The sequence below is a fragment of the Lysinibacillus sp. NPDC097287 genome (assembly GCF_044761695.1).
Lineage (GTDB): Bacteria > Bacillota > Bacilli > Bacillales_A > Planococcaceae > Lysinibacillus.
In genome coordinates, this window is the sequence record NZ_JBIWCX010000019.1 from 1 (window position 1) to 57,671 (window position 57,671).

General features: G+C 37.4%; 49 protein-coding genes, 1 pseudogene and 3 riboswitches (1 of these 53 running past the window's edge). Of the genes and pseudogenes, 10 read left to right on the forward strand and 40 right to left on the reverse strand.

The annotated features are described in order from the left end of the window. Positions 1-429: 429 nt before the first annotated feature. The 11 genes from ACIQ2D_RS19480 to ACIQ2D_RS19530 all read right to left on the reverse strand — a co-directional run bounded on the left by ACIQ2D_RS19480 (position 430) and on the right by ACIQ2D_RS19530 (position 14,786). Positions 430-1,734, reverse strand: a complete 1,305-nt coding sequence (locus ACIQ2D_RS19480) for an NCS2 family permease (RefSeq protein ID WP_402866974.1) — start codon at positions 1,732-1,734, stop codon at positions 430-432. 122 nt (positions 1,735-1,856) lie between these two features. Next, positions 1,857-1,958, reverse strand: a riboswitch (purine riboswitch). A 449-nt stretch (positions 1,959-2,407) separates the two neighbouring features. Next, positions 2,408-3,667 (reverse strand): MFS transporter, encoded by a 1,260-nt coding sequence (locus ACIQ2D_RS19485; protein WP_402866975.1) that lies wholly within the window; start codon positions 3,665-3,667, stop codon positions 2,408-2,410. 95 nt (positions 3,668-3,762) lie between these two features. Next, on the reverse strand, positions 3,763-4,401 hold the full coding sequence (locus tag ACIQ2D_RS19490; RefSeq protein ID WP_402866976.1) for a TetR/AcrR family transcriptional regulator: 639 nt from the start codon (positions 4,399-4,401) through the stop codon (positions 3,763-3,765). A gap of 635 nt (positions 4,402-5,036) precedes the next feature. Beyond that, positions 5,037-5,186 (reverse strand): hypothetical protein, encoded by a 150-nt coding sequence (locus tag ACIQ2D_RS19495; RefSeq protein ID WP_053594876.1) that lies wholly within the window; start codon positions 5,184-5,186, stop codon positions 5,037-5,039. Between the two features lie 366 nt (positions 5,187-5,552). Next, a complete protein-coding gene (guaA, locus tag ACIQ2D_RS19500) occupies positions 5,553-7,106 on the reverse strand; it encodes a glutamine-hydrolyzing GMP synthase (protein ID WP_402866977.1) in 1,554 nt (517 codons plus the stop codon). 155 nt (positions 7,107-7,261) lie between these two features. Continuing rightward, positions 7,262-7,363, reverse strand: a riboswitch (purine riboswitch). A 35-nt stretch (positions 7,364-7,398) separates the two neighbouring features. After that, positions 7,399-9,582 carry a DUF4129 domain-containing transglutaminase family protein gene (locus ACIQ2D_RS19505; RefSeq protein WP_402866978.1) on the reverse strand — a complete coding sequence of 728 codons (2,184 nt, stop codon included), beginning with the start codon at positions 9,580-9,582 and terminating at the stop codon, positions 7,399-7,401. Further along, complete coding sequence (locus ACIQ2D_RS19510) at positions 9,579-10,760, reverse strand: DUF58 domain-containing protein (RefSeq protein ID WP_402866979.1); 1,182 nt, start codon at positions 10,758-10,760, stop codon at positions 9,579-9,581. The genes ACIQ2D_RS19505 and ACIQ2D_RS19510 overlap by 4 nt, the downstream gene beginning before the upstream one ends. Further along, the gene (locus ACIQ2D_RS19515) at positions 10,757-11,701 is read right to left on the reverse strand and encodes an AAA family ATPase (protein ID WP_402866980.1); all 945 of its coding nucleotides are present in this window, start codon (positions 11,699-11,701) and stop codon (positions 10,757-10,759) included. Before ACIQ2D_RS19515 ends, ACIQ2D_RS19510 begins: the two co-directional genes overlap by 4 nt. 279 nt (positions 11,702-11,980) lie before the next feature. Then, positions 11,981-12,301 carry an NAD synthetase gene (locus tag ACIQ2D_RS19520; protein ID WP_402866981.1) on the reverse strand — a complete coding sequence of 107 codons (321 nt, stop codon included), beginning with the start codon at positions 12,299-12,301 and terminating at the stop codon, positions 11,981-11,983. A gap of 172 nt (positions 12,302-12,473) precedes the next feature. Then, the gene (gene nadE / locus ACIQ2D_RS19525) at positions 12,474-13,301 is read right to left on the reverse strand and encodes an ammonia-dependent NAD(+) synthetase (protein ID WP_402866982.1); all 828 of its coding nucleotides are present in this window, start codon (positions 13,299-13,301) and stop codon (positions 12,474-12,476) included. Between the two features lie 15 nt (positions 13,302-13,316). Then, positions 13,317-14,786 (reverse strand): nicotinate phosphoribosyltransferase, encoded by a 1,470-nt coding sequence (locus ACIQ2D_RS19530; RefSeq protein WP_402866983.1) that lies wholly within the window; start codon positions 14,784-14,786, stop codon positions 13,317-13,319. A gap of 313 nt (positions 14,787-15,099) precedes the next feature. Here ACIQ2D_RS19530 and ACIQ2D_RS19535 point away from each other — a divergent pair, with 313 nt between their 5' ends. Both ACIQ2D_RS19535 and ACIQ2D_RS19540 read left to right on the forward strand, forming a co-directional pair. Continuing rightward, the gene (locus ACIQ2D_RS19535) at positions 15,100-15,441 is read left to right on the forward strand and encodes a P-II family nitrogen regulator (RefSeq protein WP_402866984.1); all 342 of its coding nucleotides are present in this window, start codon (positions 15,100-15,102) and stop codon (positions 15,439-15,441) included. Between the two features lie 14 nt (positions 15,442-15,455). Beyond that, complete coding sequence (locus ACIQ2D_RS19540) at positions 15,456-16,751, forward strand: ammonium transporter (RefSeq protein WP_402866985.1); 1,296 nt, start codon at positions 15,456-15,458, stop codon at positions 16,749-16,751. 48 nt (positions 16,752-16,799) lie between these two features. On the opposite strand, the gene ACIQ2D_RS19545 is transcribed toward ACIQ2D_RS19540, so the two are convergent. Then, positions 16,800-17,300 (reverse strand): methylated-DNA--[protein]-cysteine S-methyltransferase, encoded by a 501-nt coding sequence (locus tag ACIQ2D_RS19545; RefSeq protein WP_402866986.1) that lies wholly within the window; start codon positions 17,298-17,300, stop codon positions 16,800-16,802. A gap of 378 nt (positions 17,301-17,678) precedes the next feature. Between ACIQ2D_RS19545 and ACIQ2D_RS19550 the strand changes: the two genes are divergently transcribed. The 3 genes from ACIQ2D_RS19550 to ACIQ2D_RS19560 all read left to right on the forward strand — a co-directional run bounded on the left by ACIQ2D_RS19550 (position 17,679) and on the right by ACIQ2D_RS19560 (position 20,282). Further along, complete coding sequence (locus tag ACIQ2D_RS19550; RefSeq protein WP_402866987.1) at positions 17,679-18,410, forward strand: ABC transporter ATP-binding protein; 732 nt, start codon at positions 17,679-17,681, stop codon at positions 18,408-18,410. Further along, the gene (locus ACIQ2D_RS19555) at positions 18,407-19,162 is read left to right on the forward strand and encodes an ABC transporter permease (protein ID WP_402866988.1); all 756 of its coding nucleotides are present in this window, start codon (positions 18,407-18,409) and stop codon (positions 19,160-19,162) included. The genes ACIQ2D_RS19550 and ACIQ2D_RS19555 overlap by 4 nt, the downstream gene beginning before the upstream one ends. Before the next feature lie 145 nt (positions 19,163-19,307). Further along, on the forward strand, positions 19,308-20,282 hold the full coding sequence (locus ACIQ2D_RS19560) for a proline dehydrogenase family protein (protein WP_402866989.1): 975 nt from the start codon (positions 19,308-19,310) through the stop codon (positions 20,280-20,282). A 175-nt stretch (positions 20,283-20,457) separates the two neighbouring features. Here ACIQ2D_RS19560 and ACIQ2D_RS19565 read toward each other — a convergent pair whose 3' ends face one another. The 12 genes and pseudogenes from ACIQ2D_RS19565 to ACIQ2D_RS19620 form a co-directional block, all read right to left on the reverse strand. Next, on the reverse strand, positions 20,458-21,174 hold the full coding sequence (locus ACIQ2D_RS19565; protein WP_402866990.1) for a 3-ketoacyl-ACP reductase: 717 nt from the start codon (positions 21,172-21,174) through the stop codon (positions 20,458-20,460). 90 nt (positions 21,175-21,264) lie between these two features. Then, entirely contained in the window at positions 21,265-21,870 is a 606-nt protein-coding gene (locus tag ACIQ2D_RS19570) for a response regulator transcription factor (RefSeq protein ID WP_053584759.1), read from the reverse strand. A gap of 34 nt (positions 21,871-21,904) precedes the next feature. Further along, complete coding sequence (locus tag ACIQ2D_RS19575; protein ID WP_483869754.1) at positions 21,905-23,059, reverse strand: sensor histidine kinase; 1,155 nt, start codon at positions 23,057-23,059, stop codon at positions 21,905-21,907. Between the two features lie 142 nt (positions 23,060-23,201). Next, positions 23,202-24,227: a Delta(5) desaturase DesA gene (gene desA / locus ACIQ2D_RS19580; RefSeq protein ID WP_402866991.1), complete on the reverse strand. Its 1,026-nt coding sequence runs from the start codon at positions 24,225-24,227 to the stop codon at positions 23,202-23,204. Positions 24,228-24,338: 111 nt separating this feature from the next. Further along, positions 24,339-24,842, reverse strand: a complete 504-nt coding sequence (locus ACIQ2D_RS19585) for a GNAT family N-acetyltransferase (RefSeq protein WP_402866992.1) — start codon at positions 24,840-24,842, stop codon at positions 24,339-24,341. Positions 24,843-25,139: 297 nt separating this feature from the next. Then, a complete protein-coding gene (metH, locus tag ACIQ2D_RS19590; RefSeq protein WP_402866993.1) occupies positions 25,140-28,571 on the reverse strand; it encodes a methionine synthase in 3,432 nt (1,143 codons plus the stop codon). Continuing rightward, positions 28,564-30,411, reverse strand: coding sequence for a bifunctional homocysteine S-methyltransferase/methylenetetrahydrofolate reductase (locus tag ACIQ2D_RS19595; protein ID WP_402866994.1), 1,848 nt, complete (start codon positions 30,409-30,411; stop codon positions 28,564-28,566). Before ACIQ2D_RS19595 ends, metH begins: the two co-directional genes overlap by 8 nt. Before the next feature lie 209 nt (positions 30,412-30,620). Further along, positions 30,621-30,721: riboswitch (SAM riboswitch) on the reverse strand. A gap of 137 nt (positions 30,722-30,858) precedes the next feature. Next, positions 30,859-32,247, reverse strand: a complete 1,389-nt coding sequence (locus ACIQ2D_RS19600) for a protoporphyrinogen oxidase (RefSeq protein WP_402866995.1) — start codon at positions 32,245-32,247, stop codon at positions 30,859-30,861. Positions 32,248-32,426: 179 nt separating this feature from the next. Next, the gene (locus tag ACIQ2D_RS19605; RefSeq protein WP_402867032.1) at positions 32,427-33,044 is read right to left on the reverse strand and encodes a methyl-accepting chemotaxis protein; all 618 of its coding nucleotides are present in this window, start codon (positions 33,042-33,044) and stop codon (positions 32,427-32,429) included. A 153-nt stretch (positions 33,045-33,197) separates the two neighbouring features. Continuing rightward, positions 33,198-33,659, reverse strand: a pseudogene (locus ACIQ2D_RS19610) (protoglobin domain-containing protein); the annotation flags it as partial. A gap of 436 nt (positions 33,660-34,095) precedes the next feature. Next, positions 34,096-34,593, reverse strand: coding sequence for a chemotaxis protein (locus ACIQ2D_RS19615; protein WP_402866996.1), 498 nt, complete (start codon positions 34,591-34,593; stop codon positions 34,096-34,098). 190 nt (positions 34,594-34,783) lie between these two features. Beyond that, positions 34,784-36,070 (reverse strand): SEL1-like repeat protein, encoded by a 1,287-nt coding sequence (locus ACIQ2D_RS19620; RefSeq protein WP_402866997.1) that lies wholly within the window; start codon positions 36,068-36,070, stop codon positions 34,784-34,786. 509 nt (positions 36,071-36,579) lie between these two features. On the opposite strand from ACIQ2D_RS19620, the gene ACIQ2D_RS19625 reads away from it, so the two are divergent. Both ACIQ2D_RS19625 and ACIQ2D_RS19630 read left to right on the forward strand, forming a co-directional pair. Beyond that, complete coding sequence (locus ACIQ2D_RS19625) at positions 36,580-37,047, forward strand: hypothetical protein (protein WP_402866998.1); 468 nt, start codon at positions 36,580-36,582, stop codon at positions 37,045-37,047. Further along, the gene (locus ACIQ2D_RS19630; RefSeq protein ID WP_402866999.1) at positions 37,035-37,322 is read left to right on the forward strand and encodes a DUF2653 family protein; all 288 of its coding nucleotides are present in this window, start codon (positions 37,035-37,037) and stop codon (positions 37,320-37,322) included. The genes ACIQ2D_RS19625 and ACIQ2D_RS19630 overlap by 13 nt, the downstream gene beginning before the upstream one ends. A 114-nt stretch (positions 37,323-37,436) precedes the next feature. Here the strand turns inward: ACIQ2D_RS19630 and ACIQ2D_RS19635 are convergent, their stop codons facing one another. The 3 genes from ACIQ2D_RS19635 to ACIQ2D_RS19645 all read right to left on the reverse strand — a co-directional run bounded on the left by ACIQ2D_RS19635 (position 37,437) and on the right by ACIQ2D_RS19645 (position 40,637). Next, positions 37,437-39,062, reverse strand: coding sequence for an S-layer homology domain-containing protein (locus ACIQ2D_RS19635; RefSeq protein ID WP_402867000.1), 1,626 nt, complete (start codon positions 39,060-39,062; stop codon positions 37,437-37,439). A gap of 156 nt (positions 39,063-39,218) precedes the next feature. Beyond that, positions 39,219-40,388 (reverse strand): endonuclease Q family protein, encoded by a 1,170-nt coding sequence (locus tag ACIQ2D_RS19640; RefSeq protein ID WP_402867001.1) that lies wholly within the window; start codon positions 40,386-40,388, stop codon positions 39,219-39,221. A gap of 96 nt (positions 40,389-40,484) precedes the next feature. Next, entirely contained in the window at positions 40,485-40,637 is a 153-nt protein-coding gene (locus ACIQ2D_RS19645; RefSeq protein ID WP_402867002.1) for a hypothetical protein, read from the reverse strand. A 254-nt stretch (positions 40,638-40,891) separates the two neighbouring features. On the opposite strand from ACIQ2D_RS19645, the gene ACIQ2D_RS19650 reads away from it, so the two are divergent. From ACIQ2D_RS19650 to ACIQ2D_RS19660, 3 genes are all read left to right on the forward strand, one after another. Further along, the gene (locus ACIQ2D_RS19650) at positions 40,892-41,488 is read left to right on the forward strand and encodes a biotin transporter BioY (RefSeq protein WP_402867003.1); all 597 of its coding nucleotides are present in this window, start codon (positions 40,892-40,894) and stop codon (positions 41,486-41,488) included. A gap of 134 nt (positions 41,489-41,622) precedes the next feature. Continuing rightward, on the forward strand, positions 41,623-42,198 hold the full coding sequence (locus ACIQ2D_RS19655; RefSeq protein WP_402867004.1) for a YdhK family protein: 576 nt from the start codon (positions 41,623-41,625) through the stop codon (positions 42,196-42,198). Between the two features lie 169 nt (positions 42,199-42,367). Then, positions 42,368-42,916, forward strand: coding sequence for a GNAT family N-acetyltransferase (locus ACIQ2D_RS19660; protein WP_402867005.1), 549 nt, complete (start codon positions 42,368-42,370; stop codon positions 42,914-42,916). Between the two features lie 257 nt (positions 42,917-43,173). Here ACIQ2D_RS19660 and ACIQ2D_RS19665 read toward each other — a convergent pair whose 3' ends face one another. The 13 genes from ACIQ2D_RS19665 to ACIQ2D_RS19725 all read right to left on the reverse strand — a co-directional run. Then, entirely contained in the window at positions 43,174-43,863 is a 690-nt protein-coding gene (locus ACIQ2D_RS19665; protein ID WP_402867033.1) for a response regulator transcription factor, read from the reverse strand. Next, a complete protein-coding gene (locus tag ACIQ2D_RS19670; RefSeq protein ID WP_402867006.1) occupies positions 43,838-45,235 on the reverse strand; it encodes a HAMP domain-containing sensor histidine kinase in 1,398 nt (465 codons plus the stop codon). Before ACIQ2D_RS19670 ends, ACIQ2D_RS19665 begins: the two co-directional genes overlap by 26 nt. A 141-nt stretch (positions 45,236-45,376) precedes the next feature. Continuing rightward, entirely contained in the window at positions 45,377-45,919 is a 543-nt protein-coding gene (locus ACIQ2D_RS19675; RefSeq protein ID WP_402867007.1) for an NADPH-dependent FMN reductase, read from the reverse strand. 57 nt (positions 45,920-45,976) lie between these two features. Further along, the gene (locus ACIQ2D_RS19680) at positions 45,977-46,594 is read right to left on the reverse strand and encodes a nitroreductase family protein (RefSeq protein ID WP_402867008.1); all 618 of its coding nucleotides are present in this window, start codon (positions 46,592-46,594) and stop codon (positions 45,977-45,979) included. A 27-nt stretch (positions 46,595-46,621) separates the two neighbouring features. Further along, positions 46,622-47,605, reverse strand: a complete 984-nt coding sequence (locus tag ACIQ2D_RS19685) for a ring-cleaving dioxygenase (RefSeq protein WP_402867009.1) — start codon at positions 47,603-47,605, stop codon at positions 46,622-46,624. Positions 47,606-47,656: 51 nt separating this feature from the next. Beyond that, positions 47,657-48,091 (reverse strand): MarR family winged helix-turn-helix transcriptional regulator, encoded by a 435-nt coding sequence (locus ACIQ2D_RS19690; protein WP_402867010.1) that lies wholly within the window; start codon positions 48,089-48,091, stop codon positions 47,657-47,659. Between the two features lie 254 nt (positions 48,092-48,345). Continuing rightward, positions 48,346-48,813: a YusW family protein gene (locus ACIQ2D_RS19695; protein ID WP_402867011.1), complete on the reverse strand. Its 468-nt coding sequence runs from the start codon at positions 48,811-48,813 to the stop codon at positions 48,346-48,348. A gap of 80 nt (positions 48,814-48,893) precedes the next feature. Further along, positions 48,894-49,634, reverse strand: a complete 741-nt coding sequence (locus ACIQ2D_RS19700) for a hypothetical protein (protein ID WP_402867012.1) — start codon at positions 49,632-49,634, stop codon at positions 48,894-48,896. Further along, complete coding sequence (locus tag ACIQ2D_RS19705) at positions 49,627-50,964, reverse strand: AAA family ATPase (protein WP_402867013.1); 1,338 nt, start codon at positions 50,962-50,964, stop codon at positions 49,627-49,629. Before ACIQ2D_RS19705 ends, ACIQ2D_RS19700 begins: the two co-directional genes overlap by 8 nt. 213 nt (positions 50,965-51,177) lie before the next feature. After that, on the reverse strand, positions 51,178-53,400 hold the full coding sequence (locus ACIQ2D_RS19710; RefSeq protein ID WP_402867014.1) for a PepSY1/2 domain-containing protein: 2,223 nt from the start codon (positions 53,398-53,400) through the stop codon (positions 51,178-51,180). Between the two features lie 180 nt (positions 53,401-53,580). Further along, on the reverse strand, positions 53,581-55,803 hold the full coding sequence (locus ACIQ2D_RS19715) for a YcdB/YcdC domain-containing protein (protein ID WP_402867015.1): 2,223 nt from the start codon (positions 55,801-55,803) through the stop codon (positions 53,581-53,583). A gap of 161 nt (positions 55,804-55,964) precedes the next feature. Further along, positions 55,965-57,203, reverse strand: a complete 1,239-nt coding sequence (locus ACIQ2D_RS19720; protein ID WP_483869755.1) for a glycosyl hydrolase family 18 protein — start codon at positions 57,201-57,203, stop codon at positions 55,965-55,967. A gap of 373 nt (positions 57,204-57,576) precedes the next feature. After that, positions 57,577-57,671: the final stretch of a hypothetical protein gene (locus tag ACIQ2D_RS19725; RefSeq protein WP_402867016.1), read on the reverse strand. Its footprint extends 460 nt past the window's final position; the window shows 95 of its 555 coding nt (coding positions 461-555); its start codon lies off the right edge, out of view — the gene reads right to left on this strand; the stop codon is at positions 57,577-57,579.

The window sequence follows — 57,671 nt, forward strand, 5'->3', positions numbered from 1 at the left end:
GTCCTGAGCCAGGATCAAACTCTCCATAAAAGTAGTTTGAAAGCTCATTAGCTTTGCTAGCGTATCAACTAAAAGTTGATATCTATTTATTACTTGTGTTTCGTTCGCTAACATAGTTGTTAACTACTAAAAACGTTATTGATTACGTTTTGCTTGTTCAGTTTTCAAGGTTCATGTTCGTTACTTGTTTAAGTAACTTTTTATACTTTAACATGTCGTTAACTTGTTGTCAACTCTTTGTTTTATTTCGTTTTGTTGTTCGCTTGTTATCGTAACAACGTGATTAAATATATCATCTGCATTATCTCTTTGCAATAGTTTTATTGAAGTAAAATTATTCAGTAAATAACAAAAAGAGTTCCTTCTATATAATAGCAAAAAGAAAAATCCCTACACGATTTGAAATCGAGTAGAGATTTAAGTTTCAAACTATCGAACCCAAATAAAGTATGCTAGGAATACGAAGAATAAACCGTACATCATTGGGTGAATTTCTTTTTTACGTCCCGCTAATAACATTGTTATTGGGTAGAATACAAAACCAATTGCGATACCAGTTGCGATTGAATAGCCAAGAGGCATCATCAAAACTGTAAAGAAAGCTGGTACTGCGATCTCAAATTTATCCCATTCGATTAAACGAAGTGATGAAACCATTAGAACACCTACAATAACAAGTGCCGGAGCTGTTACCGCAGGAGTAACTACCGCAAGTAACGGCGAGAAGAATAAAGCTATTAGGAATAATATTGCCGTTACAACTGCTGAGAAACCAGAACGCGCACCTGCTGCTACACCCGAAGTTGATTCTACATATGCTGTAGTAGTTGACGTCCCGAATAAAGAACCGATTGTTGTTGCTAATGCATCAGCCATAAGTGCACGGCTAGCACGTGGTAATTTGTCATCCTTTACTAAACCAGCTTGTGTTGCAACAGCCATTAATGTACCCGCTGTATCAAAGAAATCTACGAATAAGAAAGTTAAAACAACTACTAGGAATTTAACATTAATTAATGAACTGAAATCATTCCTAATTGGCTCAAGCGCAACACCAAACGTACTTTCTACACTTGGAATTGCTGAGACAATTGCTGTTGGTGGTGCAATAACACCGAAAATCATACCAACAATTGCTGTAATAACCATACCTACGAAAATACCAATACTACGGAATTTTAGTAATAAGATAACAGTTATGAAAATACCAAATACAGCCAATAACGTTCCACCAGTAAAACTACCTAGTGCTACAAGCGTTGCATCGTCATTAACGACAATTCCCGCATTTTGCAAACCAACAAAAGTAATGAATAAACCGATACCAGCTGATACTGCATATTTAAGTTGCGCTGGAATAGCATTAATAACTGTTTCACGAATCCCTGTCAACGAAAGGACGATAAAAATAAGCCCTGAAAATAATACACCAGTTAAAGCTGTTTCCCAAGGGATACCATACGCACCTACTACCGTAAAGGCGAAGAAGGCATTCAGACCCATACCCGGTGCCAATGCAATCGGGAATTTAGCGAAAATACCCATAATTAGCGAACCCACCGCTGCAGCTAACGCTGTTGCTACGAAAACAGCTCCTTTATCCATCCCGGCAGCTTCAAGAATTCCCGGGTTAACTGCTAATATATAAGCCATTGCTAAGAACGTTGTAATACCACCGATTATTTCGCGACGATAATTCGTACCAAGCTCCTCGAACATGAAATACTTTTTCATTTATAAATCCTCCGTGTTGTCGTCCGCAACATCGAATACAAAAAAAGACACGCTGACTACTAGTCGCATGTCTACGATATACTTCAACACTTCCAGAGTGTGAAGTATTTTAGTATAAATACATTTGTATAATACTAAATCGTAGTCAAGTTATTTACGGTAACTTGGTAGAAACTTACGGGCCTTATCCCCGACATTATACGACGACTTATTTAATTTACAAGAGTAATATAACATTTCAGTTTTTAGATTTCAACCCTATTTCCGAACATTAAAGAAAATAATAACACGAAGGTTCGTTTAAATTCCGAATAGATTGTTCACTTTTTTTACAAATTCAACTAAATATACTCTGTTATTAAGGTTTAGATACTTAGCGTAACACTATACTTTTTTTATTCTCAACGGTAGGACACCCTATTCTTAACCAAATCAAATAGTTCGTGATTTGCCCCACATCTCTTACTGTCATTTCGTCATTTTTTACGGAAGTAACTAAACTATAAATGTTATAATTATCGATTCCCTTACTCAATTGTTACAGGTGATATAAAAAGCACAACCCCTTAATTTACAAGAGTTTGTACTTTACATATTTCATTCTATTCCCACTCATATATTAGGAGATGGCTTTGGAGTAATATCAAACCAAGTGCACTACTTTGCTATTTTATTATTCATTCACTACACGTAACTGCTTCGTCTTCAGTTTAGAAAGGTACTGTTTTGTAAGAAGACCTAAAAATAATTCCACAATAATTGCAAATAAGACAATGATATAAATCTGATTTGAAAAACGATCAAACAGAATACCATACACAGACTGCCCAATTGGATAAGAACACATCACAATTGTCCCTATAATAGCACTTATTTTTCCAAGCATTTCATTTGGTGTTTCACTTTGAATAAATGTTTGCGCAAAAATCGAAAAAATCCCCACAGAAGCTAAGCATAAAAAAGCACTCATACAAATCACAACGTAAGCAAACATTGGATGTACGTTTAGACCTGATACAATAGCTATTGGTAATAGAACAATTCCACCTAACAAAATAAATAGATAAGCGTTATAAATAGTATATTTTTTTGATGCCCAGCCAATTAAAAGCCCCGCTGCAATGGACCCGATTGCTAGGAAGCTTTCTGCAATACCATACAGTTGAGAACTCAAGCCAAGTTGTACTTTTATAATATAAGGTAAACCAATCATGATCATTGATGAGAAAAACAGATTTATTCCACCAACCACTAATAAAATTTTAAATACAATCGGATTATCCTTTCTAATAAATTGAAGTGCTTGCTTTAAATCGGTAACAACTGTATCAAATATCTTCCCATTTGATGCTTGCTTCGCAAAAGGAATATGAATAAACGCTTCTAATACTGCAGACATACCAAACGAAACTGCACTAACTATAACAATCACTTTTAAGTCAAAAAAACCATACAGCATGCCACCTAAAATAGGTCCTAAAAAGTTTGCTAAAGCGTTCACTTGCATTACAACTCCATTTGCTTGTAACAAATGATTGCTATCTATCATTATAGGAACACTCGATTGTACAGCGGGTTGATACATTGATTGAATAATAGAAAGAATAATCATCATGCTCGCTACTAACAAAATAATATGGTCACTCCCCATTTGTGTGACAAACAAGATACACACTAATGAAGTTATAACGTCTAAACAAACCATGATATTTCTTCGATTCACACGATCTGCTAATACACCACCAATAGGGGATAACAAAATTGTCGGAACCATTGAGACAGCTAAAACACTTCCAAAAGCAGTAGCTGACCCTGTTACGTCCAACACATACAGCGATAATGAAAAACGCAAAATTGAATTTCCAAACAAAGATATAATCTGCCCAATAATTAATAAAGTAAAATCTTTTTTAAAGAGTTCACTCTGCTTCATATAAATTTCCCCCATTCTTTTTTAAAGGTAACTCAACAAACCGACTAGCGGTATGTTAATAGGTAATAGAAAACCACCTATACAAAGGCAGCTTATTATTTGGATACGTTATTTAAATAACGATGTAAAATAGCTAATACTTCTTCATCGATAAATGGTACACCAAGTTGATCAGTAAGATGTTTAAAATATAAAATTTTTCGTTTTAAATCATCCTCACTGTGCTCACTTATCATTGGATTGACCCAAACATTGATTAATAATAATATGACTTCACTGGCACTTCTGCTATCCTCTACATGAATTGAACCATCATTTTTCCCTTCTTCAATTAGTTCTTGAAATAATGGTACTCCTCGTTTCATAGTACCATTCAAAATCATACTAACGAATTTAGGATTATCCAATAAAGGGCTTGCTACTTTGTCAAATTGTTGCTTTTCGAAATTCTCCAACTCGTTACAAAAGATCTTTTTTAATTTTTGTAAACCATTTAAATTCTTCTCCTCCTTAATCTTACTGAATATGTTTCTATCTTCAAATTTCTTATCACCAATTGCCTCTAGAATTTCTTCTTTAGATTTAAAATGATGATAAATTGCCCCCTTGCTCATTCCCAGTTCATTAATAATGTCTTGAATTGTAGTTTGTTCATATCCCTTTTTTAAAAATAGGCGATATGAAATACTAAGAATTTGTTCAACTGTTTTTTCAGGATGTTTATTTCGAGCCATGCTTTCCGCCTCCATACATACCAATGGTATGTATGGAGGATATCACCTCACAATAAATTTGTCAACAATAACCAAATAAACAGGCTAATCTTTAATAAAGATACAAACTAAAAAACTCAAAAATCTTCTATCTATCAGGTTTTCGAGGTTAAAAATCCCCACCCCATTTATCACCTGAAATTTTCACTTTTACAAAGCCTAAGAAAGGTATATACCTAACGAATAAAACGTGAGGATAATTATCTTTTCACTTATAGTCTCACAAAAATAAAACAAGACCACATAAATAATGCTCATGTCACTTCTTCTACTTCTTCATTGCCAAATGAATGAATCATATATTCCTTACAGCGTTTCAAACAATACATACAAATTTCAATATACTTCGATTTATGAGCCCAAATCTCTTGATTCAATTTAAAATCATCAACCATCTCAATAATTCCAGGAAAAAAAACTCACTTTTATTTGGTTAAAAAACGCTAATAAAAGGGAGGAATGGATATCTGATGATGAGTTTTTTGTCACCGAATCTGAAATTTAGGAGAATAATAATCTCTATCATCAATTGAAAAAAAGAACTTCGAATAAGAAAAACATAGGGAGATTTTAGTCTTCCTATGTTTTCATTCATACTATTTATCTGTTTGTTCTTGCTTCTTTTTCAAATACTCCGCACGTATTTTTTCAAGTTGCTGCTTTTTATCAAATTTGGCAGGCTTGTGTTTTTCATGATACTTTGTCACAGCTACCTTACCTTTGGTATCCAATTGATATTTCCCCACATGGTTCACCTACTTTTCTTGTCTTAAAGAGAATCTATTCAACAAATATAATATACCTTATTTTACTGAAGTAAACCTTTTTACTTTATTAGTGTACCGCTTAACCTTGTATATATCAGTAAAAACTTAGTAAAATAATTCATAGCCAAATGGTATTCATTATACTTATCTTTACGATCTTAAATTTGCTGATTCATTTTAAAGTCATCAATCAAGTCGCTAATTTTAACTAAAACAAAAAACCTCTTTTAGTTATTTGTTATAAATAACTAAAAGAGAGTTTAATTTTTGAAAAATAAATAGTTGTACGTTAATCATTGATATGACTGCGTTTATAACCTATTTAGTTTATATTGCTGAACAGTCCTATTCCCACTCAATCGTTGCTGGTGGCTTAGATGTAATATCATACAGTACGCGGTTAACGTGTTTTACTTCGTTTACTAGGCGTACAGAGATTTTCTCTAATACATCCCAAGGGATACGTGCCCAGTCAGAAGTCATACCGTCGATTGACGTTACCGCACGGATACCGATTGCATAGTCATACGTACGTGCATCACCCATTACACCAACTGAACGAATGTCAGGTAGCACCGTGAAGTATTGCCAGATATCGCGATCAAGGCCGGCTTTTGAGATTTCTTCACGTAGGATGAAATCAGCCTCACGAACGATTTCAAGTTTTTCTTCCGTTACTTCACCAAGTACACGAATACCTAGACCAGGACCTGGGAATGGTTGACGCCAAACGATTTTTTCATCAAGACCAAGTTCTAAACCAAGTGCACGCACTTCATCTTTGAATAACGTTTTAAGTGGTTCGATTAATTTGAATTGCATATCTTCTGGAAGACCACCAACGTTATGGTGAGATTTAATTGTTTGTGCAGTTGCTGTACCAGATTCGATGATGTCTGTGTATAGCGTACCTTGTGCTAAGAAGTCCATACCTTGTAATTTAGAAGCTTCTTCATCAAATACGTAAATGAATTCGTTACCGATAATTTTACGTTTTTTCTCTGGATCAGAAACGCCAGCAAGTTTCGCCATGAAGCGCTCACGTGCATCGATTTTAATAAGATTCATATCAAAATCTTCAGTGAATGTTTTCATAACTTGTTCAACTTCACCTTTACGGTTTAAGTTGTGGTCTACGAACATACAAGTCAGTTGGTCACCGATTGCTTTGTGAATCAGTACTGCAACAACTGAAGAGTCTACGCCACCTGAAAGGGCACATAAAACTTTTTTGTCGCCAACTGTTTCACGAATTTTAGCGATTTCAATCTCGATAAAGTTCGCCATAGACCAGTCGCCTTTAGCTTCACAAACATCGAAAACGAATTGACGAAGTAAGTCATTTCCGTATACAGAGTGACGTACTTCTGGGTGGAATTGAACTGCATATAATTTACGTTCAACATTCGCCATTGCAGCGATTGGACAAGAAGCACTTGTTGCGATCACTTCAAAGCCTGCAGGCACTTCAGTTACATGGTCACCATGACTCATCCACACAATTTGTTCAGTTGGTAAATCACCGAATAATTTGTTAGCAGCTGTAACTTTAATTTCTGCTTTACCATATTCGCGTGTTTCAGCGCCTTCAACTTTACCACCTTGTGTATGCGCCATTAATTGCATACCATAGCAAATACCTAAGATCGGTAAACCTAATTCAAAAATAGCTGGGTCTACAGTGAATGCTTTTTCGTCATAAACTGAGTTTGGACCACCTGAGAAAATGATACCCGCTGCGTTCATGTCTTTAATTTCTTCCGCTGTAATTGTGTGTGGGTGTAATTCACTGAAAACACCAAACTCACGGATACGACGCGTAATTAATTGGTTAAATTGGCTACCGAAGTCTAGAACAACGATTTTTTCTTGCTCTTTTAATAAAGGGCTAGCTGACAAAATTTCCACCTCTTCTACTATTTATAAAGTTCGCTCTACATTTAAGTTTCACAGAAAAACGCGTAAGAAAGTAAAAACTCCCTACGCGTTCATAAGTTCTAGATTCATAAAGGCGAATGCGTAGTAAAGTGATTCACAAATAACTTTTCACTTACCGCAAAAACATTCACCTTCATAGAGAGGCCTTTTGAGGTGGCCTCGTAGAAACATTCGAACCTTATTTCCGAACTTATATGAAAGCAATCTTATTAATGTTTAATTTTTTTAATTTTACTCTTTGTGTCTACTAAAATCAACCGATTGTACGATTGATTAAATATTCCCAACTTTCTTTTAGCTCAACAAAATCAATATCTTGTGGTTGATTACTATAAATATGTTGTTCATAAACTGACGTTAACTTCTTCATTTCCTCGGTCTCTAAGGCTGCATCTACTCTTTCTGCAAACGCCCGTAAAGTTTCACCATCTCTTCGACGCAGACCAATACGAGAAAGCTGCTTCGTTAATACATGGTAAGATGAATCAAATGTTGACCAGTCCGCTTCCTTTTTACGATACGAACGAACGTGCATTTTCGGTATCCATGTTTTACGCTGAACAAATAATGTGATGAGTGCAATTACTACTAACAAAATAAACGCAACCCATACATACGTGTGCCCTTTCAGCCAAGTCGTAATTGCCTTAATGTTAAACACTGACCCCGATGTATCTTTTTTCGCTTCCGAACTTTCCTTTTGTGGCTTCGGTTGTTCCGCTGGTTGCTCTGGCTCTTCTAAAGAATTAGTATCTATTTCTAAATCATAATCAATATTTGCCGTACCAGAAAAACCAATTGTCGGTTCGAACTCGATCCAGCCTGTACCTGGCACATAAGCCTCCACCCAAGAATGAGCATTGTCATTTGTCACTCGATATTCACTTATACCATCAGATTGCGACCCCGCATTCCCAGGTGCAAATCCCTTTACCCAGCGAGCAGGAATCCCAATTGACCGTAACATAACAATCATTGACGTAGAGAAGTGATCACAATAACCTATTTTGGTATCAAATAAAAACTGATCCACAAAGTCTTGTCCCTCTCCTGGAATTGTGGCTGCTTTTTTATCATAGGCAAAGCCACTTCTTGAAAAATAACTTTCAATCGCTTTGATTTTTTCATAGACTGTTTCTTTACCTTCAGTTAACTCTATTGCTAGATCTTGAACTCTTTGTGGCAATGAGCTTGGCAATTGTAAAAAACGATTATAAGAAGAATTTAGTGTTTCCAGCATAGACGGATCTGACATGCGTAGTTGTTGCATGCTATATTCTGGTTCGCTGTACGTTAAAGTATAATTTTTTAGCGCTTTATCTTCTCCCGTAGGCTGCTTTGTCAATATTTTTTCAGTTTGATTAGACTTAACATACATTGTCTCTTCATTCGATTCGACAGATTTCATACCATAAGTTTGGATTAAAAACGGCATTGGTATCGCTATGTTCATGTCAATTTGGCTTTCATTTTCAGGCTGACCCACCTGTAACGTCGTTTGGATAAATTCATTATCAAAATAACTATCCACGCTACTCACTTGAACATTATATTGAATCCAACCCTTCGAAGTATAAAAATCCTTCGTTTCTATTCGCCAGTAGTGACGATCGCGAGAGGAAGCCGTAAAAACAAGTGTATCGTCACCATTAAATGGCCCACCTAACTGACTATCGTCTTCACCATAACCAACTGTTTTCTTACCTTCCCCAGACTCTCCTTGACCAGTCACACTTTTAATAAACGGTACCGGATCAGCCCAGGTCGGTCCTATTTTCGGTAAAAACAGCGCAACGATACTCACCATTACGACCATCACTACCATTGGCACAAGCATTTGCCAGTTGGCAAGTAAATTATGCGATGCATCACTCTTCATCAAAAGTCGTTTGACGAAAAGCACACCCGTCATCACTAATCCTAGTACAACTACTTTCACAATGGCAGCTGAGCCATCATACTCACTAAAAGTATCAAGTGTTGCGATGAAAAATACTGTCAGGGCAAAGAAATAGAAAATATTCATACGTACAGTAATCCAATGATGAATTAAATACACAAGCATCCAAATAAGTGCTAAAAACAATACTGTTCTAAACGTATTCGATACTCCCCCAAAATCCCCCGAAAATATCGCTGTTATATTCCACTTCAATTCACCAAATAGAAACGGTATTGTCTCTTGTGAGAAAACAGAATTGCCACTATATGCGAACACTACAAACCATGCGATATAGCCCAACTTTACAATACCAGATAAAAGCGGGTGCACTTCAAACAGACTAAGCGCTAATGATAAACCGATAAACACCAAAAACAAATGCAGCAAACCGGTATTTGTGAGTTCCATCACCGGCACAAGCCACTCTCTTAAAATAAAGAAAATAATAATATACGCAATTGTTAATTCAATAAAATCCTTAAATGACTTTTTCACGGCTTCATCACCTCCGTGAATAAATGATAATAATCATTGGGCTTTACATGCACAATTTGAATTTGCTTATGACGTTGCGCAGCCTCCAACAAAATGGGTGGTTGCTCAGTCACAACAAAGCAAATACAACTTTTCACTACATTCGCAAGGGTATGTAACAACTCTTCTGAAATATCGCTCGTTACATATAATAGCGTCGCAATATGCTTAAAACTTTGTTGACCACGCAGATTGACAGTCGCATTTTCAAGCGGCTTTACCGCTGCTAAATGATGCATTACCTGATCAAGTTGCTTTTCACTTTGAATCAATGGAAACACTTTCGTTTTATCACCAGTAGAGACGAAGGATATATCACCTCGACCGCGCACAATCGTTTGTACCATCGAAGCCACAAGTTCAATTTTCTCTTCGAACAGCGGCGAAGCATCCGCATTTAACATCAACAATACCTCTTGCGATTGACGGTCTTCAAACTCCTTCGATTGTAGTGTTTGTGTTTTCGCAAATGATTTCCAATGAATCCATGAAAAACGATCACCAGGTACATACTCCCGTAATCCTACCGCCATCGAAGTATCCTTAACGACTGAATACGGCGACATCATAGTCCCAATATCAAATTTTGTTTGTAAAGCGACATATTTTATTTCTTTAACACGTGGATAAACTAGAATCATTTGCTCTTTTTCTACTAAAATACGCTTTTGAGCCCAACCAAAAAAATCACAAAAGACAATCTCTACCCCTAAAAATCGATGTTCCCCGCGGGGTAAATTTTCTAGTGTATAGCTCCATTCGAATTTTTTCTTAAATCCGACTAATTTGAGTGCACTCGTACCTTGTACCTTTGATTTGACAAGTTCCTCATTACTAACTAGCTCTTCTACCATCATATAGACAAATGGAAAATACGTTTTTCGTTCTACACTTACTGTTACTTTTGCCGATTGCCCACTTTCCACTCGAGAAGGTTCAATTTTTCGTTCTACACGATAAACGTCTTCTTTCACTAGCAAGAAAATAAATGAATACAATAAAAAAGGACTCACTGTAAAAAATACAAACCAACTCACAAAGCTACCTTGGAACATAGCAAAGCAGAACGTAATAATCATGAGCAAGCTCACTAATAGAAAGTGCTTACTCTTTTCATAAAGGGCTCGCCATTTCATCATTGTTCCGCAAACCTTTTTGTTGGTACAGGTACTTTAGCAATAATACGTTCAATAATCTCCGCTGCTGTTACACCGTCATAACGCGCATCTGGCTTTAGCATCAAGCGATGACTAAAGACAAATGGCGCTAAATATTGCACATCGTCTGGTGTCACGTAACTACGCCCTTTTATAAATGCATAAGCCTGCGAGGCCTTCATTAACGCGATAGACGCACGCGGACTAACACCTAAGTAGACATAGCTATCCTGTCTTGTTTGTGAAGCAAGCTCCACCATATATTTTTTAACGGAATCCTCAACATATACACCTAACACAAGTTCTTGTAACTCGATTAATTGCGCTACCGATAATACCGCTTGTATCTTTTCAATAGGTGCACCATTTTCCGCACGACGTAGTATCTCTACTTCCTGTTCTTTTGCGGGGTACCCCATTCTAATTTTCAATAAAAATCGATCCAGTTGCGCTTCTGGTAAAGGATATGTTCCTTCATATTCAATCGGATTTTGCGTTGCCATTACAAAGAATGGTTGCGCAATTTTCAACGTATTACCGTCGATTGTAACAGACGCTTCTTCCATTCCCTCAAGTAAAGCTGACTGTGTTTTTGGTGATGTACGATTAATTTCATCAGCTAATACGATATCGCCCATAATCGGACCAGGACGAAACTCAAATTCCATTGTTTTCGGATTATAAATCGACACCCCCACTACATCTGAAGGTAGTAAATCAGGCGTGAACTGGATACGCTTAAATTGTGCATCAAACGATTTTGCTAGCGCACGTACCATCATCGTCTTGCCGACCCCCGGCACATCTTCAAGTAACACATGACCTTTCGCAAGTAGTGCCACTATGCTCAACTCTGCCATCTCTCTTTTACCAATCATTACTTTTTCTATATTCTCTAACACAGCCTGTATTTGTGTATTCATAAATCAAAAAACCTCCCCATCCAAGCACCATAATTATTAGAATCGCTTGATAACTTACTTTAAGCATAACGAAAACAGTTAGGTAACACAATAAAAGAAGGATTATCTGATATATATTTCCAGATTAATCTATCTATAGTATTTAGAACGACCTCATTTCTATAATGTTCCAATTTAATTTGTTTCAACCATATTTTTATGTATTTCAAAATAATATCGCGAACAAAAATAAAAGCCCTCTACGTCGTTCACCTCGACGCAGAGGGCTTTCTCGATAACTTATATAGAAGAGCGGTAACTATTTAGACGCTTCTGTTGCTTGTTAATACGACTAAGCTTTGCCGCAGTTTCAATCATATCAGTTCTCATTTGCAAGTCATTTCCACTATCAAAATAAACTTCCGCTAGGTTACCTATTATTCGCTGTTGTTTCTTTTGCTTTAAATTAACCGCTTTGGCACCTTTATTGTGCATCATATTTTTCTTAAATTGTTGTTTTGGATTTTGCCCAAAATTATGGCTAATATCACCAGCGTGTAAATATTGTTGCTCATTACGAAAAATACTACTAGTCGTTGCACTTACTCTAGAAGTCCTCATTTAAGTTACCCTCCTTTGCTTTTTTATTCACCTTGTAGGTATTTATATCGACATTATATGCTAGAAATTAAGTAAACAGAACCAACCGAACCAATAAATTATATAAAAATTTCTTCTTTTAAGTAAAAAAGTCAGTAAGCTACTAGAGCTTACTGACTTTTAAGAACTATTTTCATTTCCAGAAATCATCAAAAATCGTAATTGGCAGATGTCGTTTATGTTGCGAACGTAGATAGAAATTCTCTAAAGTTTTTCTTGCTTGCTCAGGAATTCCCTTACCCTCAAGGTAATCATCAATATGATCGTACGTTACACCTAGTGCTTCCTCGTCCGGTAACGACGGGCGTTCTTCCTCTAAATCCGCCGTTGGTACTTTAAGATATAGATGCGGCGGACAATCAAGTTCTTTTAGTAATTGTTTCCCTTGACGTTTATTTAGACGATAAATTGGCATTAAATCCGCACCACCGTCTCCAAACTTTGTATAGAAACCTGTGATAGCTTCTGCGGCATGGTCTGTACCAAGTACAACTCCACCATTCATTGCAGCAATTGAATACTGCACCTTCATACGTTCACGTGCTTTTTCATTCCCTTTAGCAAAATCACTAAGTTCTACACCAGCTACCGAAAGAGCATGAACACTCGCATCGACCGCTTCTTTAATGTTAACTGTATATGTTTTTGTCGGCTTAATGTAGTCAATTGCATCCTGACAGTCCTGTTCATCCGCCTGAACTCCATACGGTAAACGAACAGCCCAAAATGAATATTTCGCTTCACCAGCTTCTGCATTTAATTCATCCACCGCAAGTTGCGCGAGCTTCCCTGTTAACGTAGAATCTTGTCCACCAGATATACCGAGAACAAAACCTTTTACGAAGCTATATTTACGCGCATATTCTTTCATAAAATCAATGGATTTACGTATTTCAGCTTGAACATTAATCTCTGGTAATACTCGTAGCTCTTGGATCACTCGTTGTTGTAATGCTGACATGTCACTTGCCACTCCCTACTCTTTTACAATTTTATTGATCATTTCCGTAACTTCTTGAATATTACGCATCTTATTATCCCAACACTTTTGACTTAAATCGACTGGATATTCTTCCGGATTCATCGCACGCTTATATTCATCCCATAAAAGGTCTAAATTATTCGTAGCATACGTACGCATTTCTTCCAGTGTCGGGTTTTGATAAGTCACTTCTCCGTTTGTAATGACTTGCTCATGTAAATTTTTCGCCTTAAAGTTTGTCACGAATTTGGACACGAATGTATGCACTGGATGGAACATTTTGATGCGTTCCTCTGTCTGAGGATCTTCATCATGCATCGTAATGTAATCGCCCTCCGCCTTACCATTTTCAAGATCAATAATACGGTAGACATTTTTCAAACCAGGTGTTGTAACCTTCTCGGCATTCGCTGATATTTTAATTGTATCTTGTAGTTCGCCAGCTTCATTTTCGATTGCTACCATTTTATAAACAGCACCTAAAGCTGGTTGATCATAAGCTGTAATTAGCTTTGTCCCAATGCCCCACATATCTACGCGAGCACCTTGAGCCTTTAAATTTAAAATTGTGTACTCGTCTAAATCATTAGAAACAACAATTTTTGCATTAGGGAAGCCAGCTTCATCTAACATGCGACGGGCTTCTTTTGAAAGGAATGCGATATCGCCGCTGTCTAAACGAATACCAATAAAGTTTATTTTATCCCCAAGTTCCTTTGCCACTTTAATAGCTGTTGGTACCCCAGATTTTAATGTATTGTACGTATCCACTAAGAACACACAATTACGGTGACGTTTTGCATATGCATGGAACGCATCATAATCATTTTTATATGCTTGCACTAAAGCATGTGCATGAGTACCCGACACTGGTATGTTGAACAATTTCCCTGCTCGCACATTACTTGTCGATTCAAACCCACCAATAAAGGCCGCACGTGTACCCCAAATTGCCGCGTCCATTTCTTGTGCGCGGCGCGTACCGAACTCCATTGCTGTCTCATTTTTCACAACTTGTTTAATACGGCTTGCCTTTGTAGCAATCAGCGTTTGATAGTTCACAATATTGAGCAATGCCGTTTCAATTAGTTGTGCTTCTACTAAAGGCGCTTCAATACGTACAATTGGTTCGTTTGCAAAAACAAGCTCCCCTTCTACCATTGAATACATATTCCCTGTGAATCGAATATTTTTCAAATAATCAATGAAGTCCTCTTTGTACCCAACTTCTTCTCGTAAGTACGCAATATCCGAATCGCTAAAGCGGAAGTTACGCAAGTACTCTAGCATGCGCTCCAACCCCGCAAATATGGCATAGCCATTGCCAAATGGTAATTTTCTAAAATACAATTCAAAAATCGCTTTTCTATTATGTACGCCATCCGCCCAATAGGACTCTGCCATATTGATTTGATATAAGTCCGTGTGTAGCGCTAAGCTATCGTCTGCATAATTTGATCTCATGAGAAATTCCTTCTTCCGCTTTCATAATTAGTCCTAGTATACACCATTTGTCCATTTTCTTGCGTTTAACATCTCATAAAGTTAGATGTCATATCTCCTTACATTAATATTCAGAAAATTTAAAATTGTTCACATTTATGACACAAATTTTAGTACCGCTTTCATTCCTTTTATAAAAGCTTTTCTATAAAACTATTACGAGAGTCGAAACAATTAATGTCATATTTCCTTACATACGAATCGAAATAACAATTGCTACCTTCACCTTGTAGCTTTAATATGTAAATTAAATTAACGCAAGGAGCTGGTGCTGATGAAAAAAATAGAGGCAGTCATTCGTCAAGAGGTTTTCGGTCTTGTTCGTGACGGACTTGCAAAAGAAGGTATTTCAGGTTTAAGTATTTCTGAAATCGCTGGATGTGGCCGTCAATTAGGGCGCACGGGGTTATTCCGCGGGAACTCATATGAAATCGAATTTTTACCAAAGCTAAAATTAGAAATGGTTGTAGACGACGAAAAAGTAGAGGCCATTGTGGAAGTCCTATTACGTGATGCAGTAACCGGTAAAGTTGGGGACGGTAAAATCTTCATTTATCCTGTAGAACAGGCGATTCGTATCCGTACTAAAGAAGTCGGATCGGTTGCAGTAGAATAGAGGGGGCGATAGGTATGGAAGAAGTTATATTATCAGTCAATTTAGTGTGGGTTATGCTCGGGACGATTTTAGTATTCTTTATGCACGCAGGGTTTGCGATGGTGGAGGCAGGATTCACACGTTCCAAAAATGCAGTCAATATTATTATGAAAAACTTCATTACAATTTCACTTGGTGGTATCGTTTATTTCTTATGTGGATATGCAATTATGTTCGGCGATACTGCCGGTGGTTTTCTCGGAACAAGTGGTTTTGCTTTAAATGGCGTAGAGGATATCGGCTTCTTCATCTTCCAAGCTATGTTTGCCGCAACAGGTGCTACAATTCTATCAGGTGCAGTAGCTGAACGTACGAACATTATGGCCTATATAGGTGTTGTAGTTTTAATGACATTATTCGTTTATCCTGTTGTCGGTCACTGGATTTGGAGTGGTAGCGGATGGTTAACTGATCTTGGTTTTGTAGACTTCGCAGGCTCAACAGTTGTTCATTTAACTGGTGCAGTAGCAGCATTTGTAGCCGCTGCTATGATCGGGCCTCGTCTTGGGAAGTACGGGGATGGTAAAGTCAATGTTATTAAAGGTCACAGTATTCCTCTTGGTGCATTAGGGGTATTCATTCTTTGGTTAGGTTGGTTTGGATTCAACGGTGCTTCAACATTAGCAGCAGATCCTGCGACAGTTCCTGGTGTTATCGCGAATACATTCTTCGCTGCAGCAGCTGGTGTGGTAGCAACTGCTTTCTATACAAAATTCCGTTACGGTCATATCGATGGCTCGTTAACACTAAATGGTGCATTAGCTGGTCTAGTAGGAATCACAGCTGGTGCAGCAAATGTAAGCATTATAGGTGCTATTTGCATCGGTATAATCGCAGCTCCGTTACTAGTTGAAGGTGTACGCTTCATTGAATGGAAGTTAAAAGTTGATGATCCTGTAGGGGCTATCGCAGTTCACGGTATTTGTGGTATTTGGGGTACACTTGCAGTTGGACTATTCGACATCGGTGGTCAAGGCTTATTCTACGGCGGTGGCATTAGTTTACTAGGCGTGCAAGCCATTGGCGTATTAGCTACTATTGCATGGGTAAGCGTGACTGTCACAGGTGGTCTATTCCTTATAAAATTGTTTGTACCACTTCGCGTATCGAAAGAAGAAGAAATCGCGGGTCTTGACGTAATGGAACATGGTACGCCAGCTTATGAATATCAAGAAATCTTCAAAAGCTCTGCATTACGTAACGAATCATTTGCACAACGTTTAACTCATATCGGTAAACCTCAAAGCGTGCAAGAAGAACATGTATCATAATAGTTAATGATAAGGAGTGGTCTCAACAGTGTTTTGAGACCACTCCTTTTATTTTCGTTCTAATTGAAGTAAAAATTCTTTCATCGGAATACCACTTCGAAAACCAGTCATTTTTCCATTCTTCCCAATCACTCGGTGACAAGGGATAATGGCCAAGATAGGATTAGCACCAATAGCTGCACCGACTGCACGCACAGCTTTCGGATTCCCAATCATTTCGGCAATCCCTGAATATGAAGTCGTCGTTCCATAGGGTAATTCTTTTAATGCATCCCAGACAGCCAATTGGAATGGCGTTCCCTTCACATGAATCGGCAAATCAAACTCTCTCAGCTCACCTTTAAAATAATCCTCTAACTGCTCGATATATTGCGCTACTTTTTCGCTACTTTCTTCAAATGTATAGTTTTTGAACGGCTTTTTCGCCCAAACCTCAACTTCCTCAAATGATGCATCTGGTGTACCGATATAAACAATCCCTTTATCAGAAGCAACTACAAATAAATCCCCTAATTTACTACGTAGCGTATCATAATATAAAATGTCCATCACAACATCCCCTTTACTTTTAGTATAAAACGCAAGACACACTTTAACACGAATTTTTACAGGAAATGAAACTAATCGAATCATCACCCAAAGATTGGTTAACATATTAATTACAACGTTTGTTGATTGGAGTGGAGCCAGCGTGACTCCTTGGGGATTAGCGTCACAGGTAAAACCCAGGAGCGAGTGAAGCGGCATACCGGATGCCCCTGGAAAGCACGCTAGCGAACGGAAATAAACTCCTAGTTATGGTGATGGACCATAAAGTAATTTTTCAAGCCACACTATTTGTTCATCACTTGTTCCCTACACCATTTTAACTTTTCGTGCTACAGTGTTCTTAGTTATTGTAACCCGTAAAGTAAAGGAGTTTCACAAATGAATATCACCTACGAACCTGCTATTCACTTCCAACAAGTCAGTTTTTCTGTAGACAAATTACTGATTTTAAAAAACATTACCGGTTCAATTCCAAAAGGGAAAATTACGACACTTGTCGGGCCTTCTGGTGCTGGCAAGACAACCTTATTAAAAATGTGTAATGGTTTACTATCACCAACAACTGGCACGATTTTTATCGACGATAAGCCGATTAATTCCTACGAACCAACTACTTTACGTAGACATGTAGGCATTGCTCTTCAATCTGCACCAATGATTGCTGGCACAGTTTTCGACAACCTCTCCTTACCTCGATCTTTACAAGGAGAAAAACTAACACAACAAGAGGCTATTCAACATTTACAAGATGTTGGGCTCGATGAAAGCTTCTTGCAACGACCAGCTAGTGAATTATCAGGTGGTCAACGACAAAAAGTATCAATAGCCCGTACCCTTATCAATAAAACGTCTATATTACTGTTAGATGAAATCACGTCCGCACTCGATCGCCAATCTGCACTGGATATCGAAGCACTTATTTTAACTGTAAATAAAAAATACAACGTCACGATAATTTGGATCACACATAATTTACAGCAAGCTCTTACAATCGGGCACTACACATGGGTAATGATGGACGGCGAGCTCATTGAAACTGGAGAAAGTTCTCTACTGAACGCACCAAAAAACCCCCGTGTCACTGAATTTGTACAGGGGGTCAATGCATGACATACGCAACACTTTCACTAACACTCATTTTCGTATTCATTCCCTTGTTATTATCCAAAGCATTAAAGCTCGGACTTGAAAAGGACACGATTATTGCCACAGTACGCTCTGTTATTCAATTACTTGCGGTTGGCTTTATTTTAAAATTCGTCTTCGATTCAGGCAGTGTTATTTATATTATATCGATGATTGCACTGATGATTTTTGCAGCGACTTTAAATGCTCGCAAAAAAGGAAAAGCCATCAAAGGTATTACATGGAAAATTGCCTTGACGCTTATCGTGGTAGAAATCGTGACACAAGGTGTATTACTTGGTCTTGGGATCATTCCAGCCACAGCACAGTACATTATTCCGATCAGTGGGATGTTAATCGGAAACTCAATGGTACTGTCAATTTTATTTTTAAATCGATTTACAGCTGAAATTACCAGTCACCAAAATGAAATTGAGCTTATTTTATCACTCGGTGGAACCCCCAAACAGGCGATCCATCGACAGTTAACAAACTCAATTAAAGCAAGTATGATTCCGACAATCGAAAGCCAAAAAACGATTGGTCTTGTGCAATTACCAGGCATGATGAGTGGTCAAATTATCGGAGGTGCCGATCCAATTCAAGCAGTACAATTCCAAATTCTAATCATTTTTGCACTACTTACAACCGCTACATTATCAAGCATACTAATTGGCTTTTTAAGCTATCCAACATTATTCAATGAGCGTATGCAAATGCTTAAAGCAAACAATTGATAAGGTGTAAATCATTACATTTTTTCCAAATGTGATATACTAAAAATAAAATTGCTAAAGCTATCATCTATACCCAAACAGCACTGCTTAAGGATGAAGCTTTAGCCTATTCACAGAATAAAAAAATGCAGTGAGGAGAATGATTATGTTGTTACGCGACTTTTTCATCCAATTATCTGAGAACGACTTATTAAACAGTACCGCTAAAAAATACGGCCCTAAATTAGGTGCACAGAGTGTAGTAGCTGGTACAAATATTGAAGAAACTATTGCAAGCATCAAAGAATTAAATGCGCAAAATATTTCATGTACTATTGATAATCTAGGAGAATTTGTTTCAAGCGAAGAAGAAGCAACTAAAGCGAAAGAGCAAATCCTCGCTGTCATTGATGCGATTCACGAAAATGATTTAAATGCTCATATTTCACTAAAACCTTCTCATCTTGGCTTAGATATCGACGTTGATTTTTGCTATGACAATTTATATGAGATTGTTGAAAAAGCAGCTTCATATGATATTTTTGTAAACTTCGATATGGAAAACTATGATCGTCTGCAAACATCATTTGATATGGTAGAGGAACTTTCAAAAACATTTGATAATGTCGGTACAGTTATTCAATCTTACTTTTACCGCGCTAAAGACGATATTGAGAAATTCCAAAATCTTCGTCTGCGTATTGTGAAAGGTGCATACAAAGAACCTGTAGAAGTAGCTTTCCAAAATAAATTAGACATCGATTTAAACTTTATTGATCTTATTGAGTATCATTTGTTAAACGGCAAATTTACGTCAATCGCGACACATGACCACAATGTCATCGCACACGTAAAACGCTTTGTTGCCGACAACAATATCCCAAATGATAAATTTGAATTCCAAATGCTTTATGGCTTCCGTACAGATATGCAAAATGCACTTGCCAAAGAAGGCTATAACTTCTGCGTATACGTACCATTCGGCGAAGACTGGTATGGCTACTTCATGCGTCGTCTAGCAGAACGCCCTCAAAATATTAATCTGGTAACAAAAAAAGTGTTTACGAAAAAAACGAATACCGTCCTCGCTGTAGCAGCAGGGGCATTCGTTCTTGGGCGCTTAACAAAACGTAATAAATAATATATCGACGCCTTACCGTTTATCTCGGTAAGGCTTTTTATTTTTCCGGATGTGGCTAGCTGATGATCTTCTCAAAAAAAACGGAGTGTTCCTCACAACATCGGCTCACTCCACAACACTTCTTCCCACAAAAAAATGTGACGAGATTAATACCTCGCCACACACAAAACGCAAATTAAGGATTTGTTGACCAAAGACCAGCATGTTTTAAAACAACACGTGGATGTAATTTTAACTGTGCCACCATTAACTCTGCAAGATCTTCTGCTTGCATTACTTTTTCTGGGTTGCCATCAGTTAGCTGTAATTCAACTGCCATATCTGTTGCTACCGTACTTGGCGTTAATGTTACAACACGAATATTATGTTTACGTACTTCTAACATTAATGATTCGCTCATTCCGATAACCGCTGCTTTTGACGCACTATAGGCACTTGTAATAGGCGCACCTTTTTGACCTGCTGTCGATGAAATATTAATGATATCTCCAACTTGGCGTTCAATCATTTCAGGTAATACAGCACGAGTTGTGTAATATACACCTTTCACGTTAACATCTACAATATTCGTCCATTCTTCAGGTGATAGTTCTAAAAACTTACCGAAATTTGCAATCCCAGCGTTATTTACTAAAATATCAATCGCACCTAATTCAGCACGAATATTTTCAACTGCTGTTGTAATAGATTCTAAGTTAGCTACATCTGCTGTAGCAATTGCCACTTTCACATCGAAATCTTTTAATTCTTCTGCGACGTTTTGTAAGTTTTCTAATGTACGTCCTACTAAACCTACGTTAATGCCTTCTTTAGCAAATGCAATGGCAGTTGCGCGACCAATGCCACGTCCGGCACCTGTAATTATTGCTGTTTTTCCAGAAATTGTTTGCATACTTTTTCGCTCCCTTATTTATCTTCATTAAAGGCAAAACCTCTACGCCTTAGCTTACAGCGCACATGCTTAAAAGTACACAGTTTGGCTTTACTTATTCCAACCTTTTTCTTTAAAGCGCGCAATAGCCTCAATCCTATTACCAACATGTAACTTTTCCAAAATCGTGGAAATATAATTACGTACCGTACCAGCTGATAGAAATAACTCCGCCGCAATTTCTTTTGTCGTTTTACCTTCAGCAACAAGTGTTAGCACTTGGCTTTCACGCTCTGTCAATGGATTTTCACTATCATCCTCGTAGACAAAATCCACAAGCTCAGGCGCGTAGATCCGTTTACCATCTATGATTGTGCGAATTGCACTGACTAATTCTTCAATTGGGCTGTCTTTTAATAAGTAGCCACGAACACCCGCTTTTCGTGCACGTTCAAAATAACCGGGCCTCGCAAATGTCGTTAAAATAATGACTTTACAATCCGAACCATGCAATTCCTCCGCTGCATCGAGTCCCGTCTTTATAGGCATCTCAATATCCATAATACAAATATCCGGTTGATGCTCACTTACAAGTGCCAATGCCTCTTCCCCATTTTTTGCTAAGCCGACAACTTCCATATCATCTTCCATACTTAGCAACGAACGAAGTGCTCCTAAAAGCATTCCTTGGTCTTCAGCAATTACGATTCGAATCATGTCGTTCACTTCCTCATTTCATTTATTTAATACCTTAAGTTCTATGCAAATCTTCTATTTTCTCACTTACTTTTTGGTGGGTAATCGTCACAGGAATAGATATCGTTAGCGTTGTACCTTCTCCACCCTCAATTTTGAATGACCCATTGATAAATTCTAGACGCTCCCGCATGCCATTTAAGCCGTTCCCTGATTTTAAAGCATGCTTATTTGCAATTCCTTGCCCATTATCACGTACGACTAAATATACTTCTTTGAAGTTTTGATGGAATGCAATTTCACATTTCGTTGCACCACTATGCTTCACGACATTCGTTATAGCTTCTTTCAAACACATCGATAGTACATTTTCTACAAGCGGTGGCACATGTAACGTATCAATATCTCCGTCAAAGAGAAGTTCCATTTCAGCCGCTTTTAAAATTTGGGAAACACGCATCATCTCATCCTCAAACTTTGCAGTACGCATATCCGCTACCAATTCACGTACTTCTTTTAAAGCAATACTCGCGGTTTGGCGAATGTCTTTAATTTCCGTTAGTGCTTGCTGTGGATCTCGCTCTATCAATCGTGCCGCTAAATCACTTTTTAACCCAATCATAGATAATTTTTGGCCAAGTGTATCGTGTAAATCACGCGCAATTCGTTGACGTTCTTCAAAGATGATTAACTCTCCAATTCGTTCATTCGCTGTTTCTAATTGGCCCTCTAAATTATCACGTTTATTTTTCGAATAAATCGTTAGTGGTAATAACACAACCGCTAAAATCGTTATTACGACAAATGGTAGCTGCGATAAAAACAGGTGCAATTCTACAAAGAATCCAAATACTGTTGATAAAACTGTGAATCCTATATGTAGCCCGTACATGATGTAAAATCCAACCGGTCTCCGAATATTACCTATGAACACAGCTGTAAAAATCGACAAATATACGTAACCATATAAAACTGTTAGCGCAATATTAATCACCATTTCAAAGCTAATCCACATATAGACGAGCCCATTTTTAGCATTTACAGAAAATCTGTAAAATATGAAATACAACATTAAAAACGTGATGCCAATTGAAATTTCAATGTACGAAGACTTCTTAAAAATAAAGAAAAACGGTAAAAAACAAAAAATAATCCATAAATATATACTGAGCATTGGACTATTCGGAATAATACTATGCCACTTTCTCATCGTTGCCTCACAATCTTTCCTACTTTTCCACTTATTATATCAACGAATAGCGGAATGTGCTCGTTTCCACTGTCACGCACTAAACAATTCGCACCTTACGTAAAACAGCCATCCCAAGAAGAGATGACTGTGCTTTATCTTATTAAGCAGCTATACTGCCTTTACGTTTTATCGTTTCTTTGACTTCTTTAAACGAAACAAACTTACGAAGTTCTTCATCATACAATTTGTAACGTAATGATTCTAAACTTGTACGTATTGTAATTGTCGTCGCTGTGTGAAGTGGCGGTGTTTCATTGTGTGCTTTTTCAAGGTTATAGTTTGGTACACGTGGTGCTAAATGATGTACATGGTGGAAGCCAATGTTCCCTGTTGCCCACTGTAATATTTTCGGCAATTTATAGTAAGAACTACCTTCAACAGCCGCTTTGACATAATCCCATTCTGAATCATGCTCAAAGTAAGAGTCTTCGTACGTATGTTGAATGTAGAATAACCAAATTCCTAATGATCCTGCGACAAATAATGTCACACCTTGTACCAATAAAAATGCTTGCCAACCTAAGAAGTAAATTAAAGTTGCACAAACTACTGCAAGTATAACATTCGTTACATGTGTATTAACGCGCTCTTTTGTCTTTGCATCCTTACGGTTCCCTCGATTTAATATAAATACCATGAATAGCGGCCCTAAGCCAAACATTACAAATGGATTACGGTAAAAACGATACCATAAGCGTTGTCCTTTTGATGCTTCTAAATATTCTTCTACTGTCATCATATCAATATCGCCAATACCACGCTTATCTAAGTTCGAACTTGTTGCGTGGTGAATTGTATGCTCACGTTTCCATTTTTCGTATGGGAATGATGTTATTACGCCCGTTACTAAGCCAACCCAGTCGTTTGCTTTTTTACTTTTGAAAAATGAACCGTGTGTACAATCATGAAAAATAATAAACGTTCTTACGACAAACCCAGCTGAAATTACGCTAAGCCCCGCAGTTAGCCACGGTGAGTAATCTACAAGCATATAGCCTGCAATCCAAAGTACAAACAGTGGTACCATCGTATTTATCATTTGGAAAACACTTTTACCTGTATCTGATTTCGCAAATGGCGCTACGTCTTGACGCAATTTTTTTGTTTTTTCTTTATCTGTTGCCATCCCATTTCCCTCGTTTCATATTTTCTTATGACCTCATCATAAAACAAGCATATAAGGTGTAACAGATGCAAACATCATAAAAAGGATATGACAAATGTCATATCCTTCTAATTATCTCTCTTTTGGACCCGGCAAATACAGTTGATAAAATACTAAATCTAGCCATTGGTCGAATTTAAAGCCTGCATTTTTTATGGTTCCGGCATATTCAAAGCCTAGTTTTTCATGCGCTTTAACACTACCAAGATTTTCACCATCAATGCCCGCTACAAGTGTTTTCACACCTTTTTCCTCTGCAATACGAATAAGTTCACGCAGTAGCTTAGTTGCAATCCCTTTTTGATAATGCTCTTTATGCACATATACCGAATGCTCCATTGTATATTTATAACCCGGATACGGTCGGAACTGACTATATGTAGCAAAGCCAGCCACTTCTCCATCTTCTTCAAAAACAAGCAGCGGATACCCTGCTACCTTACGCTCTGCAAACCATTGCTGTTTCTCTTGGATCGATTGCGGTTCATACATATACACTGCCGTGTTCGTTAAAATTATATCATTATAGATTTCTAAAACTCCGGGTAAATCTCTCTCTTCCATTGGTCGAATCATTTTTCACACTCCTAAGAAAACTACTAAAGTTTCAGTTCACCCCTTGGTTTCTAAAACAAAAGTAGACAAGATTACTCTTTACCTAGACTTTAAGATAAAACAATGGCTGTCCAATAAGTCACTTTAAGCAGAACAACTTGCTCTCTATATGGTATAAATCCACTTTGCTTTCCGCGGGCACAGTGTAAGCCGCAGGAGTCTACGTGGATTTTTTCCTGTATATCAAAAAAACAGAATATTAAAAGTACTCTCAGCACACTATTTTACTTTTAGGACATCCCTTTATACATCATTACTTTACACGTTGAAATATCGCGCATCTGGATGTGCAAAGACGATAGCAGAAACAGATGCTTCTGGTTCCATCATGAAGCCTTCTGTTAAATTAACACCTATATCTTCAGGCTTTAACAGACCGAATAATTTTTCTTGATCTTCTAGATTTGGACATGCCGGATAACCGAATGAGAAGCGTTGTCCTTGATATTTCGCTGCAAAACGATCACGCATCGTGAAGTCCGTTGCATCTGGGAAGCCCCATTGATCGCGGATCTCCTGATGAATTCGTTCGGCAAACCCTTCCGCAAGTTCTAGCGCGGTTGATTGTAAGGCGTGACTTTCTAAGAATTTACCCTCTTCTTTTAAATCGCGCGCTGTAGCCATCACACCCTGTCCAGCTGTTACAACCATTAGCGCAATATAATCCATTTCTCCACTTTCCACTGTTTTTAAGAAATCCGCTAAACACATAAATGGCTCTACTTGCTGACGTGGGAAAGTAAAACGTTCGATTTCTGTTTTACTATCAGCTGGATCATATACGACTACATCATCACCGTCGGCTTGTGCCGGGAAGAATTGATACATACCAGATGGTTTTAATAAGTCACTCTGTAAATAATCATCTACTAGTTCCTTTAATTCTGTAGCACGTACATCTCCTGCATCAAGCAATTGTTGCACTTGCCCTTTTAAGCCTAAATGATGACCAATCAATGTACGCATATTCACATACGGATATAAATGCGATACAGAGTAATCTTTCTTCACATGACGGCGTAAATCTGATGGCATAAATACGGATGCATCTTCTATAGTTCGTACTGGTTTAACTAGTACTTCTTTTGCTGGACGTGCAGCACGTTTTTCATCGGCCTCCAAACGTTTCTGACGAGAGTCAGCGATTTCTGCTAAGAAGTCCTCACGTGTTTCTGCACCCATTAATCGGTTTGCTTGTTCTAATCCTTGCATTGCATCTTTTGAATAGATTACTGGACCACCATATTCGTTTGCAATTTTCGTCTCTGTAAAACGGCGAGATAATGCGGCGCCCCCTACTAAAATTGGTACATCAATACCCGCTTCCTTGAAATCCTGTGCAGTGATCACCATTTGTTGTGCTGATTTTACAAGTAAGCCTGAGAGGCCGATAAAATCTGGTTTTTCTTTACGAATAGCTTCAATTAGTTGATTCGGCGTGACTTTAATGCCTAGATCCACAACTCTATAGCCATTATTACTTAAAATAATATCGACTAAGTTTTTCCCGATATCATGCACATCACCTTTAACTGTCGCTAATACCATCTTCCCTTTACCAGCGCTCTCTTCATCTTTTTCCATGAATTGTTCTAGGTGCGCAACTGCGGCCTTCATAACACCAGCTGATTGTAATACTTCTGCTACAATTAACTGATTGTCATTAAACAGACGACCTACTTCCGCCATACCTTCCATTAAAGGTCCATTGATAATATCAAGCGGCGCATCGTACATTTCCCGAGCTGCATTTAAATCGTCAATCAGCCCTTCCTTTGTACCTTCTAAAATATAGTAAGCCAAGCGACCTTCAACGTTTTTTGGAATATCATCCTCTGTTTTTTCTTTCTTTTTATCACGATAAAAGTCCGTAAACACTGCTAATGTTTCATCATTCGTATTGAATAATAAATTATTTGCTAAATCGATTTCTGCTTGTGGAATCGATGCATAACGTTCTAATTTCTCCGTATTTACAATCGCATAATCTAAACCAGCTTGCGTACAGTGATATAAATACACTGCATTCAATACTTCACGACCAACTGGTGGTAAACCAAATGAAATATTACTTACACCAAGTACTGTTAGCGTACGTGGTAATTTCTCTTTAATTAAACGAATTCCTTCGATTGTTTCAAGTGCTGAGCCAATATATTGTTCATCCCCTGTACCAACTGGGAACATTAAAGGGTCAAAAATAATATCTTCAGGCGCTAAGCCCCATTTCTCCGTTAATAATTTATAAGAACGCTCAGCAATTTCTAATTTACGATGGCGGTCAACAGCCATCCCTTGCTCGTCAATCGTACCAACTACTAAAGCCGCACCGTATTTTTTCACAAGTGGCATTACCGCATCAAAACGCTCTTCACCGTCTTCTAGGTTAATAGAGTTAATAATCGCTTTACCTTGCGAGAATTTTAATGCTTCTTCAATAACTTTCTCATCAGTAGAGTCAATTACTAATGGCACTTTTACCTTTTTCACAACTTCCTGCATGAAGCCACGTATGTCTTCTAGTTCATCACGGTCTGGGTTTGCTAAACAAATATCAATCACGTGCGCACCATTTTTCACTTGAGCACGTGCGATTTCAGCAGCTTCCTCAAACTTGCCATCAATGATTAAATTTTTAAATTTGCGTGAACCAATAACATTCGTACGTTCACCGATAAATAATGGACGCATAGAATCATCGTATATTAAAGATTCAATGCCCGATACAACGTGACCATGTGTTGATTCTGGTAAAGGACGTGGCCTTTGGTCTTTTAATATTTCACGGATTGCCGCAATATGTGCTGGTGTCGTACCACAGCAACCACCAACAATATTTAACCAACCTTTTTCAGCAAAGCCTTTTAATTTTTGCGAAAGTGACTCGGGTGATTCATGATAGCAACCCTCTTCATCTGGTAAACCAGCATTCGGATAACAGCTAATATAGCCTGTAGAAAGTTCTGATAATGTACGAATATGGTCAGTCATAAATTCCGGACCAGTCGCACAGTTTAGGCCGACTGATAACGGCTTAATATGCTCAATTGAAATATAAAATGCATCAATGGATTGGCCTGCAAGAGTAGTACCCATAGGCTCAATTGTTCCCGAAATCATGACTGGTAGTTCTTTACCTGTCTCTTTAAATGCACGTGAAACACCTAGTGTACCAGCTTTTACATTCAACATATCCTGACTAGTTTCCAAAAGTATTAAATCTGAACCCGCTTCAACTAAAGCTTTTGCTTGCACATAGAAGTTCTCTTCAAGCTCATCGAATGTAATACCACCTGTTACTGATAACGTTTTAGTCGTTGGCCCAATAGCCCCCGCAACAAAACGTGGCCAATCAGATGTTGAAAATTCATCGACCACTTTACGTGCAATTTCAACGGCACGTGTATTAATTTCATCCGCTTTGTCTCCAAGATCATATTCATTTAATACAAGAGGGGTTCCACCAAATGTATTCGTACAAATAATATCTGCACCTGCTTCTAAATACTCGCGGTGTACTTTTTCAAGGACATCAGGTCTTGTCAGCACAAGGTTTTCATTACAGCCATCTAACTCTTCCCCACCAAAATCGTCCGCTGTTAAGTTTTCGTTTTGAAGCATTGTACCCATTGCGCCATCAAGGATTAAAATTCGTTTCTCTAGTTGCTCTTCAATCAAGTGCTTAGCCATTTGTACTTACCCCTTTTTTCTGTTCGTCCAGTTGTTCTATATAGCTCATTAGTTCAAGCGTCATATCATAACGTAAAAACGGTGTGATTAAATAAATGCCATTGAAATATTCAGCTGCTACTTCTACAAGTTCACGTGCAATTGCAAGACCCTCTTTTGTTGCAAGGTCTTTATCATTGCCGCATGCCTTCATGCGCTCTAATGCATCCTCTGATAATTTAATGCCTGGTACTTCATGGTGTAAAAACTCTGCACTTTTATAACTCGTTACAGGCATAATCCCTATATAAATAGGCGTTTCTAAATGTTTTGTTTCCTCATATATTTCTACAATCTTTTCTTTTGTATAAACAGGTTGAGAGATGAAATAATCTGCACCATGCTCAATTTTCTTTTCAAGTCGTGCCACTGCACGCTCTAGTACACGTACATTCGGGTTAAACGCCGCTGCCACAGAAAAGTTTGCCTTTTTACGCAATGGTTTGCCCGAGAATGACACACCTTCATTTAGCTGCTTAATCAGTTGAATTAATTCCATTGAAGACACATCGTACACACTTGTTGCACCTGGGAAATCACCCACTTTTGTCGGGTCACCAGTAACGGCTAAAATGTCATGAATACCTAATGCATCTAAGCCCATTAAATGTGACTGCAAGCCGATTAGATTACGATCACGGCATGTAATATGCGTCAATGGACGCACACCATGCATTTGCTTCACCAACGCCCCCATCGCGATATTACTAATACGTGGTGATGCTAAAGAATTATCGGCCATCATCACTACATCTGCACCAGCTTCATATAATTTTTTCGCGCCCTCTATAAAGCCATCTATTTCTAAATGTCTAGGTGTATCTAACTCCACTATAACTGAACGCTCACGCTTCACCTTTTCATGAAGAGGTTCGTACGTTGTTGGTCCCGGCTCACGCACGATCTCAATCTTTTCTGGCTTCGCAGATTTGTTTTGCACAGGTGTTAACTCTTCTAAATACTTTTTAGCTGCAGCAATATGCTTTGGTGTCGTACCACAGCATCCCCCAATTAAACGTACACCTTGGTCACGTAATGCAACCGCTGCGCGTCCAAAATAATCCGCTTCAGATTCATAGACCACACGGCCATCTTCCACATCTAAAAGGGAGGCATTTGGATAAGCCGACATAAATGCATTTTTAGGTAACTCCACTCCCTCAAACGCTTGAATCGTATGATGCGGACCCAAACGACAATTTACCCCAACAATATCCGCGCCTAATGCTTCTAATTCATGTAACGCTTGATTCAATGATATTCCATTTTGTAATACACCTGGCTCATGCATCGATACTTGCGCAATAATTGGCAACTGTGTTTTTGCTCTTAGCATCTTTAAAGTTGCTGTTAATTCTTCAAAATCATAATAGGTTTCAAGTAGAAGGCCATCCGGATTGCCTGCCAATAACACTGTTGCTTGCTCTTCAACTGTTGTTAAAATTTCTTCCAGCGTCGCGTCACTTTTACGAATGCCGCGAATCCCACCAATTGTGCCTAGTACAAACTGTCCACCATCTGCAGCTGATCGTTTGGCAATTGTTATTGCAGCTTCATTGAACTGTTGTACACGTGATTCCAAACCATACCGTGCTAGTTTAATAGCATTCGCTCCGTATGTATTCGTTTGAATAATATCAGCACCTGCCGCAATATACTCACGATGAATTTTTTCAATTAACTCAGGTCGTTGCACATTCATCTCTTCGTGGCAGTACTCCAAACCATAACCATATAACAACGTGCCAATTGCACCATCTGCTGTTAGCACATGTGTTTTTAACTTTTCAAGCAATCCCATAAATTTTAGCCCCCTCTGTCGCATATCATCTATAAAATTCGCTCTAGCGGATCTTCGTCCAGATTTTGAATTGTGTATGCACAATTCATTACTTTTAAAATCTGTGACATCCGCCGGAGGCTTTTGTTTTATTCAGCGTTCTAACGCTGAATAAAGCAAAAAGCCTTCTTTACAAAAAGAAGGCTTTAACGAGTCGTAATTGTTTTTCCTTCTCATCTACTGACCAAAAGGTCTACTGGATTTAGCACCTGACATTAAGTTGGTTGCTGAAGCGTCATAAGGCCAGTCCCTCGGCTTCTCTTGATAAGAATATTGTATGAATTTTTTAAATAATTAAAAGAATCATATCGCTTACGCTCGTTGACGTCAAGACTATTTCACCGAACAAAGAAATTTTAATCTAAAACACATCAATTTTATGTTTCCCCTACTATATGGAAAAAACCTTTATACAAGTTTTCCAGCTATCATCTCGCCAACTTTTTTACCATTTTGGATGCAAGCGCCAATGCCAACTCCAAAATAAGAACACCCTGCAAGTGATAAGTTTGGATACTTTACTTCTAACTCAGCAGTTAGTCCTTGTAATGCATCATGGTGCGCTAAATCATATTTTGGCATTTGATCTATCCATTTCGCGACATTAACTACTACTGGCTTATCTTCGATTCCTAAGCTTTTTCGTACGTCCTCCAAAGCAACTTCTGCTAGTTCTTCCTCTGACATCGCACGTAACTGCTCATATGCAGGGTTAATGCTCTTATAGAAAAGTCGCACGAGTAATTTGCCTTCAGCAGAGGTATGTTTCCACTTTCGACTCGTCCACGTAGCAGCATTACATTGCAAATCAGAATTATGTGAAACAATAAAACCCGTTCCATCTGCCGGCAACACCGTATCTGGCACATCAAATCCTAAATAAATTGTAATAGCTGAAGCTGTACTGAATTGTTCAAAATACTCATTTAAAGACTCATCTCTTAATAAACGCTGTACGGCTTCATTCGGTATCGCCATTACAACATGATCAGCTTTTATTGTCTCGCCATTCGCTAAAGAAATTGTATAGTCATTGTCATTTTTCACAACAGCTGTTGTCGCTACACCTTTTAGTATTTCAACTTCTGTTAATGTTTCCTCAAGTCGATCTATTAGTGCCGATAAACCATTTTTAAAGGAGATGAATTTTTTATTTGCCGCTTTGACAAATTGTTCGCGATGCATTTCAAAACCTTTAATAATACTACCGTAATCATTTTTATAATCGATTAAATACGGTAATGTTGAAGCAATCGATAGTTGGTGTAAATCTCCAGAATATACTCCAGCAAGTACTGGGGCGATTTGATTTTGCACTAGCTCTTCGCCTAAATAATACGTTAAAAACTCACCAATCGAACTTTCTTTCGTGAAGCCTACGTTTGGCAGCGTAAAATCTTTTAACGCTTCCTGCTTTCCTGCTGACGTCACCAATGTACTTGATTCCAACGAAGCCAAACTCATTGGAATACCAAATGTTGAATCTGTTGGAATTGCATGTAGCTCATTATTTGTATAAATATAAGATGTACCTGTCTCGTTATATACAAGAGATTCTTCAAAATCCAACTCCTTCACTAGCTCCATAACACCCTTATGACGTGCCACAATGGAATCAGCACCTGTTTCCATAATAAAGCCCTGCTCATATGCAGAGCGCAGTTTCCCACCTAAGTATGTATTTTGTTCAATCAATACGAGCTTAACGTCTAGACCTTTTTCTAACACTTGTCGTTGTAAATAATGCATCGTGCATAAACCCGTAATGCCACCGCCTAATACAGCTACTGTCTTCATCCTAATCCGCTCCCATTTTCTTTTTTACTCTTAATTATAGACCTTTTCACCAAAAAATTACGCAGAACCCTTTACAAAATTAGAAACTATAATTAGCTAGCTATTATAGTCTCTACACCCTAAAGGCAAAAAAATACCCAGTAAGTTCCCCTATCACTTACCGAGCATTTTCTTCGTTTTTATTCTGTTAAGTCTTGTGCAACATTCGCCAACTTATCTGCTGAGTGCGTCACTTCATCAAAGGCGATTGCTAGCTCACTGACAATTCCAGTAACAGCCTTCACCTCTTTTTCCATGCAATCATTTTGAGATTTCGCTTCCGTCATAGCATCTAAAATTTTATTGAATTGCCCTTCTGTTTGCGCCATATTTTCCTCACCAGAAGTAACCTCCTGCTGAATATTACTTAACGAAAGAACGAGCTTGTCCGTTCGTTCATTTGTATTTTTTAATAATTCAGCGACTGACGTCACAGATTCCTTTGTTTGATCTGATAATTTTCGGACTTCATCAGCAACAACACTAAAGCCTTTTCCCGCGTCTCCAGCGCGAGCTGCTTCAATCGCAGCATTTAATGCCAATAAGTTAGTTTGGTTTGCAATATTCGTGACAACACTCATAATACTTTCCATTTCTTTAGACATATCTGCAAGTTGTTCAATGTTATCTGTAATATCGTCAAGTGAGTGGATAATATTATGCATGTTTGTAGACTGATTACGTAGGCGTTCTCTTCCTTCTAACGCCTGATTTTCAGCTAATGCAGATACACTTAGGGATTTTTTAGCTAATTGCATAATTCCATCTGATTGTGTATTCAACAAATGAAAAGCAGCGTTCGTTTCTTGTGAAATAGCAGCAAGTCCTTCTGAAGAAGCCACAATTTTTCTCTCAACTGCTACTTTTTCTCTTTCTACCTTTAGCTTTAAATTCTCGACCGTATTTTCAAATGCTTCTAATACCAGCTGCTGCTCAAAATTTGAAGTTTTTGAGATTGCACGAATAGTATTGAATTGATCTACCGGGTTTTCGACATATTTTTCGACCAAATCAATAAAGGAAATCGATAAGTCTTGGAAGGCACAAATATACCATTGAGTTTTTAATCCAATCTGCACATGAACCTTTGCAATACTAATACGTCTCTTAAAAAATTCTTCATCAATTATACCGTTAAACATCTCAATAATATGGCGACTTAAGGTGATTTTCAGCTTTTCAACAGAACTATTTTTGTTAATGATATCAGTTAAACTACGCTCGGTTCCCATCATGTCATAAAATCGATCAACAATGTGATTAATATTTTCCTCTACATACGGCTTAAACGCCTTTAAATATTGTAGATCTTGCTCTGTTAAATTTAACATTTCAATTTGCTTCCGTATGGACGGATGACTAGACACATCCATTTTGACAGCATATTGTTGTAAATCTAAAACCGCAACCTTTTTTTTCTTCTGAAAAATCACACTTTTTCCCTCTTTCACTCACATATAACATTGGAATAGTTGAGCATTATTCCATTTCCGTTTATTTAAATATTTTACCGACTCATCAATAAATTCCGTAATACCCCATATTACATTATCCCAAAACCCCATATCAAAATCATAGTGAAATAAGCATTATATTGTTAATAAATCCACAATAAAATCACCTTTAAATGATTTATATTGAAATTACAATTATTGATTATACATTAATTTAGCATTTATTGTAAAATAAATAAAATTAATGAATTTGTTTCCAAATTTTAATTGGTAATTTAATTCATAGGTAAAGTTTTGAAATCTGATAGACAATTATCAAAATCAAAAAAAGAAGATATCCATAACAACGGATATCCTAATTATTATAAATAGTTGTCACTTTACCTTGCATTGCAAGCATTTCATTTTCTAACGATATTGAACGCTTATCAAAATAGTAAATGCGATCATTTACTCTATCTTCTACGGTAGAACCTAATGTCATCATTTCAATAACATCGCATGTAAACAAAATTAACGTACGAAGTCCACTTTCCAATTTTCGAATTTCCTTACCATACCCAGCAAACAAACGGCTATCTACTTTACCTGTTTTTATCTCAAAAAGGTTTTCGTTAATTTCCTTATCAATCAGTTCATATCGATTTCTTTGGCGTAATTTTAATACTTGAATTTTCTCTGTAAACTTCTTTGTATCTTGGTTATCCAACCCAACACTTTTGTGACTCTTTAGATACTCTATAATACTACATAACAAAGAAAGATCATCGCGTTGCCCAACTAACACTTCTTGGAGCACACGTAACTTTGATTCCTGTTCATTTTCCTGTACCGATGAATTTGAGATGTCCATTCACAACCAGCTCCTTTTCAAAACCTCATTGTTACTATATTGCCTCGAACACCTCTACAATAAACCTTTTTTGTATCGAATCATGTCTGCAATAACAAATAATATATATTGAAATAACACCAATTAACTATGGCGAATAACTTTTTCCTTTAGAATTTATTTTACCGTTATAGGTTCTCCCTATTTCCGGTCATAATTTCTCTAACTCCTGAAGCTTTTCATAGGCTTCCTCAACACCTGCATCTGCCGCTAATCGGTACCATTTTTTCGCTTCTTCAATATTCTGCGGAATGCTTTCTCCTCTATTATATATATGCCCAAGTTGTAGTTTCGCTTCTGGGTCGCCTTGGAGTGCTGCTTTCTTAAACCAATGAATACCTTTTTCAATATTGCGAATGCCAGCCATACCTGTACTCCATATAAACCCTAAATCATAAAAAGCATCTACATGGTATTGTACCGCTGCCTTTTCATACCAATACAATGCTTGATTTATGTCCTTTCGCTGCCCTAAACGCCCCTCTAAATAAATGCCACCAAGATGATACTGTGCTTCCACATAACCCGACTCTGCTGATTTTTTATAAGCAAGAAATGCCTGGTTCTCATCGATTGCACCTCCCAAGCCTTGCTCCGCCATAATCCCTAGTGTAAACATCGCTTCTGCCACACCATTCTTAGCTGCAAAATCAAACCACTGTTTTGCTAGCTCCATATTCTCAGGAACGCCTTCACCGTTAAAGTACATATCCGCTAAATTATTTGCAGCATCTGCATGCCCTTGCACTGCAGCTGCTTCATACAACGAAAAAGCTCGTTCATAGCTTTCAGACACGCCAATACCTTCAAAATAATAATTCCCAAGCTCATATTGCGCTTCCGCATAACCCTGTGCTGCCGATACACCAAGCCACTTTATTGTTTTTTTAGGCAGATATGAAATATCCTCATCCGTACTATAGTAATTTCCCAGCTCAAACTGTGCCTCCGCATTATTCTCCTCAACAGCATCTTTATATAAATCAATCATTTCCTCATGATCTAAGTCATCTTCTTCGAAAGCCTCTATTGCTTCGTCGTCATGCGCAAAATACCATTCCAGCACATCAAGTACATCATCTACAACTTCAGCTGTATGCGCTAATTTTTCCAGCGAGCTAATTTGCCAGATCTCCACATAAATTCGAAGAGGTATTGCTTCTCTCAGCAAATCATCATACTCAGCTAAAAGCGTTAAGACATTTTCTTGTATGGATTGCGTCTGCTTCGGGTGTACAATTTGCAAATGACGTTGCTGGTTCTTCTTTAATAACTCCTGCACTACTTGATAAATCATCTTTTGAATTATCGTTAATTGCACTTCTTGAAGTGTAAGCAACATGATGTTTTGTGCAAACCATGAGTTTTGTGTTTGCACTAGCTGCTGTAGTGCTGCAATACGTTCTTTGTTTTGAATGGCTAAAAATTGTTTATACATCGTTTCCCCCCTTAGCTATATAAAAAAAACGCCTTTGCACTATTATATGGAAGAAAGTGAAAAATTGTTTAACATATGTTCTGAAAGTCACTGCCCCTTAAACTGTAATGTATAAAAGTCATTCCTATACAATCATTTATACATTTCTAATTAATCCTATAGAGTCGCATATGAATGTATTGAACACTACAAAGAACTCTATTCTCTAACCAATATCTTATTGTCTTGTTTTACACGTTTTGTATATCTGCACATTCGAAAATACAAAAAAAATTTTTACTCATCAGCAAGATATTTGTTATTATTCGAACTTATTTATCTTTAGAACAAGTTACAAGCATTTCTATTTTAATTAAGTTTTTTCTATAGTCTACACTACTATTTCATTTTTTTTGAAGTTCAAAAAATAAATATAGCGATTATTTTATTTTCTGTATAATATAATGTAGTATTGTTATTATGAAATATTTTATGACAATATCAATAATATTCTTGGAGGAATGTAAGTAATGAAAAAAATTCTTGCCGCTCTATTTGCAGCGACATTGATGTTCGCAACTGTTGGTGCAACATTGTTAGTTTTTGATACACCAACTGCGGAAGCGAAATCGTACAAGTCTGGTAAAAAAGGCTTCAGTAACAATAACAACTCAAATATCCAAAAATCACAAGATAATTCTAAAGATCAAAACAATGCAACAACAAATAAAGATAACACGAATTCTACTAACAAAGCAGATACAGCTAAAAAAGGCGGCTTCTTCTCAGGCGGTCTGATGAAAGGCTTAATGCTTGGTGGTTTAGCTGGTTTACTATTCGGTGGTCTATTTGGCAACTTGGGGATGCTTGGTTCAATCCTTGGTCTACTTATTAACGTAATTGCAGTAGCAGCCATTGTTATGCTAGTTGTGAAAATCGTTAAAATGTTCAAAGATAAAAAACGTAAAGAGCAGGAAGCTACACAATGGCACAAATAATTAACGAACAAGATATTATTAACGCGATTTGCTTATCACAGGCATATCACAAAAATGTTCGTCCAGAAGATGTCACAGTGGAACTCATGTATGACGATGAAACAGGCTTTGGGGCAGAGGTTGAAGTCGCTGGACAAGCAGAAATATTTGATACTTCTGCAATGATTGGTACTTTACGCGTTTGGATAAAAGACGTTCTACACGGCGATCCATTCTCAACAAGTATTGAACTTGTATTAGACGACGAAGAAGGCATTATTGCCAAACTATCATAAGCTTTAAAAACGGCAGTGAGATAAATCCTATTTGCGATTTATCTCACTTTATTTTTTTGTAATAACATGAAAAGGTAGAGGCCCCTTTAGAGGACCTCTACCTTTTTCACGCTATTATTTTTGCAATAACTCACTGAAATTTACAAGTATCTTTGCTGCATGGCTACGTTTTGTTGAATCTGCAGGTACAAATTTCCCTTCACTGCCTGTAACAATTCCGAACTCGTATAGCATAGCGATTGCACGTTTAGTTTCTTCATTATAAGTTGCAATATCCGTAAATGGCACTTCACCTTTTACAACATATTCTTGTTGTGTTTTTAGTTCATATGCACGATTAATCATAAGTGCAAGCTGTGCACGTGTGACCGGCTGGCTTGGATTAAATTTACCGTCAGTGCCTTTTACTAATCCAGAGGCATAAGCTGCAGCAATTTCCGCTTGTGTTTCAGCGTCATAGTTACTAATATCTGTGAAAGGTGCAGTTTCTGATGTTGTTAATCCTAAACTACGTACTAAAATTGCCGTTGCTTGTACACGTGTTACTGCTTGCTCTGGCTTGAATGAACCGTCAGCATAGCCTTTCATAATACCTGTTGCTGCTGCTTTTTGAATATATGGTAGTGCCCAATGATTTTCAGTGTCTGTAAAAGTTGGTGTACCACCTGTTGTAAAGGTTGCTGATGGATTTTGTACACTTTCATTACCTGCTGCATCTACCGCTTTTACAGTTACAGTATATGCTGTATTTTCAGCTAAATCCTTAAGTGTTATTGCGGTTTCTTCTGCTGCAACTGTTTCTAGCAATTCATTATTTACATAAACATTATACTGCGTAATACCAACATTATCTGTTGCTGCTGTCCATTTCACATGTGCCGTTGTCATTCCTTCTTGTGTCACATTCATAGTTGACGAGATATCCCAAAGCTTACTCTTTTTAATGATTGGCAAAAATGCCTCGTTTGCAACAGCCTGATAACCTGCTTCACTTAAATGTATATTTTCTGGATTTGGTAAATAACCCTCAACATTCTTTGCGACAACATCAGCTGTAGGTACAAAAATTGCCCCAACCTTTTCCGCAGTTGTCTTAATTGAATTATTCATCACACCTAAAAACATTTTAAATTGCGATTGTAGAGCTTCCTCGTAGTAAGGGAAAGAGTTGTAGTACCCCATCACATAGATTTCTGCTTGAGGATTAATTTTCTTAATCTCTGTTAAAATAGCTACATAATTAGTCATTGTCTCAGTTGATGCTTTTAAAATTGTTTCCATATTAATGCCTGTTGTTGTTGCCTCTTCTAATAGAGGCAATAAATCATTTGCACCAACTGTTAACGTTACGACCTCCGCATCTTTAATGGATGCACGGAGACTTGCTTGTTCATTCATGTAGCCGAAACCTGTTACTGCTTTCTCTACATCTGCTTGTAAATCACTCAATACATTTTTTGTTGTATAACCGGAGTATGCAAAGCCTTTATTGTAAGAAGTAATAAGCCCTTCTTTTTGCAACGACTGTGCGATAAAATCTGTATAACCTAAACCAATTGCACCTACTTCATTCATGCCGTGTGCCAATGAATCCCCTAATGCCACATAATCTATCTGCTGTACCCAACTTGGTGCAATCTTATCTACTATATATTCTTCTGCACCTACTATTGATGGTACTGTTAATTGTAATGCCAATACACTTGCCGCTAAAAAGCGAAATTTCTTTGAAAATTGCATTCTCCCATTCCTCCTAACTATCTAATAATTACTAGTTTACTAGACAAAGGTTAAAAACAGGTTAAATAGCGTCAAATATTTTCAATATGTACTTTTTTCTCAAAACCAATAGATACAACAAAAAGGCAGTACCCTATTCTCAAGAATCCCCCCTATCTACTCATGTTGAACCTTTCCGTAAACGCCACCGCCACCGACAGCAATTGCTAATTGACCAGTTCTTGCTAAATCAATCATTTTTGCAATTTTATGTGGCACTACTTGTTCAAGTTGCTCTAGCGTTACAGTGTGCAAAATGTTCATCTCTGTTCCAAAAGCTTGCAATAATCGCTCTAGCATCTTAGGTCCTAATCCAGGTATGAAATCTAAAGGCACTTGATGAATATAAGGTGGTCTCGTTTGCATTTCTTCTTTTGTCTCTGACAGCTCCCTAATACGCAATGAAACACCTTTAATAATCTGCTCGCTGCCACAAGCCATACATGTAACCGCTTTTTCACCTACTTGCTCTCCACATCTTGCACAAACTGTCTGGTAATACTTCCCGAGTAGTGGATTTAACCCGTAATTGGTTGAAATCATTCTCCCTTCTTGTGAATGGAGTGCTTTTTTTAATTCTGTAAAATTTGCTGCTTCTAATTGTAACTTTTGATATTCACGCGCTATTTTCCCAAGTGAGTGCGCGTCTGAATTCGTCACGAACGAATAAGAATGCAACTCCCTAATCCCACTCACCATTGTTGTATCAGAGCTTAACCCAAGTTCAATTGCATCAATTAGATGCGGATCAAATACTTCCGTTAAACTTTGTTTGACACCTTTACCATACAAACTTTTAAACGGTGTAAATACATGTGCAGGAATAAATAAGCCCCCCATATCATATACTTTTTGTTGCAATGTCCTGCCATCACAATAAATACGTTGCGAGCTCAAATGGATATTTTTCATATATCCTTGCATCCAGTTTGAAAATCCCTTCATTTGGAGTAATGTCGGAAAATAAGCAAGTACATGAATTGGCCCATGACAGTTTGTATCGTAGATTTCAATCTCTGAACCTAGAATAAGTGTGGTCTCTTGATAACGTAAGCCTCCTTCATCCAATTGATAAAGCTCACCATGTTCCATCATATTCTCAAGTTCCCCGATTACTTCTGGTGAGTGACAGTCAATAATGCCAATAATATCAAGACCTTTTCGTCCACTCGCAGTTTCTAAAATCCCAGGTAATGTAAGTGTCTTACTACCTGTAATTTTCACAGCACGCCCACTTGCTGTACGTCCAATATGTATATGTAAATCCGCATAATAATGTTTTAACATATAGAACCTCCTTTAACCCAAACTCTCTTAATCCTAATGTTATCTTTTTCAACCAAAAGAAAACACCTTGCATTTCTACAAGGGTTTTACGCATCCTTATGAAGAATGGTTGTCCTGCATACTACTACGATCACCTTGCTGTATCACTTGTTGATCATAAGCAATTAAAGTCACACCAATCTTTTGTTCTAGGTCATTAATCTTATCAAGTTGCTCCTGACTTAACTGTGCTAATTTTTTCTCATCCATTTTTATTACACATCCTTCCCGACATAGATTGTGTAATTATTTTAGGTTTATTCATTTATAAAAATTCATATAAAGTTTATCAAATAGAAAAAGTCATTTGAAATTCGTGTTATTCATACCTATCCATGATCTTAAAAATATACTTTACGTAACAATTCGCAACATTTGCGTTAACCTTAAAAAATATTAAGTTGACACAAATGCTATTTTTTCCTAAAATAACCTTATCAACTAACCAATACAGGAGTGAAATTATGACAACCGTAGCTGATCATTCACATCACAAATTAAAAACAATCGATATTGCGTATATTGGGTTATTCTCAACATTGATGATGATCGGGGCTAATATTACATCCTTTGCACCTTTCATGGTTGTAGGTGGTGTACCGATTACGTTACAAACGTTTTTTGCCATTTTAGCAGGACTTATACTTGGCAGTCGAAAAGGGGCACTAGCTTGTACGATTTATATGCTCATCGGTTTAGCCGGTGCGCCGGTTTTTGCTCGCTTTGGTGGTGGCTTTGGACAGATTTTAAGCCCAACATTCGGTTTCATCGTGACATTTATTTTAGCCGCATATGTAGCAGGGCTCATTGTAGAACGCAGCGGTACCAAGAAAAGTTATATCATCGCTGCACTTGTCGCAACAGCTATTAACTATTTACTAGGAACTAACTGGATGTACTTTGCATACAAGTTTTGGGCAAGTGCACCTGAAGGTTTCACCTATAAACTTGCATGGCTTTGGATGATGCCACCATTACCAAAAGATATCATCTTGGCGGTATTTGCAGGATTTTTCGCATACCGCATGCAAAAAGTATTGAAGATTATTCCGATTAAATAATAAAAACTTCTGATGCTAGTTCATTACTTTTCAAGAAATACACAAGCATAAATTATTTATTGCTAATGACCTTATGCATAATTTCTGCACATTTCTTTGTTAAATTAAAGACAAAGAGTTGGGAGGAATATGATATGAAGTTACAAAGCAAGTGGCATGCAGGTTTACTAACAGTGGTGGCAGCTTTGGCATTATCAGCATGTTCAGAGGAACCATCTGAAACGAATAAAGAAAATACGACTGAACAAAAAACAGAAATGGATCACTCTACTATGAATCATTCTAGTTCAGGTGACGTGCCAGAAACTTTGAAGAATGCAGAAAACCCAATGTTTCCAGTAGGTAGTACGGCCATCATTACAGACGGACATATGGACGGGATGAAGGGCGCGGAGGCAACAATCGTTGGCGCTTATGATACGACTGCTTACATGATTTCTTATGAGCCTACTACAGGCGGTGACCGCGTTGAAAAACATAAATGGGTTATTCATGAGGAATTGATTGATGCAGGAGATGTACCGGTAACACCGGGCACGGAAGTAAAAACTGATGCTTCACATATGGAAGGTATGGAAAATGCAAAGGTTGTTATTGATGAGGCAATTCAAACGACAGTTTATATGATTGATTATGTATCTACGACTGATGGCGAAGCGGTTAAAAATCATCAATGGGTTACAGAAAGTGAACTGGCACCTGTAAAATAATATAGAAGATTTGGGGAAATTTTTAGACAGAATCACTTCATTATGATTCTGTCTTTTTAGTTATATCTTTTTATGTAGTAATAATTTTCCATTTGATTTATGCTGTTTCTAACACGTAGCATTTTACAAAGGCAGGATTTATATATTGTAGATAAAGGGAGATGATCGAATGGGAGATGATCGTGAAAAATTAATAATTAAGACAGAAAGACTCGTCCTTAGACTATTTCAAACATCCGATGCGGCAACGGTTGTGGCACTTTGCAACAACTATAATATTTATAAAAATACACTGTACCTACCCTATCCGTATAGTTTAAATGATGCATTATCGTGGATAGAACACCATTACGATAATTTTATGAAGGATAATTCGTATGAGTTTGCAGTAACAGACAAAGAAACCGGCAAAGTATTTGGAGCAATTGCACTATCCAACAATAAACGTTTTAACCAAGGGGAAATAGCTTATTGGATTGGCGAGCCCTATTGGGGAAATGGCTATGCGACAGAAGCAGCACAGTCGATCTTACAGTTTGCTTTTGAAGAAAAGAAATTGCACAAAGTGTTTGCACGGTATTTTTCATCTAACCCTGCTTCAGGAAAAGTTATCAAGAAGATTGGTATGAAAAAAGAAGGACTTTTAAAGGAACATGTCATAAAAGACGGTAAATATGAGGATTTAGTATACTACGGAATTATTAATGAAAATGAATAATATTCAACATGTTAAATGAAGGCTATTTAAAACCATTCGTTTCTCAAATTAACATTGAAAGAACGTATATTGCTAAGTGAAAATATACGTTCTTTTTTCATTTACTTCAAAGGTTCAAATTATTTCCCACCCTATTGCTTTTCTTGAGCAACATATTGTTCAACCACAATAAATCTATTCGCTCATTCTTCCTCTATGGTGATAATCCGTTAAGGTGAAATTGGTTCTCTTTACTATTATAGCGTGTAACCCTTCTTTTAGATGGATTCTACATTTGAAGATTTATGCCATTTGTAGCCGATACCCCATACTGTTTGCAAATAATCATCTATAGGGAAACCAACTTTACGTAATTTATCTCGCAAATTACGCACATGCGAATCTACCGTTCGATCTTCAATTGAAACAGTAAAGCCCCATACAACGCTTATTAAATGTTCCCTTGAAAAGACTTTATTTTGGTGTTCAAGAAATAAGACCATCATAGCAAATTCTTTTGGCGTTAATGATATTTCTGCTTGCTGAAAATGTAATTCAAATGATTCTTTTATCAATCGCAGCCCATGAAATGCAATCACAGCTTCCTCAGTTTTCCCTCTTCTTAATACCGCATGTATCCGTGCAACCAATTCATCTTCATCGAATGGTTTTTGAATATAATCGTCTGCACCAAGATTCAGACCCTTCACAATATCTGCTCGTTCCCCTTTAGCCGTCAGCATAATTACTGGCAAATCCCAATATTTTTTAATTTCCTGGCAGGCTTGCCATCCATCCATTTCTGGCATCATAATATCCAGCAACACTAAATCTACAGGATGGTTCTCTAAATAGGCTAATGCATCTAGTACGGATGCCTCCGCGACACAATGAAATCTCGGCTCTAAATAGAGAGTTAATAAGTCTAGCATTCTCGGCTCATCATCGATTAATAATAATGTTCTCATCATTTCCGGCTCCCCTAAACGTTATTTCAAAAGTAGTTCCGCTATTTTCATCACTGCGTACTATTATTTCTCCACCATGGGCATGAACAAGTTCCTTCACAATAGCAAGACCTAACCCAGAACCCCCTAATGCACGAGAGCGAGATTTTTCCACCCTGTACAAACGGTCAAAAATATATGGAAGATCTTTTTTTGAAATCCCTTTTCCTGTATCTTCAATTGTGATTTGCATAGACTGATTGGTACTCCGGACAGTCACTACAACTTTATCTCCAGCAGTACAATACTTTAATGCGTTATCAAGTAAATTAATAATTACTTGTTCGAGTCTTAATGAATCCGCCATTAAAGTTAAACCTTCTTCACATTGAATAGATAGGTTTATTTGTTTTTCTTGAAAAGCCGGGCTTAACTTCGCTTCAATGGTTGCAAAAAACAAATGCATATCAAGTCTTTTTTTTTCTATAACAAATGAGTTTTCATCTAATTTCGCTAAGTCGAATAGATCCTTAATCAAATGTGAAAGTCGATTCGTTTCTTCGATAATAATTCCTAAGTACTTCTTTTTATCCACTTCCGTCAAATTACGCTTATATAGAATGTCTGTATATCCTTTGATGAATGTTAAAGGTGTTCTTAATTCATGGGCAATGCTCGATAAGAATTCCTTCCGTTCCTGCTTCACATGCTTCAAATCATCTGCCAATAGTTGTATCGATTTCGACAAATCAGCAAGTTCATCATTACCACTTGTAGCAAGAGCGACAGTGAAATCGCCTTTACTCATTTTCAGTGTTGCTTCCTTCATTTGAATAAGGGGTTTAGCTAACTTTCTAGACAAAATGATAATAATGAGTATTGTCACCAATCCCGAAATCATCCCAACCATTAAAAAGTGTTTATTCAAACGTTCCATTAACATGTGGATGGACTCTGTGTTTTGAATCATTAAGACGTAACCAATCGTTGTTTGCCCTTCGTTAATCGGACTAATTGTTGCAATGAACGCTTCTTCCTCCCAATTTCCTTCTAGCGTTTGTCCCATGTAAGGAACTGATACGTTTAAACCTTTAATATAAGCATCTATATTGAGTTGAGGTCGAGAAGTAGCTAATACGTTCCCTTTATTATTTATAATGACAACATCTGTACTCGCCTCAGATTCCATCAAAGCTACATGGGCTAAGGTTTCCCTATCGAAATTGCCTTCTAAAATCGTTCTATGTGAATTTCCTCTTGCTTGTAAGCTTATGAGCTCTTCTTCAACTCTTGAATTAGCGAGTGAAGCATGTAGAAAGAACATCATGAAGGTTTCAATGCAAAATAGTGTGACAAAAAAGATAATACCTAGCTTCAGTGAAAGTTTACGCATCTACGTACCGCCATTTTTTCAGTTTCTTAAAATTATAACCCTTAAATTTGGAGATTTCATGCAGAAATAGTACATTATCCTTCATTTACACAATAAAAAAAGGATGATTTCAATATTTCAAAGAAATCATCCTACAATATTTTAAGCGTTTTTTTGCATCCAGTTTAAAAAGTTTTCAATGACTTGGTCTAGAAATTTCACAGTACCTTCGTCTGTTAAGTTTCCTTCAGCATCAAATTTTGTGTGTACTGCACCAACATATACCTCATTACCACCCAGTACAGGTGAGCTAATGCCTGGTGAGAATAAAATATCACGTAAATGTAGTTGTGCTTTGACAGTACCTAAGTTCCCCATCGAAGCCCCCATAATGAAAGATGGTTTGCCAATCATGACTTTATCTACACGAGATAACCAGTCAATTGCATTCACCATAACACCTGGTACGGTACCATTATATTCTGGTGTTACCCAAAGTACTGCATCCGCTGCTTTTACTTTCGCTTTGAAATCTACTACAACTTGTGGTGCATCATTTTCGATATCTTGATCAAACATCGGTAAGTCACGTAAGCTTAATATTTCAAGTTCAAATTTCTCTGTAAAGCATTTTTGAATATATTTTGCTAACTGCATATTATAAGATTCTTTACGGATGCTACCTACGATGGCTACTACTTTCATGTTTATTCCCTCCAGATATTCAACAATACGAAAAGTATTGGTTGTATGTTTATCTTCTTAATAATAAGTAACAAATTCCTCGACTGGTTTACGGTAGCCGCGTAAACGACGACTGCTTTCCTTTTCCTTACCAATCGTGATCATTAAAGCAATTTCATGTGTTGTTGGCACATTAAACAATGTACGTATTTTTTCCTGATCAAAACCAATCATCGGGCATGTGTCCCAGCCACGATTTTTTGCTGCAAGCATGAACATCATACCTGAAAGTGATGCATTGCGAATCGCATCCTCTTTCATAAATTCATCGCCACGCCCCTCATAAAACTTCGAATTATCATCCACGAGGCTCTGTAATTCAAAATCTGTAATGATACCTAAATCCACCATACCCTGACTAATTCGTGCTGTTTGCTTATAAGCTTCTTTGTCTCCTAGTACTAAAACAACAGCTGATGCTGCATGTACTTTATATTGACCATAAGATGCCTCACGTACTTTCTCCTTCATATCCTCATCCATCACAACGATGTATTCAGGATGCTGTAGATTAAACGCTGATGGCGCTAACTTCACATCTTCTAAAATTGGACGAATATCATCTTCAGTAATTTTGACATCTTTGATGAAATTGTTTGCAGAGCGGCGCTTGTCAATTAACTTAGTAAATTCCAATTATATTACCTCCAAATTAAGAAATGCTTATTCATATTCTTTATCGAACGAAATAGCACTTCTTACAGTATCAATTGGGCGCACTAATTGCTCAATTTTGTTGCGTTCTGCTTCAAGGAATGGTGGCAATGATAATTTTTCACCTAGAGTCTCATATGGTTCGTCTCCCATGAAGCCAGGTCCGTCAGTTGCCCATTCAAATAAGATTTGCGGTGCCACTCGTGCATACAATGATTCAAAGAAATGACGATTTACATAACCTGATGTATGGAAACCAAAGTTCTCTAAGTGTTCCGTCCATTCATCTAATACAGCTCGATCAGCTACTCGGAATGCCACATGGTGTACTGTACCGAAGCCTTGACGAGCAACAGGTAAATCTGCGTTGTGTTCTACCACGATTTGTGCGCCGTTCCCACCTTCACCTACTTCGAATAAGTGGAAGTTACCCTCTTCAGCGATTTCAGTAAATAACATTACTTTTTCAAGTACTGTTTTTAAATATTTCAAATCCGAGATGCGAATAAATACTGGTCCTAACCCTGTAATTGCATATTCAAGTGGTATTGGACCATTCTGCCAAGGTGTACCAGATGCAACCCCCTCATTTTTTTCATCTGAAATAAGTTGGTATTGTTGGTCGTCAAAATCAACAAATGAAAGAGTTTTTTTGCCGAATTGTTCTTTTATGCCTGTATGCTTGACTTCTAAGCGATCAAAACGTTTTACCCAGTACTCTAAAGCTGCATCAGTTGGTACACGGAATGATGTTTTTGAAATTTCATTTGTACCGTGTACACCTTTTGGAATGTTCGGAAAATCGAAGAATGTCATATCTGTACCCGCGCTACCTTTGTCATCTGCAAAGAATAAATGGTACGTTTGAATATCATCTTGATTTACCGTTTTTTTCACTAAGCGCATCCCTAATACATACGTAAAAAACTTATAGTTTTCTTCTGCGCTGCTAGTGATTGCTGTTACATGGTGAATGCCTTTTAAATTGTTCATAATTAAGTTCCTCCTTATTATCTCGAATTCGAGATATGTACGTAAAATTTTTTATTTTTTTGTGGCGTTGATACCGACTTTTTTAAGTGCATCCATCATCGTTTCCACTTCTTTTTCAGTTAAAACCTCAAAAATCTCGTTAATTTTTTGTTCGTGTGCTGGGAAAATTCTATCCATCAACATTTGCCCTTCCGATGTCAATACAGCGTAAGTAACACGACGATCATTTGGACAAGAACGGCGGCATACAAATCCTTTTTCCTCTAGCTTATCTACAACATATGTGATGCTACTACTAGCGATTAAAATCTTTTTCCCAAGTACTTGGATTGGCTGTTCGCCTCTATGATATAGAAACTCTAAAACGCTAAACTCAGTTGGATTTAAACCATACTGCATTAAATCTTTTTTCGTTGCATCTTGTATCGCTTGATAAGCTCGGAATACGACCGTAAAAGCTTTTAAATTTGGATTATTTACCTCCATACGATTATCACTCCCTTATTTATCTCGAAATACAATATCTTTAATTCGAGATAATAATAACACGTTAAAAACATACTTTCAAGCCATTTGCTTCAAAAAACAGAAAGTGATTTCCAAAACACACTTCTTCAATGTTGCGATATATATGTAAAGTGCCATCGTTCAATACAATGGCACTCCAGATTTACTATCTCTGTACTAACTCCAATTAAAAATGCCTTGGAGTAGCGATCAATTAAGAAACCCTATCCTGGTTATTTAATTCGCTCATATTCCTTTTTCGTGCCGTCTGCAAATTTCACTTCTATCTCTATGGATTGAAAGTCGTCTGCAATTTTGAATACAGAAATCACTTGATCGATGACCTCATCATTTGGTGTCGCCGAATCGAATGTCAATTGCTTAAATAGTGGCTCTAGCTTTGTAAATGCTTCATCGCCATATAGTTTTTCATTGTTGCGATTATCCTCTAACTCCGCTTCCATGCCGGATCTTTCATTATCATAATCCACATCATAAGACTCGGTTGCCGAATAATCTACGTCTAATGAGAATTCTGTAAAGTTGAATAACGCAGATTCAGCAGCATGCTTATTCTCTTCCTGTTTAGTACTCGTCTCCACAGGTGCTTTTTCTGGTACATCCTTCACCTCATCCTTATTACAACCATAAAGTACACCTGCTACTAAAGGCACTGCTAATAAAACTTTAAATTTTTTCATAATAAACACTCCTCTCGATAGTGCTTATTATTCCCACATTCAAAAAAACTAATCGATACCTTTAAAATTTTCCCTTTTACTTATTGAACATTACGTTGTATTTGTTCTACCATCTCAACTAGTAGTGGCACATTAGTACTCCGTTGCAGTGAATTACATTCCTGCATTAAATACGCCCAGCTTTCCTCTATCTGTTCATCATAGGAGTTCCCTTTGTTCACGTGTAAAAACGGGCGTAAATATTCTTCAATTGAACAAGATAAGTTTTCTATAAATTCATCCGCTTTATGGGCCTTTCCGACAGGCTCTTCATTACGCTCGCCCCACAAAACATGCTCTAAATTTGTCGAGAAATAAAATAACTGATACGGCACAGCATTCTTTTTTAACGTAAAGGATTGACTCGTTGCAAGTATTTTAATATTTTGTGCCTTCAGTGTATTCCTTGCTTCAATCGCTTCTTTCTTCTTCGGGGACCCGACTAGAATTTCTGTCTCATCATAAAATATCGAACCCTTTACGTCCGAACTCACTTTTACTTGCTCATGAGGGATAAAACAGCCATCCGCATCTGTTATATGCACAATCGCTAGTAAGTCCTTTGGCAAAAACTTATTTTTTTCTAAATAACGGCTAAGGACTTGTCCAACAGTATTTTTGATGTTCGTAGTCTTTTTCGTACCTTCCCATTTCGTTAAAATATCCCCACGCTGCACATCAAATCGAACCTCTGATTCTGCAAAGTACGCATCTAAGTAATCGTACAAAATAATTTGCTCGGTCTCTCCCTCAACAACAACAAGAATTACTTTTTTAGTCATTGTTGACACCTGCTTTTCTAAAAGCACGCTTAATATGAAATGGCTTCGTTTCTTTATAAATCTCTTCTACTTGACCACCTAGTTGAATAGCACGTAAATAAACATCACGCGCATTATTTACTTCTTTAATGCCTTTTAACTGAACATATCGATGATATTCATTAGCTGTTGTAAACCATAGATTTTTAACCGGCAGTACCTCTAACACACGTAAATTATGCGAGGTGAAGAGGAGCTGTCCCTTGCCTGCTTCATCAATAACTGTTAATAATTCACCTAACAAATACTCAAACACACCTGAATCTAACTCATCTATCACAACACAGGCATTGGCATTATTGTAAACTGCGATAAGGGCACTCAATACCGAAATAATCTTCAAAATCCCTTCTGACTCCGTGCGTAATGGTAGTTCACACTCACCCCGCTTCGATAAAAACTCGAAGCGCACACCTTGTTCACCGTTGTCTAAAGTTTGTTCCGTAATAAAATGGATTTTAATCGTCAGCTCTGGAATAATGGTTGAAAGTACTTTATTTGTTTGATCAATTACTTTGCACAGCACTTCAAAACGGTCTTTCTGAAGTAAAGAAGTACCCTCTAAATCATAAGGAATAAACCCTCTTGATTTATCCAAATGTACGCTAAATGGCATGATATATTTCATCATCAAAAGACCAATACTTTGGTTGTTAATGACATGTAAATCCCTGTTGAAATCTATTGCAATATTATTTAACAGATGCCATTCCGTCTCATTTAGCATTTCCTGTAGTACAGGCTTAAGATCCTTATGGAATGCAAATGAAACATGCTCCTTTTGTGCCATTGCTCGTACAACCATCACCTTCACACGCAATTTCTCATTCATTTCTTTCAGTGAAGTCGTCCGAATTTGCACAACATCTTCCTCTTTATAAATAAGCGTTTTCGAGCGTTTACCCTTCTCATTTTCTCGATAGCTTAACTTTTCAATTGTCGTATAAATACGCTCATCATCCTCTTGGAAAGCTACAAAGTAATTAACATAAAACTCCCCAAACTCATTTTGTACAAGAAAATCGAAATCTAAGCTAGCTGTTTCTTCCCCAGCCGTAATTAAACGCTTTTTTTGCTGTTGCAGCTTTTCATGACTAATCCAACCAGAAATCAACGTTTTCAATACACTAAACGCATCTACCACTGTTGTTTTTCCAGATCCATTTTGTCCATAAATGCCGATAACATTCGATTTCAAAAACGATTCAAAATCTGTCGATAACGATATCTCACCGTTTCGTACATTCTTTAAATTATGCACAGTTACTTTTTTAATTTTAACAATATCCATAACTCGACATCCTTTAACGGTTTTTCTTATATTATAGTGAAAAAAATCATAAATTATAACATTTCATAAATTAAAGTGCGCAAATGTTGCAAATCAACATTATTTATCTAATACAGAAACCTCTATTATTCCAAAAGATTATATTAGCCTTTACGCTAAAAAAGAGGTGTCTCAGAAACATTTCTGAGACACCTCTTTTTAATAAATTTTCTATTACCAGTAATAACGATTTTCTTTTTTCTCATACACTTTGTGCGCTAAACGAATTGTAGAAACCGCTAATTCTGCATAAGTCACATTTCCAGTTGCATTAATTTTGTTGTCTTGTGCATCTAACAGCCCCATCCCATTTGCTAGAGCTACATACCCCAAATAAGTTGGTTGAATTGAACTAGCATCTGAGAAGTTCAACTTATAAATATCACTATTTTGCACAGCTTTTTCAAGATCTAATGCACGAATAGACCATTCCGCAAATTCCTGACGAGTTAATGGGTCTTCAACTTTAAAGCTGTCTGATGGTTCTAATACACCCATACGTACAGCCTCCTCAACCGTAGCGTATAGTGGATGCTTCGGATCGATATTTGGGAATGATTGATTTGCTTCCCCTTCTCCCATATCTCTACCGAAGTATACATATGTCAGTGATTTCATAATAATTTTCAACGCTTCGCCTTTTGTTACTGCTTTATCGGCATTAAAGTTTGCTGGATCTTTAACATCTAAAAGCTTTTGATTTAGTAAATAATTCAACTCTTTAGACGCAGTTGGATGATTGATGATCTCTGTATCTGATTCTGGCTTCTTGCTATTTAACCATTCACCTGTCTTAGCATCTAGTTGATTTAACAATACACCGTCATAAGTTGGCGCATATACTAAGTCATAATGTTGCTTGTCCTTACTGGCTTGTTTCACATATTGTAGTTTCGTCGTTAATGCTTCACTAAACGATGCCTTCGCTACATCTGGAGTAATGATTTTACTTGTAGATGGCCAATTTGTAACATTCTGGTGGTTAATCCCTAACGAACTCAGAGAGCCGTCCGCAGCGATAGCCACATTAATTTCGTCACCTGCTACAGTGATACCATTCACGACACGTGGGAATGAGAAATGATGACTTTTACTATACTCATCAAAATAATACCCTTCCATTGATTTTGCATAATGGTGCAAATAAGAAGGCGCCCATTCCTTTAAGTACTCAATCGCTTTGGATTGTGCCACATCTTTTGCAATTCCTGATGCTGTCTTACTAATGTTTGTAAAATCTCTACCTATATCGTGAAATTGTGTGATTTCGCCTGTCTTCTTATTAATCTCTAGTGTTGTACCTGAACCACCACTGCCATAATGGTACATATAATTTACCGCATAAACCGCTTCACCATCTTCATTTTCTCTTTCATCTACCGATTCAATCACTAACTTTGCCTTGTCCGGAGCAACCTTTAATAGAGTTTTTGCTAACTCTTCTGCCTCCTCAGCTGTAAGACCATTCTTTTTCGGGGCAAGTGGTTGCGTTGCCAGCTTTTCAAGTGTTTGTGCCCTTGGTGCTTGTGTTGAGAAGCCATTTAGGGTTTGCCACTGACCTGTTAGCGCATGTACACCACTCCAGCTAGAAATTGGCACGTAAACAAGCTTCACTTCACGCTCATCTGTCTCATAATCATAGTCAATGTTATAACGTAGCTCGACGGCTACATTCTCACGCATTTGCTGGAGTATATCCGTCTCACTTTTCTTTTGCTCCAAGCCATCAAATGTCGCCTTGTTCGTTGTAGAAACGTTACGATACATACTTTCGATAACACCATTACCTAGTACACTAATTTCGAAGCTTTGATCGCTAATCGGTACTCCATTTTGTGTTGGCAAGTAAGAAAATGCATAACGAACTGGTTCTGATAAACGATTACTCATATAGTAATTATCATAAAATCCATTTTCCTGCAATTGATAGTTCGTTGTATTTGAGAACTTCTTTAAAAAGTTTTGAGCAATTTTTTGCGCCTCATCCTTTGAAATTTTTGCTGGGAATAACGCATCTGTCACATTAGTCGGTTGGTAATTGAAAGACTCTAGCTCTAAATTATCGCCTTTGAATCTAAAACTTCCATAGATTGTTTTACCGTCGACGACTTTTTGAAAATCTAGTCCGTGACGAATTGTTTCATCATCTGGATAAAAATGCCCGCGTCCCGTCTGAAAATCATTATCTGTTAAAAAATTAAACTCAGTTGGAAACAATGTACGAACCTTTTTAATAAGTTCATTTTTTGTTACCTTTGTCTCCGTTGCTGCCACTTGAATTTCTATTTTTCCTGTAGGCTCATTTGCAGAAAACGAAGCCTGTGCACCCGGCGAAAGCACGCCTAACGAAAATGCCGTAGATGTTAAAACAATCCCTAACTTTTTTAATTTAACCAAATTAACCCTCCTAGAATATTATTTACCATAATTGTACAGCAAATCCCTAAATTAGTGAATAGTTATCAGTATTTACCTTATTATTCACTCAATTTAACAATGTTTTTTTCCGATAAGCAGAAAAAAATAGGAGGTGTGTCAGAAAAATATCTGAAACAACTCCTCTATTAATTTCGCTTACTAGTAAAAACGATTAACTTCTTTTTCGTAAATCTTATGCGCTAAACGAATTGTTGAAACCGCTAACTCAGCATATGTCACTTTACCAGTAGCATTAAAATTGTTTTCTTGCGCCTCTAATAGACCCATCGCGTTGACTAGAGCTACATATCCCGCATAAGGAGGTTGGATCGTACTTGCATCTTTAAAATCCAACTTATAAATATCGTTATACTGTGCCGCTTCTTCAAGCTGTAATGCACGAATAAACCACTCTGCAAGCTCCTGGCGTGTTAGTGCATCTTCAACTTTGAAGTTATCGGTTGGCTCTAAAATCCCCATACCGACAGCCTGCTCAACGATTGAGTATAGAGGGTGCTTCGAATCAATATTCGGGAAGGATTGCTTCTCCTCTTCTTGAGACATATCATAATTGTAATAATTATATGTCATTGATTTTATAATTATTTTTATTGCTTCACCTTTTGTTACTACTTTGTCCGCATTGAAATTAGCCGGATCCTTTACTTCTAAAACTTTTTGATGCAGTAAATAATTGAGCTCATCTGCTGCTGTTGGATGAGAAATAAGCGGCGTATTCGATTCTGGTTTAATGCTTTTCAACCACTTACCTGTCGTTGCATCTAGCTGATTGAATAGAACACCGTCATACGTTGGTCCATATACTAAATCATAGTGTTGCTTGTCCTCGTTTGCCTGCTTTACATAGTGCAGCTTTGTCTTCAATGCTTCACTAAACGTTTCTTTTGCTACCTCCGGAGTAATAAGCTTACTTGCAGATGGCCAGTCTTGGATGTTCTGATGGTTAATCGTTAATATGCGTAGCGAGCCATCCGTACCAATACCAATATTAATTTCGTCACCTGTCACCGTAATACCATTCACGACACGTGGGAATATGAATTGATGATATTTACTATATTCATCAAATGAATAGCTTTCCATTGTTTTTGCATATTGATGAACGTAAGATGGAGCCCATTCCTTTAAGTAATCAATCGCCTTTGTTAAGGCTGCCTCTTTTGTAATTGCTGCCGCAAATTCATTTGTTTTAATGAACTCATTACGCAAATCATAAAATTGTATAATTTCTCCCGTGGTTTTATTAATGTCTAGTGATGAGCCTGTTCCGATATTTCCATACGTATAACTATAATCTACTGTATAAATCGTTTCGCCAATGCCATTTTCTCTTTCATTGACCATGTCAATCGTTAACTTAGCCTTGTCTGAATCTACTTTTAGGAAAGATTTTGCTAAGGCTTCGGCCTCCTCGAGTGTAAGATTGCCCTTTCTTGGTGTAAGCGGCTGTGTCGTAAGCTTTTCAATCGCTTGTGCCTTTGGTGCTTGTGTTGAGAAGCCGTTTAGTGTTTGCCACTGACCTGTTAAAGCATGTACACCATAAAAGCTAGAAACTGGCATGTAAACAAGCTTTACTTCACGCTCATCCGTTGCATAATTGTAGTCGATGAAGTAACGCAATTCGACTGCTAAATGATCACGTATTTGCTTTTGTATATCCGTCTCGCTTTTCTTTTGTTCTAAGCCATCAAATGTAGCCTTACCTGTTGGATACAAGCCACGATACATACTATCAACAACACCATTACCTAATACACTAATTACGATACTTTGATCGCTTATCGGTACGCCATTTTGTGTCGGCTGATACTCAAATGAATAAGTAGTTGGCTCTGACAACGGGATACTCATATAGTAGTCGTACCCAAAGTTGTCCTCTTGCAATTGATAGTTTGATGCATTTGTGAACTTCTTCAAAAAGTCTTGCGCAATTTTTTGCGCCTCGTCTTTTGAATATTTTGCTGGGAATAATGCACCCGTTTTATCTGCAGGTCGATAATGGAAAGACTCTAGCTCTAAGCTATCTCCTCTGAAGCTGAAATTTCCATAGATATTTTTACCGTCAACCACTTTATCGAAGTTCAGCTCGTAGCGGATGGTCTTGTCCTCAGGATAATAATGACCGCTTTCAATCTGAAAATCCTTATCTGTTAAAAAGTTAAACTCATTCGGAAATAATGTACGCAATTTTTTTATAAGCTCTTCTTTAGTTACCTTCGTCTCCTTTGATGCCACTTGAATTTCAATTTTCCCCGCAGGCTCATTATTCAGAGACGCCGAAGCGTGTGCAACTGGCGAAAGCACGCCTAACGAAAATGCCGTAGATGTTAAAATAATACCTAACTTTTTAAAATTACCCAAAATACCCCTCCTAGATTACTTTTTACCATAATTGTATATCCCATCCCGAAAATAGTGAATAGTTATTACTATTTATCTTATAATTTTCTCATATTGCAGATTCTTTTCTAGGTAGATAGAAAAGGAGGAGCTTTGTCATTTCCACGACGCCCCTCTCCCCCTTATTTTTTCACTACATTGAAATTTGAGCCGACTAACAGCCAATTTTGTGGGAACGGTAATCCAAGCTTCCAGTAACCTACGCCACGTAGTTGATATTGTTTGACAAGATTGAATTTAGCTTGGACAGACCTAGCATCTTCAAACCAAACAATATGCTCTTTCCCTTGTTCATCATAATATTTAAAGAACGGTGCTTGGGCCGTCGTGTCATACTGAATAGCTGCGTTGTATCTTTTCGCTATTTCAATCGCCCTTTGTGGACTGAGCGCCTCAGCATTGGGACCTCCTTGTACAAATGGGAGCGTCCAATTATAGCCATATAAGTTCTGTCCTAAGATAATTTTACTGGCAGGCATTTCAGACAATGCATATTTCACAACTGCTTCAACTTGATTAATAGGTGAAATAGCCATAGGTGGCCCTGCAGCATAGCCCCATTCATAGGTCATTAACATAACAAAATCCACTATCTGCCCATGCGCTTTGTAATCATGCCCCGCAAACCATGCGCCCGGCTGATCTGCGCTTGATTTCGCAGTAAGCGCTGTTGAAACTGTATATCCAGCTGGATGAAACTTTTCAACAGCCCTTTTTAAGAAATTGTTATACGCTACCCGTTGATCAGCTGGTATATTCTCAAAATCAAAATGAATATCTCTGACGCTACCTAAACGCTTTGCTTCCTTAAGAATATTATCAAACAATAAATCTTGTACCGCTCTACTTTGGAAAATATCTCTTGCTAACTCTCCGCTAAATTGGAAATTTTCTAGATTCGAGATAACCATCGCAAGCACCGTACCTGTCTTGCCTGTTAACTCAGTCACACCTTGAGATGGTGGAACTTTTAACGACCCATCACGTCTCGCCTCATAACTAAACAGCGCTAGATATGTTAAATACGGTGCCGTTTCCCTCACTTGATTTAATAATGCTTCACTAACAGATGTCCCTCTTGGCTCTAAGTACGCCAATATTTCCGCCTTCGTCTTTGGCATCGGCGGAATATAGAGACGTAAGCCAACCCTCAAAGATTGGTTAGGATTAATTCCATTTACTTGTGCAAGTGTTAAATAGTTTATGCCAAAGCGCTGTCCTATTGACCATAAGCTATCCCCCGGCTGCACATAATAAAAATTCCCCACGATTGGGATCACCAATGCTTGCCCAACGACCAAACGATTTGGTTCAGGTATCTGATTGGCATCTACAATATTTTGGACAGTTGTACCATACATGTGTGCAATTCCCCATAAGGACTCCCCAGCGCGTACAACGTGTGTTTGAATGTGACTGCCTCCTTTTTACACGATTAATAACAATACCCATTAAGTTTATGACTGTAGGAAAAGGAACATGTCTATTACTTTTTAAGAGGTAACTCTAAATTAAGTAAAGTAGAAATCGTCTTCTTTAAAATCTCAATATATATATAAATCAACTGAATTATCAGCGTTAACTAATCATCGTTTGAGCAGAGAATAAATATCATTCAAATAGTTTATACTCTCGATTAAATGGTCATAAATCACAGTGATCGCACAAAAGGTCCACCGCTTTTTTTGCAGATGGACCTTCTAATTATTTTCTGTACAGAGATTAATGCTTCTCCTACTTTAACCTAGATTTCGCCATTTCTTTGAAGTGTATAGAACCAGCACGTCCATATCTCATAAATACAAAAAAGGCAATTAACTGTAGTACAG

Bases quoted from the DNA above. Each gene is read 5' to 3' on its own strand.
- ACIQ2D_RS19480 (WP_402866974.1), bottom strand. From the start codon at position 1,734: ATGAAAAAGTATTTCATGTTCGAGGAGCTTGGTACGAATTATCGTCGC.
- ACIQ2D_RS19485 (WP_402866975.1), bottom strand. From the start codon at position 3,667: ATGAAGCAGAGTGAACTCTTTAAAAAAGATTTTACTTTATTAATTATT.
- ACIQ2D_RS19490 (WP_402866976.1), bottom strand. From the start codon at position 4,401: ATGGCTCGAAATAAACATCCTGAAAAAACAGTTGAACAAATTCTTAGT.
- ACIQ2D_RS19510 (WP_402866979.1), bottom strand. From the start codon at position 10,760: ATGATGAAATGGCGAGCCCTTTATGAAAAGAGTAAGCACTTTCTATTA.
- ACIQ2D_RS19515 (WP_402866980.1), bottom strand. From the start codon at position 11,701: ATGAATACACAAATACAGGCTGTGTTAGAGAATATAGAAAAAGTAATG.
- ACIQ2D_RS19520 (WP_402866981.1), bottom strand. From the start codon at position 12,301: ATGAGGACTTCTAGAGTAAGTGCAACGACTAGTAGTATTTTTCGTAAT.
- nadE (WP_402866982.1), bottom strand. From the start codon at position 13,301: ATGTCAGCATTACAACAACGAGTGATCCAAGAGCTACGAGTATTACCA.
- ACIQ2D_RS19530 (WP_402866983.1), bottom strand. From the start codon at position 14,786: ATGAGATCAAATTATGCAGACGATAGCTTAGCGCTACACACGGACTTA.
- ACIQ2D_RS19535 (WP_402866984.1), top strand. From the start codon at position 15,100: ATGAAAAAAATAGAGGCAGTCATTCGTCAAGAGGTTTTCGGTCTTGTT.
- ACIQ2D_RS19540 (WP_402866985.1), top strand. From the start codon at position 15,456: ATGGAAGAAGTTATATTATCAGTCAATTTAGTGTGGGTTATGCTCGGG.
- ACIQ2D_RS19545 (WP_402866986.1), bottom strand. From the start codon at position 17,300: ATGGACATTTTATATTATGATACGCTACGTAGTAAATTAGGGGATTTA.
- ACIQ2D_RS19550 (WP_402866987.1), top strand. From the start codon at position 17,679: ATGAATATCACCTACGAACCTGCTATTCACTTCCAACAAGTCAGTTTT.
- ACIQ2D_RS19555 (WP_402866988.1), top strand. From the start codon at position 18,407: ATGACATACGCAACACTTTCACTAACACTCATTTTCGTATTCATTCCC.
- ACIQ2D_RS19560 (WP_402866989.1), top strand. From the start codon at position 19,308: ATGTTGTTACGCGACTTTTTCATCCAATTATCTGAGAACGACTTATTA.
- ACIQ2D_RS19565 (WP_402866990.1), bottom strand. From the start codon at position 21,174: ATGCAAACAATTTCTGGAAAAACAGCAATAATTACAGGTGCCGGACGT.
- ACIQ2D_RS19570 (WP_053584759.1), bottom strand. From the start codon at position 21,870: ATGATTCGAATCGTAATTGCTGAAGACCAAGGAATGCTTTTAGGAGCA.
- ACIQ2D_RS19575 (WP_483869754.1), bottom strand. From the start codon at position 23,059: ATGAGAAAGTGGCATAGTATTATTCCGAATAGTCCAATGCTCAGTATA.
- desA (WP_402866991.1), bottom strand. From the start codon at position 24,227: ATGGCAACAGATAAAGAAAAAACAAAAAAATTGCGTCAAGACGTAGCG.
- ACIQ2D_RS19585 (WP_402866992.1), bottom strand. From the start codon at position 24,842: ATGATTCGACCAATGGAAGAGAGAGATTTACCCGGAGTTTTAGAAATC.
- metH (WP_402866993.1), bottom strand. From the start codon at position 28,571: ATGGCTAAGCACTTGATTGAAGAGCAACTAGAGAAACGAATTTTAATC.
- ACIQ2D_RS19595 (WP_402866994.1), bottom strand. From the start codon at position 30,411: ATGGGATTGCTTGAAAAGTTAAAAACACATGTGCTAACAGCAGATGGT.
- ACIQ2D_RS19600 (WP_402866995.1), bottom strand. From the start codon at position 32,247: ATGAAGACAGTAGCTGTATTAGGCGGTGGCATTACGGGTTTATGCACG.
- ACIQ2D_RS19605 (WP_402867032.1), bottom strand. From the start codon at position 33,044: ATGCAATTAGCTAAAAAATCCCTAAGTGTATCTGCATTAGCTGAAAAT.
- ACIQ2D_RS19615 (WP_402866996.1), bottom strand. From the start codon at position 34,593: ATGGACATCTCAAATTCATCGGTACAGGAAAATGAACAGGAATCAAAG.
- ACIQ2D_RS19620 (WP_402866997.1), bottom strand. From the start codon at position 36,070: ATGTATAAACAATTTTTAGCCATTCAAAACAAAGAACGTATTGCAGCA.
- ACIQ2D_RS19625 (WP_402866998.1), top strand. From the start codon at position 36,580: ATGAAAAAAATTCTTGCCGCTCTATTTGCAGCGACATTGATGTTCGCA.
- ACIQ2D_RS19630 (WP_402866999.1), top strand. From the start codon at position 37,035: ATGGCACAAATAATTAACGAACAAGATATTATTAACGCGATTTGCTTA.
- ACIQ2D_RS19635 (WP_402867000.1), bottom strand. From the start codon at position 39,062: ATGCAATTTTCAAAGAAATTTCGCTTTTTAGCGGCAAGTGTATTGGCA.
- ACIQ2D_RS19640 (WP_402867001.1), bottom strand. From the start codon at position 40,388: ATGTTAAAACATTATTATGCGGATTTACATATACATATTGGACGTACA.
- ACIQ2D_RS19645 (WP_402867002.1), bottom strand. From the start codon at position 40,637: ATGGATGAGAAAAAATTAGCACAGTTAAGTCAGGAGCAACTTGATAAG.
- ACIQ2D_RS19650 (WP_402867003.1), top strand. From the start codon at position 40,892: ATGACAACCGTAGCTGATCATTCACATCACAAATTAAAAACAATCGAT.
- ACIQ2D_RS19655 (WP_402867004.1), top strand. From the start codon at position 41,623: ATGAAGTTACAAAGCAAGTGGCATGCAGGTTTACTAACAGTGGTGGCA.
- ACIQ2D_RS19660 (WP_402867005.1), top strand. From the start codon at position 42,368: ATGGGAGATGATCGTGAAAAATTAATAATTAAGACAGAAAGACTCGTC.
- ACIQ2D_RS19665 (WP_402867033.1), bottom strand. From the start codon at position 43,863: ATGAGAACATTATTATTAATCGATGATGAGCCGAGAATGCTAGACTTA.
- ACIQ2D_RS19670 (WP_402867006.1), bottom strand. From the start codon at position 45,235: ATGCGTAAACTTTCACTGAAGCTAGGTATTATCTTTTTTGTCACACTA.
- ACIQ2D_RS19675 (WP_402867007.1), bottom strand. From the start codon at position 45,919: ATGAAAGTAGTAGCCATCGTAGGTAGCATCCGTAAAGAATCTTATAAT.
- ACIQ2D_RS19685 (WP_402867009.1), bottom strand. From the start codon at position 47,605: ATGAACAATTTAAAAGGCATTCACCATGTAACAGCAATCACTAGCAGC.
- ACIQ2D_RS19690 (WP_402867010.1), bottom strand. From the start codon at position 48,091: ATGGAGGTAAATAATCCAAATTTAAAAGCTTTTACGGTCGTATTCCGA.
- ACIQ2D_RS19695 (WP_402867011.1), bottom strand. From the start codon at position 48,813: ATGAAAAAATTTAAAGTTTTATTAGCAGTGCCTTTAGTAGCAGGTGTA.
- ACIQ2D_RS19700 (WP_402867012.1), bottom strand. From the start codon at position 49,634: ATGACTAAAAAAGTAATTCTTGTTGTTGTTGAGGGAGAGACCGAGCAA.
- ACIQ2D_RS19705 (WP_402867013.1), bottom strand. From the start codon at position 50,964: ATGGATATTGTTAAAATTAAAAAAGTAACTGTGCATAATTTAAAGAAT.
- ACIQ2D_RS19720 (WP_483869755.1), bottom strand. From the start codon at position 57,203: ATGTATGGTACAACTGTCCAAAATATTGTAGATGCCAATCAGATACCT.